A 52,142-nucleotide genomic window follows, 5' to 3' on the forward strand; every position below is an offset into this window, starting at 1 on the left:
AGCGCTCTCAACCATAGCAAAGGCTATGCTTATCAAACGCTGCCTAGAATTTATCTCTTCAAACTCCTCGCTGAAGTCAATGGGGACTTATTCTGTGTTTCCCTAAGCTCTTAGTCTTTGCCATTTTCAAAAGCCCGATGTGAAACTTTTTACATCGGGCTTTTTCATATTTAACACAACTGCATAATATGTAAGTATTGCTTCGTATCTAAACGATTCATTCCCGACTGCTTGATTTGCATTATCTTTTCTCAAAATGTAACCAAAAGCACATCAATTTCGCTACTTTTACGCTTGTTTTAACTAGGCGGTTTTAATTAAGCTTATGCAAAGTGTGCATACTTTGAACGACAAGTAACGCTTTGTAAGGTTTATCACAAACAAAACCTTAGCAAAAACAATGGCTATAAAAAATTTTATACCCTGATTAATAAAACATTTTAGTTTTCCAACCCTAGTCGTGCACTTTTACAATACCTGTGTAATTTTATAGACACATTAATGTAACTTATCCAAAAGGATTTTTCTTATGGACCTAATTAGCCTCTATCCAACTTGGTATGAACCAACGGTTGGCTCTGGGTGGGTGGTTGCTTTGATTGCAACTTTCCACGTCCTCGCCTCGCACACTTCGGTTGGTGCCGCCTTACTATTTGCTTACCTCTCGCATAAAGCCTATCGCGAAGACCGTGATGATCTTTTGGATTTCATCAAAAAATACGGCCTATTCTTAATGGTATTCACCTATGTTGCCGGTTCCATTACCGGCCCTGGGATTTGGTATTCGACTACCGTTGCCAGCCCGAACGGGATTGGCGCCTTGATTCACTCCTTTGTGTGGAAATGGGCTACTGAATGGGTCTTCTTTGTCATCGAAGTCGTCGGTGTTTACATGCTGGTTTATCTCGTCGGAAAGGTCGATAAGAAAACGCATATGAAAATCTCGGTCATTTTCGGTATGGCTTCCCTTGCAACCATGGTGATTATCGTTGGTATCTTGTCGTTCATGATGCTACCGGGTAAAGAACAATGGTTTACCGAAGGCGGTTATTTGAACGGCTTCTATGGTACTAACACCTTTATCCAGCTGGGTATGCGTATGGCATTCATGTTTACCATGACTGCAGTTGTCGGTGGAATTGTTATCGCCGGTATTAAAGATCCGGCATTCAAAAAAGAAATGGCGCGCAAACTCGGTTGGCTGGGGATTATCTCAACGCTAGTCGGTGCGGCAATGTTCCAATGGTATCTAACTTCTGTACCAAGCCAAGCGCTATTGGTTATGGAGAACCGTCTGCCAGACTACTTCGGACCAAGTGTCATGATCGTACTGGCTGGAACACTGTCATATTTCATTATTACAATGTTACGTCCGCAATTAGTTGTGCAAGGCTTCGCCGGCGCAATGGCGGTAATCATTCTAGTTGCCGGTCTATGGCCTGAAGAGACAGCGCGTGAATCAATGCGTAAACCGTATGTAGCAGGTCAATATGTTTACTCGAACCAAGTCATTGGTCGTGACGTACCAGGAATGGACATCAAATCACAACTGCCGACCATCGAAAAAGTCGGGATTCTGAAAGCGCATCCATTTACGCCTGAGCACCTAAAAGAAGTCAAACAGAGCAATATGATTCAAGCCGGTGAATTTATCGCAATGACTTATTGCTCGAACTGCCACTCACCGAGCAAAACCGGTATTCGCCCACTACACCGCTACTTCCCTGAAGGCACTTCGCAAGAACGCATGGCGCAGTATGTTAAAGGCGTGCTAACCACCGGTAATATCGCTTATATGCCTAAAATGCCAATGTTAGATTCCGAAGCGGAAGCGCTTGCGGCTTACTTGGTAATGAATAACGATGGCGGTGAAACAGCCGTGGCTGCAGCAATCGATATGGAAATTGAACAACGTGAGCGTGCTTTAGCTGAGCAAAAAGCTCAAGACAAAGTCGCTAGTGTTGAATTAATGGAGGGCAAATAATGGATGCTCAAAGTGTCTCTCAAATCACTGAGATGATGTATGCCTTGCGTAACCCTGCGGGCTTACCAACCTACCCGATTATTTTTGTCGGCCTTAGCGTACTAACTTTTGCTATGCATATTTTGTTTGTACAACTACTACTAGGGACGTCTCTTGTCGCACTGTATGGCGCTTACACTAATAATCCGTTATGGCGTCGTCTAGGCATGGCAATGATTGATGTTGCTAAAGTATCGGTTTCTGTCGCCATTGTTATTGGTGTTGCGCCGCTACTTTTCGTACAGGTAGTTTATGATCCACACTGGTATACATCGAATGTGTTATCAGCCGACTGGGTTATTGCCTTTATCATCATCTTGATTTTGGCTTACTGGGCAATGTACCTGTACTACTTCCAGAACTACAAACGTGAAGATAAAACGGCTCAACCAAAATCGCGTTGGTCACTGATTGTCAGCCTAGCTTTAATGTTATTGGTCGGCTTTATTATGCACTCGCTAACCTCGCAAATTCTGCACCCTGAACTGTGGAAAGAGTGGTATATGCAAAACGGCAAACTGGATTATAGCGGCGATACCCTTCACGCTTATAACTTCTGGCGTTATGCATTCTTTATCTCTATGTCGATTCCGGTCGCCGGTGCGATGATGGTTACTTATCGTCGCTTCAAAATGGTTCGTGAAGATGCCGATATGCAATATCTAAACTTTGCGGCTGAAGTCGGTAAGAAATGGATTCTAGTCGGTTCAGTAATCGCTACGATTCTTTATGTTGCGTGGATGCTAACCATTCAAGAAACTGCCGGTGCTTTCGCTACCTCTTTCTGGGGCATTATCGGCGGTGTTGCGGTACTCGGTTATGCGCTTTGGGCGAAGATTCGCCTTAATGGCAAGTCAGAAGATATGTGCAGTTATATGGCGCTACCAATGGCTCTAGTCATCGGTTTAGTGGTTGCCACCTCTCGTGAGATTTTGCGTTACGACATTCTAAATGGTTTTTTCGGCTACGATTTCTTTGACTACAAAATCGTTATGGATTGGTACTCAACCGGCCTATTCTTCCTGACCTTCGCAATCGTTGGCGGCGTCGTTCTAAGCTATTTCCTAACTATCGCATGGAAAGCCGGCCAGACTGTTGGCGTTTATACGCCAGGTCCTGGCGTACAAAAACTGGGAACCGCGGCAATCTGGATAGTCGCTTTATGGCTAGTACAGTTCTTCGTAGTCGGTTTCTACGTATGGGCGCAGTAAAGGAGTACAGCATGAAAAAAACATTATTAGTTAGCCTAATTTCCGTTTCTGCCCTATTCGGCATGAATTCGGCAAATGCCTCGGGTGCATTAATCCCTGCCGACAAGTTTGCTCAAGACCCTCAAATTCCTGGCAAAATGTTAGGCGATAACTGCTCGGCATGTCACGGCACGCTTGGACGTTTTTATGACGAATCCATGCCTCCGTTAGCCGGTATTCCACGTGACGTATTCATTAAATTGATGCAAGACTTTAAAAACGAAGTGCGCCCGTCAATCGTAATGAACCACGTCGCTAAAGTGTTTACCGACAAGGAAATTGAACGCATGGCGGATTATTTTGCTGCCCAAGCAGACCGCCCATGGAAAGAAGAAAACGTCCTAGAAGGAGCCCAGTAATGAATACCCTATCACGCCGTGAATTAATGAAGCGTTTTGGTGCTGCTGGTCTAAGCATGGGACTATTCGGCGCCTCCAAAGAGGCATGGTCGAAAACCGCGCCACATATTGTCATCGTTGGCGGCGGTATCGGCGGTGTTTCAGCTGCCAAATACCTGCGTATCTTAGATAAGAACGTCAAAATCACGATTATCGAACCAAACTTGGAATATGTTTTCTGTCCGGGATCGAATGAAGTCCTAAACGACTTTGTCTCGATTGAAGATCTGACTGTGAACTACGAAAACATTAAATCGCGCTATGCGGTCAATATCGTCACTGATTTAGCTACCGACATTGACTATGCCGGTAAACGTGTCAAAACCAAAGCCAACGGTTTTATCAGCTATGACAAACTGATTGTTGCACCGGGCCCTGATTACAAGTTTGGCGATATCGAAGGCTACTCGAAACAGTTGGCGGAAGGCGACTTCCCTCACGCTTGGAAAGCAGGCCCTCAAACAATGAAGCTACGCGAGCAGATCCATAACATGCCAAAAGGCGGTGTGGTTGCGATTTCATCGCCGCCAATGCCATACCGTTGCCCGCCGGCACCTTATGAACGCGCCAGCTTTGTTGCCGAGTGGTTATCGCACCACAATCCGACAGCCAAGGTGCTGATTCTGGATTCGAAGAACAGCTTCACGTTCCGTAAACACTATATCGATTACTGGACCAAAAAACGCGGCTTTGGAACCAAAGAAGCGATGATTGAATGGGTTCCAGCGGAAAAAGGCGGACGAGTCACTCAACTGGATGCAGCCAACAAAACGCTGGTAACTGCCGATGGCGAACGTATTCAAGCAGACGTTATCAATATTATTCCGGCACACACGGCAGCGAAGTTCACTCATGACACCGGCTTATCACAAGGTAATGAATGGGTACCTATCGATCCAATGGATTATCGTTCAATGGTAGACGACGATGTTTATGTGGTCGGTGATGCAACCGAATCCAGTCCGATGGTTAAAACCGGTTATCTGGCTTCAAACCACTCTAAAGCAGTTGCCCAATCCATTGTTAATTCGTTTGCAGGTAAACCGCCTGTGCAGCCTTTATACACCAATAACTGTGTAGCGCTAGCGGGTGAGGATTACGGTATGACTATTACCGATACTTTCCGTGTTCAGAACGGCAAGATCGTCAAACAGTACGGTCACCAATCGACCGAATTGGACAATGATGCGCTACACCATATCCGTGCTTCATTAGCCATGAACTGGCAGCGTGCTTTCCGCCGCGACATCTTTGAATAAGACAGGAGACGATTGATGAAATTTAAAAGATTACTTATCGCGACTGGCTTAAGTGTTTTTGCAGCAACCAGTGTCATGGCCAGCAGCGTACCGCATGCCGAACCTTGGACGGCTAAAGAATGGTTGGATGCCAAGCGGTCTATGCCGCAAGGCGACATCGATAAAGGCAAACTACTGGCTGAACAAGGTTACTGCTATAGCTGTCACGGTGTTGAAGGAAATAACCCGACGCAATCAACACCAAGCCTAGCCGGACAAAATGCGGTCTATACTTACAAGATGCTGAGCGATTATAAGTCCGGGCGCTTTTATGTTGACCATAAATCGCATGTCATGGTGCACTTGATGCAATATTACGACCAGCAACAGATGGCAGACATCGCTGCATACTATGCTGCCCAACCCTTACCTCATGGTGAATACATCAGCAAAGATGTTGAGGTTGACCCAACAATTATTCGTTTGGTCGCCAAAGGCGATACCTCACGCATGATCGTACCTTGTGCATCCTGTCATGGTGCTCATGGTGAAGGCGGCATGAACGAAACCCCTGCTCTAACCGGCATGAGCCCACGTATGTTTATTCGTCAGATGAATGCTTATAAAGACGGTACTCGTCATAACGATGTTAACTCAGGTATGGCGCAATTCACCAAGGATTTAACCGATGAGGAGATCCAAGCACTTGCCGATTACTACGCACAACTCAAACCTAGAGGAGCGCAATAATGAACGGTAAACAAGCAATTATCTGGGGATTGATTCTAACTTTCGGTTCAATTGCCCTAATGTGGTTACTCAGTATGATTACAGTCGTCAACTAAGGCCACTACTCCCCCTAAAAGCGTCTCTTGAGTATTCATTAGACGCTTTTTTAATGCCCGTCATTTATCCATTCTGACATTACCGTAAATAAAACAATTCACATAATCATGACCTGACCATTACTAACTAAAGGTCAAAATGAATTTCATAGAAATCAGAAAAACAGGCAAAAAAAATGCGCAGATAACTGCGCATTAAAAAGTGCTGGAAAGCACAACTGAGCTACTACTAATGAAAAAACTTTCGCGAAAACGTTGTATCGAATTCAACTTATTTAAACGATTGATTAACCGGACATCCCTTACCGCGAACTGTGCGATGATTTCGCCAAACCAGCATAGCCGAACTTAATAAGATAAAGATCATCGCGACATACACAAAATACAAAATTTGATCACTACTTAATTTGGCAAGATCCGCTAAATAGATCGGAATTAAAGCCATTAATAAACCGGTTACAAAAATATACACTGTAAACGGCATGCTCCCTTTTGCAATTACTGCACTAAAGGCCATACTGTTGACTGCTACGATTAAACTGACAATCACTAATAATTTATAGTGGGACAGCATATCTTGAGGAAATTCTTTTCCCATTACTGAGTAAAACAGCAAGCTAATGGCAATCAGTAAAACTGCAAATACAACTCGGCAATTTTTTACCATAGCCTTCTCCTACACGGACTTCGATGCCCGCACATAAACTAGTATTTACACCCAGTATAAATTATTTACAAAATAAGTAAAACTACTAAATAAAAGACTGCCGAAAAAAAGAGGCCTTTGCACAACACTGAAGAATACAAAACGCAATAAAAGAGAGGCTACTTAATTGCAAAATATAATTTTTTAAATTTTAACAATTTACTAACAATATCGAGCCGAGAGGACATTCGGCACCGCTTGAATAGTACTTAATAAAGAAGCACTTGCAGCAGCAGCCAAATCAATAACGGTAAGCGCCATTTCAGCACGCGAACGGTTATTCATTTCCAGAATATTCTCTTCAGCAGCTTCAATGCAGTCAGTAATTTGCGCAATCATACCGACAGTATTACGATGAATTATCACCAGTCGGCTGGCACCGACAGGAATTGGACCAGGCTGTAAAACGGGTAAATTGACCGAGTACTTAACTTCGCCGCGTTTCAAAAAGTTATCGAGGGTGGTTAAAACCTGCATCGAAGCATTTTCTTGCGCCTCCACAGTAGATGCTCCCAAATGCGGAAAACAGAGAACTTGAGGATGAGATTGTAAAACCGGATTAGGGAAGTCAGTAATGTAGCCATCTAAATTACCGGACTCAATCGCAGCCGTTATTGCTTCCTGATCAACAACCTCAGCACGTGAAAAATTGATGACGAACGCATGCTTCGGCAAATAAGCCACCTGTTCAAAACTGAGGAGATGATGGGTAGCAGGAAGATACGGAACATGTACAGAAACACAATCGCAATTCGCCAATAAATCCGACAAAGATTCACACTGCTGAACCTCGGCAGACAAGCGCCAAGCATTCTCCACGGAAATATGAGGATCAAAACCTAACACTTGCATCCCTAAAGCATTGGCTTTATTGGCCAATAAAACGCCGATCGCTCCCAAACCAATAATCCCTAAGCGAAGCCCCTGCAATTCGCGACCTTGGAACTGAGCCTTGCCTTTTTCCATTGCAGCAGCATAATCTTCACGCTCATCGGAGAATAGCTGCTGGCTGAAATTCAGTGCCGCTGCAACTTTGCGAGTCTGCATCAAAATGCCGGTCAACACCATTTCCGCCACCGCATTAGCATTTGCTCCTGGCGCATTGAACACCGCAATTCCCTGTTCGGAAAAACGTTCAATCGGGATATTGTTCACCCCTGCTCCCGCACGAGCAATGGCAAACAGAGACTTCCCAGCATGATGTTCATGCAGTGATTTAGAGCGTAAGACAATGGCATTCGCCTGCTGTAATTTATCCTCCGAAAGCAACTCATAACCTAGACTTTGCAGATGCTCAGGAACTTGTTTGGAAAAATGATTTAGCAGAGAAATTTGCATACCTTATCCTCTATTTACTGACATGAATCACTACTATACTCGTTTCGCTTGAGGTGCAGAAAGCGATCTGTATTATGATGGCGATTTAGCAACTTTATTAAGCCGACTTTTTACAACGGTGGTCAGCATCTCAATTTCATTCTATGATTTTTTCGACAACATAATTCCGTCGCCGATAAAAAGCGATTTAAATCCAGCAATTTCTGTTGCAAAATAATCGTTCACTCGCTTTTCACTTATGAGGTTGTGTTTTGTTTCTTCGCCTATTACCAACAATTAAGTCGCAACTATATATCACCTTATTGATGACTGGTTTCATCAGTGGTGCAACGGCCGAAGCCCCTCTGCCACTAATTGATGCCCATTCGCATTATTCTTATGCCGATACTGAAGCCTTTAATCCACAACAGATTATCGATATTTTGAACCAGAATTCGGTGGCGAAAATTCTGATTACCGGCACACCGAATCGAGGTACGAATCAACTCTACCAACACGCACCGAACCGCATTATTCCTTTTTTGAGCGTCTATCGAACCAAAGCAGATAAAGCAAACTGGATGCACCGCTTAGAAACCATACAAGAAGCTAAAAAGGCATTAAAAAACGGCATCTACCAAGGCATTGGCGAACTACATATTTTCGCACGCGATCAAGAAAGTCCAGTATTAAAAGAATTAGTCATCTTAGCCAAGCAACATGAACTTCCAATGTTAATTCATGCTGATGCCGAAATTATTGACAAGGTTTTTGAGATTGACCCAAATGCCAAAATTTTATGGGCGCACTTAGGTACGCGCCCAGAAACCGAACTACTGCAAAACATGCTAGATAAGTACCCTGAGCAACTGTTTATCGACACTTCGGTGCGCGATAAAAGATTCCTTGGCAGTTTGCAAACCAACGGCCCGACAACAAATACCCTGCAACCGGAATGGCATGATTTTTTAATTAAAAACCAAGATCGAATGTTAGCTGCGGTAGATACTTTCAGCGTTAACCGATGGCGTACTTACCATAAAGTCGTGAAAGATATACAGACATGGCTAGGCGATTTGCCGCCCGAAGTTGCTGAGAAAATTGCTTACAAAAATGCCGAGCGATTTTTTGCTATACAAAAATAACAAAGCCAGATAATTTCATCCACATTACCTGACATACTCACTGCCATGTTTCTAAAAAATGTCGATTAGCTTGCTAGTGATGTGTCTTGAATATTCCTTCGGCTTTCTCAATTGAGATTCTTATTAAGAAATTGATTCCATTCCTTAACCGCCATTGTCGCCGCTTGATGGTGCAATTCCATTGCCTGTTTATGCTCTTTAATGAAGCTATTCATACATTTCTGATAACGGATAAACTCTTCATTAAACTCACCAAACTCAGAAAAATTTTTATACTCAGCTGGCTTAGTCGGCTTTTGACAATTATGGTTAGGCACTTCAACATTTTGCGAAAACGCGATGCTTGGCAACAATAACATTAAACCACTAACAACTTTTACTAACCTCATACAAGCCACTCCCTGTAAAAATTTAACAGTAAATACTACCAACCCAGTTCAAAAAGACAATGTAAATTTTATCTCCTTGCACCACTTAGAGAAACACAACAAAAGCCCAAATGACGTCAGGCAAAGTAAAGCATGCAAAACGCCAAAACCAACTAGTGACACAGCAAAAATTAAAAGCCATGTAAATATTTACAAATAACTTATAAATTAACTATTGACCTTGCACTAGAAATCACTACAATTCACTGCACCAAGCGAGCGTGGTGGAATTGGTAGACACGCCAGATTTAGGTTCTGGTGCCTTTGGTGTGAGAGTTCGAGTCTCTCCGCTCGCACCATATTTTAAAAGCCCGAGTTGATATTGATTTCAGCTCGGGCTTTTTTATTACTTGGCTCAAACTCGCAGAAAATCCAATCCGAAATTAAACACCGATCCTCTCAATAAGTTCTCACCCTCTCTACCTAGCGAGTAAGATTCACATCCGCTACTTTTGTGAATCTTAAATTAAGCTTTACAACTGTAGGAAAAAATTTCATTGTTTTTATTATGGAAAAGAGTGAAAATCACAAACAGTGAATAAAATATACCTACGGGCAAGAGAGAAACAGTGATGGCTTCTGCAGAAAATACTAAAAAAACAATTGAAAGCATTTTTGAAGAATTTTACCTCATTGTAATGAAAGATCATTACATGGCAAGTTTCATCAATTCCCATCAATTCATGGAACGCCTGATTCAATCACAATCTCACTTTCTCTACCGAGCCTTGTTCGAATTGGATCCGGAAGAGGTCTATGAAGAGTATTACAAAATCGGCGCGATTCACTGGAAAATCCGTTTGGATGAAGGCTATCTTTTCAAAATGCTTAACTTCATCGAAGAGCAACTGGCAGATAAAATTCGTAATCAGCAGATTGCATTAAGCTTCGATAAGCTAGAAGAAGTGTTTAATAAAATCCGTAACTCAACCGGATTCGCTTATATTTTCGGTAACTTGGACGACACCATTTACGATTTACGACCTGTCTCGCAAGAAGGCCAATACCTAATCACCAATATCAAACGCTTCCGTAACCACCTACTCAAAGTTCATAACTGGGGAAGCCTGACTTACGACGATGACTGCGAGCCGTTTATCAGCGACTTCACTACTGCGGAACTGGGTAAAGCGCTCGCAACCATCGCTTTCCGCATTAAAAGCTATTCGAACCGTAAACAGCAATTGCAAATCGAAAGCTTAAACAAAAGCATTCATCAGAAAGCAGAACTATCAATTAAGTATTACGAGCTTGGCAATTACACGCAGACTTTGCTGATGGTTAAACACCTTGTCAACGACGCAACTTTACTGGTCACGCTTTTAGAGCAACATGAACACTATTGGCAAACCAATAAACACAATATTATTATCGGTTTCTTAACTGAAAAAAGTAATGAAGGCGGTCTGTTTAGCATCACCACCAACTCTGCCGATGTGAACGGTGCACAACTGAATAAGAGCTTGATTCAACAAATTAAGAATCAAATCAAAACTCAGCTTAACGGCTATTGCAATGTTTTTGCGTATGACATGGAAGAAACCCTCTATATCTACAGCGAACAGCAGAGCGAACATAAAATCGACCTGATGGCATCCATAAGCGAAATCGCCAACAGCTTTGTTAAAAAGAATAAGGTTTCGATTACCGAAGCGTTATTAAATATCGGTTATATCAACACCAAATACCTGCAAAACCTGACGGCAGAAGAAATGCAAGAAACGATTCGGGTAATGGAGAACCGCACCGAACAGTTGCCGAACACGTCGCACGAGATTATCAATAGCGTCAATTTTGGCAAAAACATCTACCAGATCATTGATGAAATCAAACAAAACCTATGTTTGAAAGAAGTGGTCACGGAAGCTATCGCCAAACAGGATATCGATCTACACTTCCACACCATTGTGCATGTTTCAACGACCAAAACCTTTGGCGCAGAATCCTTGGTTCGCATCAAACAAGGTAATGAAATCATTCCTGCAGGGCGTTTTATTGAAATTATCAATGACTACGACCTATCGTTACAGCTTGACCTTGCGGTTCTAACCCGTCTGATTCGCGACATCAAAGAGATTTCACAAAAAATCAAAACCCTGTTTGTTAACGTTAATCCGGAGTCGATTAAATCCGAACAAGCGATTCAGCTACTGAAAAAGCTAATTAAGAACGGCGCTGACAACGGTTTACGCATCGTGCTAGAACTAACCGAATATTCTTTGACCTCAGAACTGGATAGCCTCAAACAACTACAAGATGATAATTTTGGTATAGCGGTTGATGATTTCGGAACAGGCTATACCAATTTTGAGATTGTCAAAACCTTAAAAGACCAAGGATTAATTCAAGTGCTGAAAGTCGACGGTAGTCTGGTTAAGAGCATTAATGACTCAGAAACTTCACAGTCCTTACTTGAAGCCATCATTCTACTCGGCACAAAGCTCGGTCTCGACTTGGTACTTGAATACATTGAAGATCAGTCAATCGTTAAAAAGCTACAAGAGATTAACCAAGGTCTAGAAACCGCCGGAATTGTTTTCGGGCAAGGCTGGCATTACTCTAGACCTCAGCCGATTGGCAAACTAAAAATCGCTTCATAGCATCCCGAGTATCATTTACTGCAAAGCCTCAAATCGAATTACATCGGTTTGAGGCTTTTTAATCACTCAAGATGATACGTTCAAACCCAAAATATGCAGCAATACCGATAGACTCAGTACCGATAACACGGTAGAAAGCAAAATCGTTCGCGCAGTAATCAACGCATCTCTTCGATAGAATTCTGCCAACATATAAGGCCCTGTTCCCGTCGGCAATGCGGCTAGAACAATCGCCATCAACGCCATTTCTACGCCCATATCAAAAACGACTAAAGCAAGCCAGGCGATTAGCACCGGTTGCACAATCAATTTTACCGCCGTCAGACTTAGCGCTGTCTTACGTACTTCGTGACCATTACGTCTCTTATCAGCCCAAGCATCCGCTAGAAACAAACCTAAACTCACCAAAGCCGCTGGGCTGGCAGCACCTGCCAATAAGGTGAGAAAATTATCAAACGGTGCCGACAGGGTAAACGGCGTTGCTGCAAAAAGAGCACCCGCAATTGGAGCGACGACCAAAGGGTTCTTAAAAACCGACTTAAAGACATTCCATAACCGTATATGCCAAGCCATCTTTGCATGCAAAGTGGTTTCAATCAAAATCACCGCAAAACCGAATAACAGCGATACCACTATAACGCTGGCGAGTGCCGTTACCACTTCACTCGCCGTACCGAAAATCAGTAACATTAAAGGAAAGCCGATGTAACCAGTATTTGAATAGGACGCAGCAATACCATCGACACTGGCATCGGCCATATTCTGTTTTTGCCATAAACGCCAAACCAATACTAAAAAGAATACCGCAAACGAGCCAATGGTATAGACCGCAATAAAATCACCTTGCCACATCTGCTGCCAATCACTTTTCGCCATAATCTCAAACAGCAACGCCGGCAATGCCAGCCAAACCACAAATCGGCTTAATTCACGTGCGGAATTTTCGCCCAGCACGCCACTTTTACGAGCAATAAAACCGGCAAAAATCAGTGCAAAGACAGGAAATAAAATGGCTAGGGTATTCAACATGGCAGTTTTTCAAAAAGCGGAGAAGTTAACAATAGTGTCTATTATCCAGACTGGATTACGAATAGCGACGTGTAAACCAATGTTGGCGAATAATTCGTCCATAGAACCACTCAAAAATGACCGAGACAGCGATAAATCCAGCAAAAACCGAGATAGCGACCGGATTAGTAATCAAAGTCTCATACAACAAAACCAGCAGCGCGATACTACTCGCTAAGAACGCTAAGAGTACAATCCAGCGATTTGCGCCTATCTGTGCACGCAACTTATACGCACTGAAATTCACTATCGAGAAAATCAATAAAAACCCTGCGCTACCAATAATCGCAATTTCAGTTAAATCAATCGAGTTCGCTAGCAACAAACTAATCACTGCAATCGTTAAAATACCGTTGATTGGAATCTGATGTTTCTGATGATCAAGTGCTTCCGGAAGCTCGCCTTCTTTTGCCAGCAAATAACCCAGCCGAGCATTGCCGTAGATAGTGGCGTTAATCGCTGAGAAAGTCGCCATTAAAGCAGCAATAGCGACTAACTGAAAACCGAATTCTCCTAAAGCCGGCTCAGCGGCAATGGCCAAAGCATAATCTTTGGCTTGCAACAACTTCTCTTGCGGCACACTGCCAACGACTACTAAAGCGATTCCGATATACAAAATTAAAACCCCAACCACAGAGATATAAAGGGCGCGCGGTAAATTCCGTTCCGGGCGTTTAATCTCTTCTGCAGAATTGGCAATCAATTCAAATCCCTCATAGGCGACAAAGATAATCATCCCAGCCGCAAAAACACTCAATAATGGTGACCAGTTAGCCGGTTCCACACGCACAGGATCAATCGTTGCCGCCCCAAAAGACATTATCAGTAACAACAGAATTAATTTAATGCCGACAATAAACGTTTCCGACCGGCTAACAAAGCCGCTACTGATAAGGTTGATAAGCATCGGAAGAATAATTGCCAAACTGATTAACAAGTGCGCTATCCAGACGCTCGGAGAATCAAAGAAGGTTTGTGCGTAAGAAGAAAATGCCTTAGCGTATAAAGAGATGGTAACCAGATAACTAAGCCATAAAAACAGATTTAAGCTACCGGAAAGCAAATTGTGATTAAAGGTTTGGTCAACAAAATAGACCGTGCCGCCGCGATTTTGAAAATGCACACTTAGTTTGGCGTATGAGTATGCGGTCAATAAAGCGATAAGTCCTGCGAAAAGGAAGGCTAAAGGTGTTGCTCCACCGGCAAAAGACACCGCCTCGCCTAAAACCGCAAAGATGCCGCCGCCAACCATACCGCCAACACCAATGGAAACCGCCCCAATCAAACCAACAGTCCTAGTTTGCGCTAGCTCTTTTTCCACCTTATGCACTCTCTTTTCGCCCCCAATGGCTCCATCTTAACGGAATGGCAGAACCGCAAAGCAATTGAAAGCTGAATTAATTATGAAATAAAACGCGATGGCTATTTGGGAACATAAGGTCGGTAATAATCGCAGATTTTATAAAGTGCTTCGCTATCCGGTTTTACCACTGGCAATTGCGGTAAAAACCCTAAATCTCGCATGCCTTGCGTACAACGCTGAATTTTCTGGAAAAGTGGCAAATCAACCACTTGTGCCGAAAACGCCAGAGCCTTATTTTGCGCTTTTTCCTGCTCATCCGCATCACACAAAGCATGTAATTGATTATCCAAAACATTCAACTGGGCTTGCAGGCGAATTTGCTGAATTTCATCAACCTCAGCCATACAAGTCTCCATCGCACGCTTTTCAACCGCTAACTGCTTCATACCCGGTTTAGAAAAATCGGTAGTATCCACTGCAAACACGCAACTGCTCAACGTCAATAACGTTCCCGCTACTGCACCTTTAATCTCTAACTTCATCGCCTACTTCTCAAAATCTCAGCCAAGCGAGAATCATACGCCGAAAAAAGCAAAAGCCGAATCAAAAAAATTGATTCTGCTTTATTACGTCAATTCTCTAAAGATAGCAAAACCCGCCACCATTTTTCAAAATCGAACAACATCACGAAAATTATCGCCGAAGTGTCAATGCTTAGCAGTCTGCCCACTATAGCAATGACTACTGACATAAATTGCCTGTACTCTAGATTAATAGTAGAATTCGCAACAACAATCTATCAACACCGTTGAAGCTTTCAGCAGTAACACAATAGGAAACCTTTATGGCTTTTGAAACAGTACGTGCATTTCTGCAAAAGATGCAAGCGGAACCTGAATTAAAACAACAAGTACTTGCAGCAGCAACCGCTGACGACGTCGCACGCATCGCCTATAAACTAGGATTTGAATTTTCCGGTGACGAACTATTACGATTTTCGGGACAAAAAGTCGATAAAGTAACCGTTCGTAAAGGCACTATGCCGGGCGGCGATTACACCTAAATATATCGAAAACCTACCCGAAAAAACAAAGCCGAGAAAGTGCGAAACTTCCTCGGCTTTGTTATTTATAAAGCTGAATACTTGCCATAAAACATTCTCTTAATATTTTTGTCATCAATTGTCGTCCCCGCTAAAAGCAACAAACCAGTACAATGGCAAAAACCTAAAAGGATGATGTTATATGAAAAGTCTACTCGCCCAGCCATACAATAAAACTTTACTCCGTATCGGCTGTGGCATTGCTCTCAGTATTTCTAGCTTTTCCGCCCTTGCCCAACCGCAACTCAGCGATGACGATAAAAACAAACTACAGCAAGCACAAAACTTAGCTTTATGCGCCGCTTTAGGGAATGACGTACAGCAAAAAGAATACGCCGGTAAATTGCTTGATTTTTTGGAAGAAGGCAATCAAAAAGATAAAAAATTTAGCCGTGAACAACTCATCGATATGAGTACGACAAAGATTGAACAGTTAAAAAGGAACTTCGACACCTACAGCGTGACTAGCCGAGATAAACTCTTCAACAAAGTTTGCCCGACTCCAGCCAAGATGGATGATAACTTTCAAGGCTTGGGCATTGCCGAGCTGCCAAACGAACTGCAACAACAAATCACTGACATAGCCAGTTGCGCACTGTTATCGGAATCAATTAAACGTCATCAACAAGCGCAACAACTAACCGCTGCCAACACAATGATTGTCGCTGGTGCGGGAGTTAATGGTCGAAATGAAGCCGTTCGTCAATTAACTGGTCTACATGAAAAGCTCATCACCGAGTTTAAGACCAAAAAACAAGATGAATTAAAAGTTCTATTTGAGAATAGTTGTAGCGCCGTACAAAAATTACAACAACAACGAAAAAATCAGCAGGCTGCTATTCAGGCTCAAGAAAAATAACAAAAGCGCGAGTAACAATCACTCATCGTATTAAGCACTCTCTTCCTGTTCAGGTTTCGATTTAGTTTTAGCGAAACCTGCCCCTTTTTTGGTTTTTGCCTTTAAACCAAGCGCTTCAACAATCGCCTTATAATCCAAACCCGCCTGTTGCATCTCGACAAAACAAACGGCTATCACGGCGATAGTGTTTGGCACCTCGCCTTTCTTTTTATACGACTGCAAATTCTTATCGCTGACCTTAATCAACTTACTGAATTTAGGCAACGTAATATCAGCATCCAGCAGATGCTTTTTAAACTCAATAAAAGTCATTTTGCCCACTCCATACAGACGATTTATCGACAACCGTTTTTAAGCCATTATAGCCTTCCCAATAAAATCAGATTTGCATTTCATATAAAAATCGTTACCATTGGTAATAATTTATTACCAATAGACGTAATAAATTACTAAAAAATGAAAATAAGGAAGTCAAAATGTCTAAAGCGATCAAGAAAAAAGCCATTAAAAAAGCATCAACTAAAGCAACCATGAAGCTTGTTAAAAAGAACGACCTGAAAAAGAAAAAAGCCGCTGGCGTCATCAAAAAAGCAACCAAAAAAGTGGTTAAAAAAGGCCTATCTAGCCAGAAGAAAATGAAAGCTGCCGTTAAGAAAGCAGTGAAAAAAGCAGCCTAATTTCAACGCCTGCTAAAACAGCAAAGCCAGCTTTACGCTGGCTTTTTTATTTGGCTGACAAACGTAATCAAGCAAAACCAGTACATTCAATTAGGGAATTCATCTACCCAAAATAGTATTCAACCTTTAAAGCACTGAACCCCCAATAAACAACTTCGGATAAAGCCAATATTGATAATCAAGCGCCACCAAAATCAGCGCAACACGCAGCATTACCGCATCCAAAATCATGGATGTAGCGTATCTAAAGCTAAAGACTTTTTAAGTGGAAGGTTATGCGAAACATTACATTCTGGTCATTCATTTTAAGCACTCCATTCTGGCTTACCGCGTGCAGTGGCGTACAAATTTTAAATAATCTAGCACCAAGAATCGGGATTGAACGAATTGCTGACATCGACTTCCAAAATAAGCCACACAGTCTGCAATTAGATATTTACCGTCCAACCGGCAACCTGAAAAAAGACATGCCGGTTGTCATTTTTTATTGGGGAGGACGCTGGCAAGAAGGCGATAAATCGATGTACCAATTTCTTGGTCGTGAATTGGCGAAGCAAGGAATTATTACCGTCATTCCTAACTACCGTCTATGGCCGCAGGTTGGTTATAAAGAATTCCTAAGCGATTCCGCCGACGCCCTAAATTGGGTTCATGCACAAATCGAAAACTACTTCGGCGACAGCAACCGAATTTTCGTGATGGGACATTCTGCCGGCGCTTACAATGCGGTAATGTTGGCGCTAAACACACCCTTCAATCCCAATCCGCAACGCACGCTAGCCGGAGCCATTGGCATTAGCGGACCGTACGATTTTTTACCTTTTGCCGATGATGAACAAGATCTAAAACAGATCTTTGCACCCGCCAAACAATATGCCGACTCGCAACCAATCAACTGGGTCGACGGAAAAAATGCCCCACTATTGCTGATTCACAGCCTTGACGACGACATTGTTTACGCCAAAAACAGCCAAAATCTAGCCCATAAAATTGAAGAACATGGCGGCCAAGCCGAACTCCTACTCACGAAAAACCTGTCACACGCCATGAGCATTGGCGTTGTATCCAACCTTCTAGCTTGGAAAGCCCCAACCACTGAACGAATTATTGACTTCATCGCTAAACAAAACCAACAGAACTAAAAAAGCCAGCATTTAGCTGGCTTCTTCATCCACTGCTGCGTAGGAACCAAACCTAGAAACGTATAAATTACGCAAAAGAGGTTTGCAGCGGATGTAAATTATCTAAATCTACTTTTTGACGAGCCGCCCATAAATCGTATTGGTCTTGCAGGTTTAACCAACTCTCTGGACTACGCCCTAATACCTTAGACAAACGTAATGCCATTTCTGGCGAAATACCACTCTGCCCTTTAATGATTCTGTTTAACGTAGAAGCCGACACATTCAAATGCCGCGCCAAAGCACGAGTCGTAAGGTTTAGAGGTTCTAAATAGGTTTCGGCAATAAACTCACCGGGATGCGGCGGTGCAAACATTAACATTAGTGATAATCCTCATAATTCAAAATATAAGCATTGCCATCGACAAACTCAAAAGTGATACGCCAATTACCATTTACCGTAATTGACCAAACACCTTCCCTATCACCCTTTAGAGAATGCAAACGATAACCGGGTAAATCAATATCTTCTATCTCGGTTGCCGAATGAATTGCCGCCAAACGCATCTGCAATTTTCGTGCGTGTTCCGGCTGAATGCCTTTACGACTTCCAGAGACAAAAAACCTCTCTAACCCTTTATGCTTAAAAGACTTAATCATCTGACCATTGTAGCGCAACACGCAACACATTGAAAATCAAAAAAGCCAGCATTTAGCTGGCTTATGCGTTCCCACGCAGGAGCGTGGGAACGAGATATAGGCAAAAGCAATCGAGTCTCCCCTTTCGCATTGACTCCTTCGCTTTATTGATAGAACTTCTTTTGTTCAGCACAGAATTTATAACGTTGATAATCATCTGAGAGACCTTTATTTTCAATGAAACTATAAATAGGAAGTTCTGTTTTATCTTTATAAATATAAGCAAATAAATAAGAATAAACTTCCCATTGAAACAGAATATTATCGGTAATAATTTTATCTACAATTTTTCTGTCATAAACATTCAACTCAAGAAGCTCTATTGCTTCATTTATTCCAAAAATTCTCTTTAATAATTTCTCAAAAAGTTCTTTTTCCTTTTCAAAAATATTTTTCAAGGCTTCATCAAATTGACACGCTTCACCATTACTACCAACAGTATTTTTTAAGCTCTGAACATATAATTGAAATTCTATATCGACACGACTAAAGTCTGAACGTAACTCCATCGTTCTTGCTAATCTTGCCTGATTCTTATTTTCATTTATTGTTTTTAATGCAAAAAACGCAGCCACCATTGATGCAAGCATTGCTGTCAATGCTGTAAATAAACCAGTTTTGCCAATTTCAATCCAATCATTAATATCTGAATGAAAATATAAAGGAACACTTAAAGTAGCTCCGAAAGCCATTCCCCACACTATCAAAACCGCATAAAAAGTCATTACATAAATACCTCAAACGAAATTACTTCTAGATTATTGCATACTTTTATACCACCCTAAAAGGAGATAGTTTGTTCGACTTCAAGGCGCTTTTTGGTGACGTGTACAAGTAGTACACGAACCAACTTCCAACAAAGAAATCAGGAAAACAAGCCGTTAAAAACAAAAAACCAGCACTAGGCTGGTTCTTTCTAAAACTTTTTTCGAGGCGTTTTTTGTCAAGGTCAAGGCGCTTTCTGACGACGTGTACAATGAGTACACGAGTTAGAAAGCAACGCAGAGATTGGCAAAACAAGCCTAACGAAAAATTAGTTTTTGTCTTGGTCGATGATTTTATTCGCTGCAATCCAAGGCATCATAGCGCGTAGTTTTTCACCTACTTGCTCGATTGGGTGTTCAGCGTTTAGACGACGCATTGCCGTCATTGATGGGTATCCCGCTTGACCTTCAAGGATGAAGTTCTTAGCGTATTCACCAGTCTGGATGTCTACAAGTGCTTGACGCATTGCTTCACGAGACTCTTCGTTGATTACGCGTGGACCAGTAACGTACTCACCGTACTCAGCGTTGTTTGAGATTGAGTAGTTCATGTTCGCGATACCGCCTTCGAACATTAGGTCAACGATTAGTTTAAGTTCGTGTAGACACTCGAAGTATGCCATTTCTGGCTCGTAACCCGCTTCAACTAGTGTTTCGAAGCCCATTTTAACTAGGTCAACCGCACCACCACAAAGTACTGCTTGCTCACCGAATAGGTCAGTTTCACACTCTTCACGGAAAGTCGTTTCTAGGATACCAGTACGACCACCACCAACAGCAGAAGCGTAAGATAGAGCGATGTCACGTGCAGAACCAGACGCATCTTGTTCAATCGCGATTAGGTCAGGAATACCACGACCAGCAACGAACTCAGAACGTACCGTGTGACCAGGCGCTTTTGGCGCGATCATGATAACGTCTAGGTCTTTACGAGGAACAACTTGGTTGTAGATGATTGCGAAACCGTGAGCGAATGCTAGTGCAGCACCTTCTTTGATGTTTGGCTCGATTTCGTTTTTGTAAAGATCTGCTTGGAACTCATCTGGAGTTAGGATCATTACTACATCCGCACCAGCAACCGCAGTAGGAACGTCAGCAGTTGTTAGGCCGTAACCTTCTGCTTTTTTCACAGAAGAAGAACCTGGACGTAGACCAACAACAACGTCTACACCAGAATCTTTAAGGTTCGCCGCGTGCGCGTGACCTTGTGAACCGAAACCGATAACGGCAACTTTTTTACCTTGGATGATTGATAGATCGCAGTCTTTATCGTAATAAGCTTGCATGTTTTATCCTTAATTTAGGGCGGACAATTGGTTCCGCCGTAAGTTACATAAAAATTGAATTTGAATTCGTTGTCAGTCGATTAGCTCAACTGCAGGCATTTTTCACCGCGCAGAATCCCCATGGTTCCAGAACGTACTGTCTCTAGAATCAGACCTGAGTCGAGAATATTGATAAATGCGTCAAGCTTATTGCTGTCGCCAACCATCTGAATCGTGTAGGTGGTTGAAGTGACATCAATAATATCGGCACGGAAAATATCCGCTAGACGCTTGTATTCTTCACGCATATCGCCGGTCGCCGCGACTTTAATTAACATCAGTTCACGCTCGATGTGCGCACCTTCCGTTAAATCCAACACCTTAACCACGTCAATTAGACGGTTAAGGTGTTTGACGATTTGTTCAATCTCTTGCTCGGTACCGGAGGTAACCAAAGTCAGACGAGACAAGGTTTCGTCTTCGGTCGGCGCTACCGTCAGCGCATGGATGTTATAACCACGCGCCGAGAATAGACCGGAAACACGAGACAGCGCACCGGATTCGTTTTCCATTAGCATTGAAATAATATGTTTCATCGTCTCACCCCTATACCAAGATCATTTCATTCAAACCGGCACCCGCTGGAATCATTGGGTACACGTTTTCTTGTTGATCGGTAAGGATGTCTACAAATACCAAGCGATCTTTGTATTTATCCGAGAACACTTCATCCAATTGCGTTTGCATGGTTTTCGGGTCTTCGATGCGGACACCAACATGACCGTAAGATTCCGCTAGTTTGACGAAATCCGGCAGTGATTCCATATAAGACATCGAGTAGCGACGCTCATAGAAGAATTCTTGCCACTGACGAACCATACCGAGGAAACCGTTGTTCAAGCAGATGATTTTAACCGGCAGACCGTACTGTAGGCAGGTCGACAGTTCTTGAATATTCATCTGGATTGAACCTTCACCGGTAACACAGATACTGGTCGCATCCGGATGTGCCATCTGCACCCCCATCGCAGCCGGTAGACCGAAGCCCATGGTTCCCAAACCACCCGAGTTAATCCAACGACGCGGCTTATCAAACGGATAGTATTGTGCTGCGTACATTTGGTGCTGACCAACGTCAGATGATACATAGGCATCACCGTTGGTAGATTTCCAAACCGCTTGCATCGCAGCCTGTGGCTTGATTTTCGAACCAGTCGTGTCGTAGCGTAGGCAGTTTGTCGCACGCCACTCTTCAATCTGTTTCCACCAATCAGCCAAAGCCGCTTCGTCTTTCTCTTGTTTGGTGTTATCCAATACTTGAATCATTTCGGTCAAGACTTGCTTAACCGGCCCAACAATTGGAATGTCCACAATCACGTTTTTCGAAATCGACGCCGGGTCGATATCAACGTGAATGATTTTTGCGTCCGGACAGAATTTTTCTAGATTACCGGTTACACGGTCATCAAAACGCGCACCAATGGCGATGATGACATCAGAATGGTGCATCGCCAAGTTGGCTTCGTAAGTCCCGTGCATTCCCAACATACCGAGCGCTTGCGGGTCTGATGCTGGGAAAGCACCTAAGCCCATTAACGTTTGGTTAATCGGGAAGCCAAGCTTACGCGTTAGCGTTGTCAGTTCCTCAGAAGCGTCACCAAGAATGACACCACCACCGGTATACAGAATCGGACGTTTTGCAGAAAGCATCATTTCCACGGCTTTCTTAATCTGTCCACTATGGCCTTTCGTTACAGGCAAATAGGAGCGTATATCAACTTCTTGTGGATAGACATAGTTGCTTTTGGCGTTTTGAACATCTTTCGGAATATCAACGACAACTGGGCCTGGTCGGCCAGTTGTAGCTAAATAGAACGCTTTTTTGAGCGTATCAGCAAGATCGTTAACATCCTTGACCAAGAAGTTGTGTTTTACGATTGGTCTGGTAATCCCGACGGTATCGATTTCTTGGAACGCGTCCAAGCCGATTAAGCCGGTTGGCACCTGACCGGTAATGCATACCATAGGAATCGAATCCATATAGGCAGTCGCAATACCGGTTACTGCGTTAGTCGCACCCGGGCCGGAAGTTACCAAGACCACACCTGGTTTGCCTGTAGAGCGTGCATAGCCATCTGCCGCATGGACAGCTGCTTGTTCGTGACGTACCAAAATATGATTTAAAGTGGTCGCGTCCGTATCTAGGGCATCGTAAATCGGCAGAACAGCTCCACCCGGATACCCCCAAATATGCTCTACGCCCTCATCTTGCAAAAAGTGTACAAGAGTCTGGGCACCAGTCATTTCCACAACAATGGTCCTCTTTAGGTTAAGGGAAACACAGAATAAATCTGAATGCCTTTCAGACGATAAGATCCGGTTCCGTGTTTCCAAAGCCGAGTCACTTTGAATTGGTTGGTAAAGTGACTCGGATAAAAAACTTTCGTTTCGACAAAATTGCATGTCAAAACAGTAAACGCGAAATTATATAGGAAATAAAAAGGCATGAGAACCGTAAGCGGTTCTTTTTTCATCTATTTTTTCTATCGAAGAAGATAAGTTGGTGTGTTTTATGTCATCCCATCAATTGCGATGACATAAAACCGAGAGTGGCGAGTTTTATTTCTGCTGGAAAGCGTCGGCAAAAAGGCCTTTACGATAATGGTTTAACTCGTCGATAGACTCCAAAATATCGTCCATCGCCAAGTGACTGCCTTGTTTCTGATGCGAAGAATAAACTTCCGGCGCCCAACGGCGCGATAATTCTTTCAAGGTACTGACATCCAAATTACGGTAATGAAAAAATTCTTCCAGTTTCGGCATGTGCTCGACCATAAAACGGCGGTCTTGGCAGATAGAATTACCGCACATCGGCGATTTACCGGCCGGGACATAGTCACTTAAAAAATCGATGGTCTGCTGTTCGGCCTCTTGCATAGCAATTTCACTGGCCTGCACACGTGCCGTCAAACCGGAATTGCCGTGATGCGTTACACACCAATTATCCATTTTATCCAGCTCCGCTTGTTCGGTCTGAATCGCAATCACCGGCCCTTTCGCCAAGATATTCAACTGGCTATCAGTCACGACCGTGGCGATTTCGATAATGGTATGCTGTTTCGGGTCAAGCCCCGTCATTTCCAAATCAATCCAAATTAAGTTGTTATCTGACTTCATATTTCTGCTCTTTTCCCTAAAATAGGCAACTATCTTAACTCATACAAAGAGAATCGTAATGATGAACTGGATTACCTCGGTGTTTTTGTTTGCACTGATTTTGAATCTACTGATTGAACTGTGGCTGAATATCAAAAACCAATTCCATATCGGCGTAAACCGTGACAAGGTTCCGGAAGATTTTTCCGCCGTGGTTAAACTCGACGACCATCAAAAAGCCGCCGATTACAGCCGAGCGAAATTACAGCTTGGCCGATTAGGGCTTTTCTATGATGCGGCTATCATTTTATTTATGACCCTCGGCGGCGGCTTCCAAGACATCTATAACCTCTGGGCCAACAGCTCGCTTGACCCGATTTGGCGCGATGTCGCCTTCCTAATCAGCACCTTATGGTTCTTGTCGATTCTACATCTGCCGTTCACCATTATGAGCACCTTTAAAATCGAAGCACAGTTTGGATTTAATCGCACCACACCAGCAAAATTCGCCAGCGACTTAGTCAAGCAATGGGCGCTTGGATTAGTACTTGGCCTGCCAATTATTTGGGTAGTGGTGTCGATTATGAACGCTTATATCAACGATCTATGGTGGCTATATACTTGGGTGGTTTGGATGGGCTTTCAACTGGTCTTGATGTGGGCTTACCCAAAATGGATTGCGCCGCTTTTCAATAAATTCACCCCACTTGAAGACGGGGAAATGAAACAGCGAATCGAAGCTTTGCTAGAACGAACTGGCTTTGAATCTAACGGTGTTTTTGTGATGGACGGTTCTTCACGTTCCGGTCACGGTAATGCTTACTTCACCGGTTTTGGTAAAAACAAACGCATTGTTTTCTTCGACACCCTACTCGAAAAACTGTCACCGGAAGAAGTCGAAGCGGTACTGGCGCATGAACTGGGTCACTTTAAACACGGCCATATTAAAAAGCGCCTGGTGGAAGCCTCACTGATGACGCTTGCCGCTCTTGCACTACTGGGCTGGCTAGTACAACAACCGATTTTCTATAGCGGCTTGGGCATGACCACTGAATCACCTGCGATAGCCTTACTACTATTTATGACCGTGGTACCGATTCTGTTCTTCTTTATCGGACCATTAAGCGCAATTAAGAGCCGTAAACATGAATTTGAAGCGGATGCCTTTGCTGCACAGCATGTTGGTTCGCAACATCTGATTTCAGCACTGCTAAAACTGTACCGTGATAACGCCAGTACCTTGACGCCTGATCCAAGCTACTCGGCTTATCACGACAGCCATCCGCCAGCAAAAATTCGTATTGATCATTTAAAAGCATTACAAAAAACATAAGAAGACTTAGAGAGAAATTAAAGATGAGCGAAAACAACGATATTCTTCAAAGCCTATTGGAACAGAATTGCACCGAAATCTCACCGAAAGACAAGGCATTGATTATCCCAAGCATTGAAAGCAATCTAAGCCATCTAGATGGCTGGGATGCCCCATTAAATTATGCGTCAATTCAAAAGACTTTTGGTTTTAAGAACTATTATCAGACGGTTTCTTTTGTGAATGCCGTGACTTATCTGGCGCAGAAACAAGGTCATCACCCGACCATCTGTTTCGGTTATAACAGCTGTGAAATCACCTTAGTGACGCACGACATCAAAGGCCTAAGCATGAATGACATGATTATGGCAGCGAAAATCAATGCACTGTACGCAGACTAAGCGAGTGCAAATAATGCAAACAAAAGGATTGGCATGGCAAAACGTCGCTTAACCCAGCAACAGCGTCGGCGCGTGACCAGCCAACGCCAAAAACATAATGACGACACCGAATTGAAAAGCGAGAGCGGCCAGCTCGGAGAAGAGCAAAACGGCTTAGTGATTACCAGCTTTGGTAAACGCGTGCTGGTCGAAGGCGATGATGGTGAGCACTACAGCTGCAAAATCCGCCAACATCTTGGCAAACTCGTCGCCGGCGATAATGTCATTTGGCGTACCGACATTGAACCCAATACCGGTGTGGTCATTTCTGTGTTACCGCGCAGCCATGAACTCAGTCGTCCCGGCTTTCGTGGGCAAACCCGTATGGTTGCCGCCAATATCGACTTTATCGGGATTGTCGCACCGGTGGTACCCGGAATTCATCCCGACATGGTTGACCGCTATCTGGTCGGTGCCGAGCAGTTAGGCATTCCGGCGATTATTATTCTCAATAAAGTCGACCTACTGGAAAGCGATGAAGACTGGGAGGCGGTCGCTGAACTGCTGACGCCGTATGATGAGATGGAAATTCCATTGATTCCGGCGTCAACCGTATCACAGCAAGGTTTAGAAGAACTGCAAGAATATATGCAAGGCAAGAATTCGGTGTTTGTCGGCCCGTCCGGTGCCGGTAAATCCTCGCTGATTAATGCCTTGATTCCAGATTTAGATATTCGAGTCGGCGCCTTATCTGAAGCGACTGGTTTAGGTAAGCACACCACCACCAACAGCATTCTGTATCACCTGCCGGCGATGGATGAAAACAACAAATATGGCGGTAATTTAATTGACTCGCCTGGGGTACGTCAGTTCAACCCGTCGCCATGCGAATTAAGTGATTTGGAAACTTACTACCCAGATTTCGCGCCCTTCCTTGGGCAGTGCAAATTCAGCAACTGTAGCCATGGCCATGAACCGGATTGTGCGATTAAGGCTGCGGTCGAAAGTGGTGACATTGCTTTCACTCGCTATCAGAGCTTCCGCCGCTTGCTGGAAGAATTCAGTCAACCCGCCCAATAACCGATGTGTTCGCGGGCTTTATAAGCCTGCAACCCAAATCGACAAGGCATACATCAAACCCATTGAACCAAACACAGCAACAATCCAAAACAGCAAAACCTTCCAAAAAGATTGCGGTTTATCGATAAAACGTAATAGCAACCAACTCAGCACCGCAATAATCAATACCACTATCCATAAACGAATCACCATTACCATCAGTCACTACTCCTATTAAATCGAAACAATTATTCTCCCGAATGACACAATAATCACAAGTTTTTTTGACCTTTGACGGACGAAATAAACCTTTAGTGCCAGCTTAAAAAAGCAGAATCGGCAGACTTTTGTCGAAAACTTTCCTAGTTTTATCAAAGGTTTTCGTCTTTCATAAGAGTTTTCTTAAGTTTTTTGCGGATAATTAAGGCTTGCTCAAGTCTCTCACCTTGACTCACCCTGCCTTTTCGAGTGTAATCTGCACCTAGGGGAAAACCCCGACCTTTTATTAATCGTGCTTTTAGGAGAGTACAGTTATGAAAAACACAATTATTGCTCTAGCTGCGGCTGGTCTTGTTTCTTTTGGTGCAGCTGCTCAAGCTGGTGACGCGGCAGCGGGTCAAGCAGCTTACGCTACTTGTGCTGGTTGTCACGGTGGTGCTGGTGAAGGCGGTGTAGGTCCTAAACTAGCTGGTCAAGCTCCTGCTGACGTTGTTGCTAAGCTGCAAAAATATAAAGCTGGCGAGCAAGTAGGTCCAATGACTTCTATGATGGCTCCAATGGCTGCTGGTCTTTCTGACGCAGACATGGAAAACATCGCTGCTTACGTTGCTGGTCTATAATTTAAACCAGTCCTAGCGATGAAAACCGCCCTCTTTACCGGGCGGTTTTTTTATGTCTGGCTTTTATGTCTATAAAAAATTTCATCGCTGGCAACTACGTATAATCGGCATTAAAACTTGATTTACCTCTTGGCAAGGCTTAAAGTCTTCACTGGAATTTATTAGCAAATATCAATATAAGGTTGTTTCTATGAAAAAGATTATTCTAGCGACTGCAGCGGCAACGCTTTTGGCTTCTACAGCAATGACAGTACAAGCCGCTCCAGCGAAAGCGGCAACGTGTGTCGGTTGTCACGGCGCAGACGGTAACAGCATGGTTCCTAACTTTCCGAAAATTGCCGGTCAGCACGCGGCATACTTAGAAAAACAACTGAAAGATTTCCGCGACGGTTTCCGCAAAGATGCAACGATGGTTCCTTTCGCTAAAGGCCTAACTGACGAAGAAATTAAAGAGCTAGCCGCATTCTACGCAGCTCAAACGGCTAAGTAATTTCATTGTACTTCGGCATTAAAAAAGGCGCTTTTAGCGCCTTTTTTATTTCTAGGGTTGAGGAAAGCCTACTAAAGCAGAATTTTCTCCACTCCACCATTTTTAAGATTATCGGTAAACATCTGTTTCCACTTCTCGCCGTTTAAGTTTTTCGCCAACTCAACGACGATGTAGTCAGTTTGCAAGCCGGTTTCACCTTCATAACGGTTCAGACCTTGCTGACAAGCCGGACAAGAAGTGAGTAGCTTAACGTTACCATCTTTAGCTTTTTCTTCGCCGGTCAAATCCTTAATCCCTTTCTTCAACTCAATCGCTTTACGGAAACGCAACTGGGTCGAGATATCCGGTCGTGCCGTCGCCAGAGTACCGGCTTCAGAACAACAGCGATCATTGAGTTGAATTTCCTCTGTTTTGAGCAAATCTTTAGCAACCGAAGTACCGTCTTTCAATTTCATTGGATCATGACACGGCGCGTGATACAGGTATTTAGTACCGGTCGCGCTTTCCAAAGAGATGCCTTTTTCTTGCAGATATTCGTGAATATCCATTAAACGACAACCCGGGAAAATACGCTCGAACTCATACTTCAACAATTGATCCATACAGGTACCGCAAGAAACGATCACCGTCTTAATATCTAAGTAGTTCAAAGTATTGGCAACACGGTGGAACAACGCACGGTTTTCCGCCGTAATCTGCGCACCCTTATCCGCTTGTCCCGCCGCGGTTTGCGGATAACCACAACATAGATAACCTGGAGGCAATACCGTTTGTGCGCCGGTTTCCGACAACATCGCAATGGTTGCCATACCGATATCACTGAACAGACGCTCCGAACCACAACCCGGGAAGTAGAATACCGCGTCCGAGTCTTCCGTTACCTTTTCCGGCTGCGAAATAATCGGCACCATATTACTGTCTTCCAAACCAAGCAGCTTACGCATAGTCGGCTGGTTCGGACCGGTATTCAACGGCTTACGTACAAAGTTAACCACCTGTTGCTGTACCGGTGCAATCTTAGACGTTTTATGCGGAATATCATCGGTCGAACTGGTTTTCACAAGTCCAAAAGATTTCGCTACATTGTGCCCTAACGTAATCATATTCGAGCTCCAACCAATCATGGTCTTACGCATCAAATTAATACTGGTCGGGTTGGTGGTGTTCAAGAAGAACAAGGCCGCTTTGGTGGTCAATGAAAAACGCTTCTTGCCCATATTGGTCAAAATATTACGCATCCGAATCGATACATCACCAAAGTCGATATTCACCGGACACGGGTTGGCACATTTATGACAAGTGGTACAGTGATCACCGATGTCATTCATCGCTTCAAAGTGTTGTAGCGAAATACCGCGACGGGTCTGTTCTTCATACAAGAAGGCTTCAATCACCTGCCCGGTCGCCAAGATTTTATTACGTGGCGAATACAACAAGTTGGCGCGCGGAATGTGGGTTTGACAAACCGGCTTACACTTACCGCAACGCAGACAGTCTTTAATGTCGTTATTCAGTTCATCCAATTCACTGGCCTCAAGAATAATCGCTTCTTGCTGTACCAAACTCAACGCTGGCGTATAAGCATTACCAAGACCGGAATCCGGCATTAGCTTGCCTTTATTGAAGTGATTATTCGGGTCGACTTCTGCCTTGTATTTAACAAAGGCATCAATCTTCTCTTTTTCCAAATATTGGATTTTAGTCAAACCGATACCATGCTCACCGGAAATTACGCCACCTAAACGGTGTGCAATTTCCATAATGCGATCCACCAATTTATCAGCCTGATGCACCATCACGTAGTTACCGGAATGCACCGGAATATTAGTATGGATATTGCCATCACCAGCGTGCATATGCAGCGCCACGAACAAGCGGGCATTGCGGATATCTGCATGAATTTTTGCCAGACGTTCTAATACCGCTTCAAAATCAAAGCCCATCAAGGTCTGTTCAATAATTTCTTTTAACTCAGTCTTATAGCTGACGCGAATATCACGGCGCAGGAACAAATCGACAATACGGTCTCCGTCGCGTAAATCAGCAGGCGTCAGTTCCGGCAGTAAATCCATATGATCCAAAGCCGGTTTTTGCAGATTAATCAGTAATGACTTCCAACGAACACGGACATTGTGCAAATGCGTCTGAATCGTGGTCAGACGGTTTTTGAAATAGTCGGCATTGGTGCCGGTCGCATTTTCAAAATCGTCTTCTTGCGTGAATTCTGGGATATCGCCATTAAAGTATTCTTGGAAAGACTCCAAAATTTCCAACTTATTGCGAATCGACATTTCGATATTAATCTGCTCGATTTCGCTGTTGTATTCATTCAACTTCTCAAGCGGAATCACCACGTCTTCATTGATTTTGAACGCATTGGTATGCGCAGAAATCGCCGCAGTACGCGAACGGTCTAGCCAGAAGCGTTTACGCGCTTCTTCCGTAACCGCAATAAAACCTTCCGCATTTCGCTTAGCGGCTAACTCAACAATCTCTTTACAGGTATTAGCGACTTCAAAACCGTTCTCGCCGCAAATATCGGCAAGCAACAGCATTTTCGGCAACTCTTTACGATCGGCTTTGGTGTTGTACTTAACCGCGCGAATATAGCGTTCGTCCAAATGCTCCAGACCCGCTAGCAGAATACCTTGCGCTTTTTTCGATTCAACGAAATCAATGACTTCGACAATGGACGGTACCGCATCACTCAAATCGGTACCAAAAAATTCCAGACAGATAGTTCGCGTAAAACTCGGCATGCGATGCACAATAAAACGCGACGAGGTGATAATGCCGTCACAGCCTTCTTTTTGAACACCCGGCAGACCACTTAGGAATTTATCGGTTACATCTTTACCCAAGCCGGCTTGACGAAAAGCCGAACCCGGAATTTGTAATAATTCGCTTTCGCCGATTTGTGTCTGACCGTCTTTTTCAAAACGACGGATTTCAAACTCGACCGTATTCTGATCTTGCAACTTACCTAGGTTGTGATTGATACGGTGAACTTCCAACCACTTGGCATCCGGCGTGACCATTTTCCACGAAGCCAAGTTATCCAGCGTCGTTCCCCATAGCACGGCTTTTTTACCACCGGCGTTCATCGAGATATTCCCGCCGATAGTCGACGCATCTTGTGAAGTCGGGTCAACCGCAAAGGTATAGCCGAAGCGTTCCGCCTGTTCGGAAACACGACGCGTCACCACACCGGCACCGGTACGAATGGTCGCAACCTTACCGATTTTCGGTAGTTCTTCCTGTTCGACCAGACTCATGAACTCCAATTTCTCGGTATTAATCACCGCAGTATGTTCATGCAAAGGAATTGCACCACCGGTGTAACCGGTACCGCCACCACGAGGAATCATGGTCAAACCAAGTTCAATACACGCTGCAACAATCTCAACCGTTTCTTGCTCGGTATCCGGTGAAATCACCAATAGCGGCAACTCCACACGCCAGTCGGTGGCATCGGTAGCATGGGATACACGCGCTAAACCGCTGAAATCGATATTATCGTCACGCGTCACTTTACGCAGACGCTTACGAACTTTTTCGCGCAATGCAATGGTTTCCGGGAACCATGCGGCAAACTTCTTAACCGCCCCGGCGACCGCAGCGGTTAAGTCCGCCGCCATTTGATTACCATCGAGACGCTTCTCAACTTCTCGCAGACGGTGACTCAAGGCATCAATCAGCGCATCGCGTCGCTTAGCGTTGTTGATCAAGTCATTTTGAATATACGGGTTGCGAGTCACAACCCACATATCACCCAAGACTTCAAACAACATTCGCGCCGAACGTCCGGTATTTCGCTCTTCACGCAACGTCTCCACCATTTGCCAACAAGATTCGCCCAAAAATCTTAGGACGATTTCCTTGTCGGAAAATGAGGTGTAGTTGTATGGTATTTCACGAATACGTTTGTTCGGAATCATTGCATTAACCTGTATTTAAATTGATTCGATTTAGTGGGTTATTTTAATCGCTAGCGCGACTTTTTGGGCTATAAATTCATGTTATCTAAAGCACATAAGGCGCTTAGCCATAAAACTAAACGCCTATTGGTTTTTACTGGATTGTTTACTCTGTCTGCAATCTTATTGAATACGCTTTTTCTGCACTTTTTTCTTTTTCTTGCGTTTACGCATCAAGGCATCGGCTTTTTCACGCTCGTTCATTTTGCGTTCGGTTTTGGTTTTAGACTTACGCCCTTCAAACGGGTTTTCATTCGCCTTGTATTCAATGGTAATTGGCGTACCAACCCACTTGAATGCTTTACGGAAAACGCCAACCAAATAACGTGTGTAAGATTCGGAAAGTTTATCAACTTGGTTACCATGAACAATCACTCGCGGCGGATTCAAGCCGCCCAAGTGCGCATAACGTAATTTAACGCGTCGACCGGCAACCAGAGGCGGTTGGTGTTCATGGACAGCTTGTTCTAAGACACGGTTCAAATCGGAAGTAGAGACTTTTTTGAAAGCCGCTTTATAGACCATCTGCACGGTTTTAAACAGATCGCCGACACCGCTACCGTGCAATGCCGAAATCAGATGTTGTTTGGCATACTCGGCAAATTGCAAGCGACGCTCTAATTCATTCTTCACTTGTTCGCGCTGATAGCTGGTCAGGTTATCCCATTTATTGACCGCTAAAACCAAACCACGACCGGATTCAATTGCCAGACCTAACAGCGTTAAATCTTGATCGGTCAAACCTTCCGAACCATCGATAACCAGAATCACCACATGTGACTGATCCATCGCTTCCATTGCTTTAACAATCGAGAACTTCTCGATTTTTTCTTTGATGTTTTTACGACGACGGACACCGGCGGTATCAATCAAAGTGTAAGGCTCGCCATCACGCTCAAAAGGAACAAAAATACTGTCACGTGTCGTGCCCGGCATATCAAATGCGACCACGCGCTCTTCGCCGATCATGCGATTAATCAAAGTCGACTTACCGACATTCGGGCGTCCGATAACGGCTACGCGAACACCAGGATGATCATCTAATTCGAATTCGTCTTCATGCTCTTTTTCCGGAATTTCAGCAAGCACGTCGTTAATCGCTTTTTCGACGTTATCACCGTGCGCCGATGAAATCGCTAACGGCTCGCCCATGCCTAATTGGAAAAATTCGGACTTGGCGAGGTCATGATCGTAACCTTCTGCCTTATTAACCAGAACATGCACCGGTTTATCGAACAGGCGCACATAGTTCGCAATCACCTCATCTGCCGGTAGAATACCTTGACGACCGTCAACCAAAAACAGAACCGCATCGGCTTCATCCAGTGCCGCACGAACCTGTCCGGCCATTAGCGGATCGACCCCTTCGGTTTCGCCACTCAAACCACCGGTATCAACCACAATATAGGGTTGCGAACCGACTCGACCGGTACCGTATTGACGATCGCGGGTTAACCCTGGATAGTCGGCAACAATTGCATCCCGACTACGGGTTAAGCGGTTAAACAGGGTGGATTTACCAACATTTGGTCGCCCTACCAGAGCGATAATCGGTTTACTCATTTAGCATGACTCTTTTGCATGTCTTAAAGTTAAAACACCACTCAACCTTAATTGAGCGGTGTTACTATTTATTCTAGTTTTCTCGGGATGCTCGGATTAATACCAAGTATCACCATACTCTTTACGGAACTGCGCCAGATTAGACGGTCTGACTAAATAACGGCTAATCAAGCCATCGCCGTCAAAGAGGTAAACCGAATCACCATCAACTTCGGCACGCACGATTTTATCGCCATCACCATATTCATTACTGTGCTGATAGCGCGATTGCTCGGTACCTTGCAATTTATTGAACCAGTGTACATAGCCCCAAGCATCCGTCACCAGAAGTTGGTCTTTATACATTTCCAAGTCACCGACAAAGCGGTTCTTCATCGACTGCTGCTTCCACAGTTGAGTACCGGATTTATTGTCGAAAGCGTACAGTACATCATTTTCGTCAACCAAGTAGATTGACTGTTCGTCGACAACAAAATCACGGAAACCGGAAACTTCTTTGATAAAAACAAAGTTGCCGTTGGCCGGGTTAATTGCAGCCAATTTCCCGTGGAAACCTAGCGCATAAAGCACGCCGTCCTGCACCAGCATATTCGCTTGCACATCAACCATACGCTCTAAATCTGTACGACCAGAAGGAATGGCAATACGCGCCTCCCATTGCAATTCACCGGAAACGGTCGATAGCGCTTGAATAATTCCGGTTTCCCAAGCAACAAACACCATATCAGCGGTCGGTAACACCTCCGGTGCACCACGCAAACTTAAGCTCGGCATCTGATGTTCTGACACCCAAATCACCTTGCCGTCACGACGGTTCAGAGCATACACCTTGCCATCAACGGTGCGAGTATAGACCGCATCACCTAAAACAGTTGGCTTGCCAAGCACTTCACTTGATAGTTGCACCTGCCAATGCATTTCACCATTGCGTGGATTCAGTGCTTTCAAGCGCCCTTTAGCAGTACCGATATAAAGGTTGCTTCCATCCAGAGAAGGTCCGGCAGTAATCACTTCATCAAAGCGATTTTCCCACAAAACTTGGTCAGTCCAGCGGCTTTGATTATCTTTTTGCAAAGCCGTGATAAAGCCTTGGGAGTTGGCAACAAATACCTTATCGGCTGACTGTTCAATCGCCAAGCCACGAGTATCGCCGTTCGGCATGTCTGCTTGTTCGATTTGCCACTGCAAATCCATAGTCAATTCAGAATCTAACTGCGCTTTAGGCGGCTCTTCTAATTTAATGGTAGAAGAACAGCCAACTAACGTACTGCTCATAAAAATTGCAGCAAGGAGTTTTGACGGAGATGCTTTCATTATTTTCCTTTTGCTTCCGCTAAAGCCTAATTCTTTGTCGATTACACTAAAGCACGAGTTTGCTATTGTAATCAAAGCCTTAAGTGAGAAACTGAACTAACTCTGAATAAGAGCTAACGCCACTTTACTGCGCTAGATCATCCAATTGAATTTGTGCCAAACCACGCAATGTATCGTCTGCCGAATCATTGTCAGTGACCGATTTAAATGCGCTACGAGCCGCATCATTTTCCTGTTTTAGCAAAGCTAATACACCAAGCGTGTAATCCATATTTGCTTTTTGACCCGCACTCAACTTCGCTTTCGCCAAAGAATCTAAAGTGCTTTGTGCCTTATCGAAATCTTTCTGGTCAAGATACAGACGCGCCAAACGAAGTTGCGCAACTGCTTTCAACTCGGCATCAGTCGCATTCTGTTGAACCCACTCGAATTTCTCAATCGCATTCTCAACTTTGCCGTTATCTAGCTCGAACTTTGCATACATTAATGCCGCTGCCGCCGCATATGGACTTTGCGGAGATTCTTGCATCAACTTCAAGGCTTCACGAGAAACCTCACCAAAAGAACCGCGCTCAGCATTGATTTGCAAGGCTTCAAAAGTTCCAGAAGCATTGGCTTTTTCGACATATTGCGAATTAGTCCAATAACGCCATCCAGAGAAGGCTAAAACAACGACTAAGACTGCGCTCAATAAAGCAGTGCCGTTCTTTTTCCACCAAGATTTTATGGCATCAATTTGTTCTTCTTCGGTTTCATAACGACTCATGCAAAGTCCCTTTCTGAAATTTTAGATAAATAATTTTCAGAGAGCTTTGCACGAGTAGGTCGCGAATAAAAAATGAGGAAAAACTTGACTGAATAAGGCGAAAAAAAAGCGCTGCTAATAGCGAGTTATTAGCAAGTTTTCAACACAATTCAGGTGAATTTTAACCATTTTTACTCGTAAAACTATCTCGTGCAAATCTCTCTTTGAATTCAATTTAGTTGATTCTGGTCTGCATATAGTCGACCAAATCATCCCATGCAATGGTTTCTTGCTCAGCACCATCACGCAGTGGTTTAACCGCAGCAATTTTTTGCTCGACCTCTTGGTCGCCCAATACTATCGCATAAGCCGCGCCGGATTTGTCGGCCTTTTTAAATTGGCTCTTGAAACTGCCACCACCAATATTCATCTGAATATTGGCCTGCGGAAATGCTTCACGTAACGATTCTGCCAACACCATTCCAGGGCGAGTGACATTGTCACCGAGCAAGACGACAAAAACGTCCGCTTGACGCTGTGCGGGCACTAATTCTTTATCCATCAACAAGGCGACCAAACGCTCAATGCCCATTGCAAAACCGACCGCCGGCGTTGCCTTGCCGCCAATTTGCTCAACCAAACCGTCATAACGACCACCGGCACAAACAGTACCTTGTGCACCGAGCTCGGTTGTCACCCACTCAAACACCGTGCGGTTGTAATAATCCAGACCACGAACCAAATTCGGGTTAACTACATACTCGATTCCACAATCATCCAGATGTGCTTTTACTTCATCCAAATGCAGTTTAGATTCTTCGTCTAGGTGATCAATTAGTTTCGGAGCCTTATTGATAAGTTCAGCCATATCTGGATTTTTGCTATCCAAAATACGCAGTGGATTACTATCCAGACGACGAAGTGAGTCTTCGTCAAGCAGCGCTTTATGTTCGTTTAAATAAGCCACCAAAATATCACGATAAGCGGCGCGCGCTTCGGCTGAACCTAATGAATTGATTTGCAACTCAAGATTTTCCAGACCGATTTGCTCCCAAAGACGGGCACTCAGCACAATCAATTCTGCGTCAATCTGTGCTTCTGCTAGACCGAAAACCTCAACACCGAACTGATGGAACTGACGGTAACGGCCTTTTTGCGGACGCTCATAGCGGAACATCGGGCCGGTGTAATACAATTTTTGGACTTGGTTATGCGTCAAGCCGTTTTGAATCACCGCACGTACACAACCTGCCGTTCCTTCCGGACGCAGCGTCAAACTGTCGCCATTACGATCTGCAAAAGTATACATCTCTTTTTCAACGATATCGGTCACTTCACCGATAGAACGCGCAAACAATTCGGTTTTTTCTACAATTGGCAAACGAATTGAATGATAGCCATATTGATGCATTACCGCTTCAGCGCTAGAAATCAAAAAATCAAAGGCTTCCGCATCTGCTGCGTAAATATCATTCATGCCGCGAATCGCGGTAATTTTGTTTGCCATCTTGGTACTCTGTGTATTTATATTAATATTTGAATTGCTAAATTATTCGGCGCTTGGCGAAGGCGTTATTGGTGACTCACTTAAAGGACTAAGCAATTGTTCAGTCGGCGCCTGATTAACTTCGGTTTTGGAATTGTCCGGCCAGACCATCCATAACAGAAAAGCAATCACGCCAATACCAAACAAATAAACTAAAGCACGGCCAGCCGGACGCGCAAAGAAAGGTTTTTTATCTTCATAACTGTAATAACGCTGCACCGAATGCAAATCACTGACTACCTCACTTCTCGGGAAGTAATGCTCTATTTGCTCACTTGGAATATTTAACATAGCAGCATAATTACGTACATAACCGCGCTCGAACGGTGACATACTAGTCGGTTCCAGCTCGTCACTTTCTAAACGATTTAGCTGTTGTAATGACATATTCAGCTGACTAGAAACCGTATCTAGCGTTAAATGCTGCGCTTCTCGCGCTTCACGCAGTAATACGTTTAAAGCCATGGTATCAATACTCTGTTCTGACGCCACTCGCTCAACTTCACTCATACAACCTCAACCTTAGTTCTGTTAATTCGTTTTCTGTTTTAAATTCATTTCCACGTGGTGCAAGGTTCTCTTAGTACGATCCTTAACCTTACCTGCCAACTGACCGCAAGCAGCATCAATATCATCACCACGAGTTTTGCGCACCGTCACATTCAAACCACCATTTTCCAAAACATCACGGAAACGGTGAATGGCGTTATTCGATGAACGTTTGTAATCAGTATTTGGGAAAGGGTTAAACGGAATCAGATTAACCTTACAAGGCAAGTCACCAAGTAACTCAACTAACTGATGAGCATGCTCAATGCGATCATTGATGTGATCGATCATCACATATTCTACAGTGACGTGTTTTTTGCTGTGACCGCCTTCAACAAAGCGATGCAGACTCGGCATCAATAATTCTAGCGGATACTTTTCATTGATCGGCACCAGAATATTACGCAGTTCGTTATTTGGAGCATGTAGGGAAATCGCTAACGAGACATCAACTTCAGCTTTAATCATATCAATCGCCGGCACTACACCCGCAGTACTTATTGTGACACGGCGCTTCGATAGACCATAAGCAAAATCATCCATCAAAATACGTGCTGCCGGAAAAGTATGTTTGACATTTAAAAGCGGCTCACCCATGCCCATAAACACGACATTAGTAATTCGGCGTTCTTCCTTCGGAAGGCAACCAAGCGCTTTATTCGCCACCCACATCTGAGCGATGATTTCCCAATTCTCTAAGTTACGGTTAAAGCCTTGTTTACCCGTCGAGCAGAAACTGCAATCCAACGCACAACCCACTTGAGAACTAATACACAAGGTGCCACGGTTTTTTTCAGGGATAAAAACCGTTTCTATGGAATTTTTGTTATCGACTTCCAGCAACCATTTAATCGTGCCATCTTCCGACAATTGTTCAGCAACAATTTTCGGAGTGCGCACGGTAGCAACACTTTTTAAGTTCTCACGCAGTGCCTTGCTCAGGTTGGTCATTTCATCAAAATCACTGACCCCGAACTGGTGAATCCATTTCATTACCTGACCGGCGCGAAACGGCTTCTCACCAATGCTTTTAAAAAACGCTTCCATTGCCTGGCGATCCATGCCAAGCAAATCAACTTTCTGCACCGGAGTGGAAGAATTTGATTCTGAGCCTAAATCAGTCGTTTGTGTTACGGCATTTTGTTCAGTCATCAGTGGCGACCGCAAATCTCATTTTCAGTGAAGAAATAGGCTATTTCACGCGCCGCACTTTCTGGAGAATCCGAACCATGTGCAGAGTTTTCGCGAACCGACAATGCGAAATCGGCACGAATGGTTCCCGGCGCTGCTTTTGCCGGGTCAGTCACACCCATAACTTCACGGTTTTTAGCGATTGCATTTTCGCCTTCTAAAACCTGTACCACAATCGGTGCAGAAATCATATATTCCACTAATGGCTCATAGAAATCACGGCCTTTATGTTCAGCATAGAAACCTTCCGCCTGCTCACGAGTTAAACGCAACATTTTAGAAGCAACAACACTGAGTCCGTTGCTCTCAAGACGCTTCAGAATTTCGCCGATTAGGTCGCGCTTAACCGCATCCGGTTTAATAATTGAAAAGGTACGTTCCACGTTCTTCACCATAATTTTTTAGATTTGCAGTATTTTAGCAGGGATTACTAAGCCATGCATAAAACATCGACAAAAACAAAAGCCCCAGACTAGGGTCTGTTGAAAATTCATACTTGATTCTGTTGTCGCTTAAAAATTCGACAATCAAGGCGCTCTGATCGCAGTTTAGTATCTAAATAAGGGATGAATAACGCAGAGTGTCGGATTTTTAAGCACAACCCGAAGGGTCATCGCCATTTTCACGCCAACTGTGTTGAAAAGTCGATTAAATAGAATGACTATTTCTCACGATTTCCGCCTTGTTGGACGCAAAAATGGCAGTGGCAGAACCTAATTATGAATTTTTAACAGACCCCAAGCTGAGGCTCTTGATAGAAAGCTAACGACTTTATACGGTAAAAGACTCACCACATCCGCAACTGTCTTTTACATTCGGGTTATTGAATTCGAACCCTTCGTTCAGCAAGCTTTCACGCACATAATCAATTTCCATACCATCGATATTACCGAGACTTTTGAAATCAACCACAACTTTCACGCCATGGCTTTCAAATACTTGATCATCGCTTTCAACAGTATCTGCGTAATCAACAACATAAGCAAAGCCTGCACAACCGCTGACTTTGGTAGAAACTCTTAAACCTATGCCACTTCCACGCTTAGCAATCATGGTATTAACTCTTTGCGCTGCAGATTCGGTTAAGGTGACAGCCATAATTCTCTCCTAATTCGACTTCTGTCGAACTCAATCAACATATCAGAGAGTAATTATAGCAAAAGCCTTATCACATAGAAGAAATCGACTTAACCAAATTTCACTTCAGCAAGATTAGACTGTTTCTGATCCAGAATCGATTGAATTGAAATACCTTGCAGAAAATCATCAATTGTCCCGCTCAACTGAGTCCATAGCTCATGCGACAAGCATTCTTCACCATCATGGCAATTTTGCTTCCCTTTGCATTTGCGGGCATCAATCATCTCATCCACAGCATGAATGATTTGACCCACTGAAATCTCACGAGCATGACGGCTTAAACGGTAACCCCCACCTGGGCCTCGTGCCGACGAAACCAATTGCGCACGCTTTAGCTTGGCAAAAAGTTGTTCAAGGTATGATAACGAGATGCCTTGACGCTCTGAAATCAATGATAAGGTCACCGCGCCTTTTTCCTGATTTAACGCGATATCAATCATTGCAGTCACCGCATAACGGCCTTTCGATGTAATTTTCATTCTGTAAATACCTTTTTTAACTTTTCCCGTTTTTTCTATCTAATCGGCAACTACCGACCGTGGGAGTAAATTTTCTTTAAAACTGGATTTTCGAACAGAATCGTACAATAACCCTGCAAAATATACAACAATATTCAAACGTCCACAGGCCGCTTCAGCAAAGGCTCGCAAACTTTTAAGCAGTTTTACTCAATGCATAAACATTAATATCCACAGGGTTTTACGTAGAGCATAGAAGACATACCATTTCTCCAAATAAAAAAAGCACTACTAAAAAAATCCAGCAGTGCTTTTTACGTAAAAAACAACCATAAAAAGTTATTCTGTCTTCGCCTCAACCTCTTGTCTCGCTTTAAGGTGGGCTGCTTGTTCAGGATCACCTGGATCAAGCACGGCATCATCTAGCTTCGGCAATTTCATATCAATTTCCTCTCCACCAAGACGTGCTAACTCTTTCGCCATTTTCTCAAGTTTTTCGTCCTGTCCTTGAATATGATCCAACAAACTATAAATGGCCTTTTCAACCGGGTCGGACATTTCCTGACTAACACCATAGGCATCGAAACCAATTTTTTCAGCCATCTTTTCACGACGGCGTTTAACGTCATCGCCTTTAGCATTCACGACTCGCCCAGGAATACCGACAACCGTTTGATCGCTTTCCACTGATTTCAATACCACCGCATTCGAACCGATACGCGCCTGCGAACCAATCTCAATCGGCCCGAGCACCTTCGCTCCTGCACCGACCACGACCCCGTCTCGCAATGTAGGGTGACGCTTCCCCGGGAGCCATGAAGTTCCGCCAAGCGTCACACCATGATATAAAGTACAGTCATTGCCGATTTCTGCGGTTTCACCAATCACCACGCCCATGCCATGGTCGATAAAAAAGCGATCGCCGATTTTCGCTGCCGGATGAATCTCGATACCGGTCAACCAACGCGCCAGCCCTGACAACCAACGTGCGAACCATTTGAGACGCCAATTCCACAAAGCATGCGCCATACGATACAAAAGAATCGCGTGTAACCCAGGATAGGTCGTCAATACCTCAAAAGTATTGCGCGCAGCAGGATCACGGTCGAATACGCAATTAATATCGGAACGTAGTCGTTTAAACATTAATCACTATCCTTGTTTGAGACGCCGACTTTTCGCTGGGTAGCACTTAAGACCCCGCGCAAAATATCAATCTCTTTAACATCCAATTGCGCACGGTTAAACAAACGACGCATACGACGCATAAAACGCGCGTTCTTAGATGGGTCCAAAAACTCAACATCCTGCAACGCTTGAAAAAGGTGATCGTAAAAACCTTCCAGCTGATCGCTGGTCGCTAACTGATGACGATAGCCACTGCTGTGAACCGATTTTATTTCGGTCGCCATCAAACATTCATATGCGAACACCTGCACCGCCGCACTGATATTCAATGAACTATAAGTCGGGTTACTCGGAATATGCGAAAGATAATTACATAAATCCAATTCGGCATTACTCAGCCCTGAATCTTCTCGTCCAAACACCAAGGCTACCTCAGCATCTTCATCTTGACCGACCGTCTGCAATGCTAACTCAGCGGTTTGACGGACATCCAACTGCGGCCAAGAAACTTTACGCAGGCGAGCGCTGGCACCAAACGCCAACTGCACACCTTGCAAAGCCTCTTCCAAAGAAGAAACCACCTTGGCATCATTTAACACATCGGCGGCACTGGAAGCACGAGCAGAAGCAACTTGCGAAGGATACTCTTTCGGATTAACCAAAACCAGCTGACTCAGACCCATATTTTTCATTGCACGGGCGATACCGCCTATATTGCCTGGGTGAGAAGTTTCCACCAACACAATTCGAATTTTGGCAAGCTTTGGATCCAAGCGGTAATCTTCAATCATCGTTTTCTCTATTTCATCATCAAGTTTATCGAGAGCATCATCCAATCAACATAATTAGATACCCTATTATTCGCTATAATTTGCAGCAACTTTACTAGGCGCTCATTGTAACCTTTTCAATAAGCAGAATCATGCCGAGTCGCCTGCAACCAATATTAAAGGATTCAAGATGCACCCTCTACTCAATATCGCCAAGGAAGCCGCAGAAGCCGCCGGCAATGTCATTCGCTTTTACCAAGACCGCTTCGACCAAATCACCGTCGAACAAAAAGGCCGTAACGACTACGTTAGCCAATGCGATTTCGAAGCCGAACAAGCAATTATCAAAACCATCCGTAAATATCACGGTAACCACAAAATTATTGCTGAAGAGAGTGGCGTGCAAAACGGTAACGGCGATGTCGAATGGATTATCGATCCGCTAGACGGCACCACCAACTTCCTGCACCAGTTTCCGCAATTTGCAGTATCGATTGCTGTAACGGTAAAAGGCAAGCTTACCCACGCGGTGATTTACGATCCGATTGCTGAAGAGATGTTCACCGCAACCAAAGGTTCGGGCGCCTACTTAAACAACCATCGTATTCGCGTCAGCGGCCAGAAAACACTGGATAATGCGCTGTTAGCAACCGGCTTCCCATACCATGATTTCAGCTATATCGATGCTTATCTGGCAAGTTTCAAAGCCTTTATGACCAGCACCGCCGGCATTCGTCGCGCAGGCTCTGCCGCATTGGATTTGGCTTATGTTGCTTGCGGTCGCGTCGACGGCTTCTGGGAACTAAACTTAAAACCTTGGGACATTGCGGCTGGTGCGTTGATCATTAAAGAAGCCGGCGGTCTAGCGACCGATTTTGCTGGCGGTGAAAACTTTTTAGAAAGCGGTAATATTATGGCGGCCAACCCGAAAATGTATAAAGAAATGGCACAAGTCATCGGAAAAACCATTCCGGCCGAACTACGCAAATAATAAATTTAGCTGGCTAACGGCTACTTAACAGCAATGACATCAGGATGGCATCTTCTTTGCCATCCTCAGCCGCATAATAATTCTTACGCACCCCGTCCTCATTAAAGCCGAGCTGTTGATACAACTTTCTAGCACGTAGATTGGATTCTCTAACCTCTAACAAAATGAGTTGAAAATTCGCATCTAGCAGATGTTTTTTCAGTTCGGAAAAAGCCAGTTTGGCCAAACCCTGCCCTTGGCATTCACTGCGAATACAAAAATTCAGCAAATGCGCTTCATCTAACACGGTTAGCAAACAGCAATAACCGAGCACTTGGTCATCAACATCGCAAAACAGGTAATTCAAACCTTGATCTAAACTGTTCTCGAAACCTTTTTGGCTCCACGGAAATTGATAAGCAGATTTTTCAATCTTCATTACCTCTGGTAAATCCGATTGCAATATGGTGCGAAGATAACTCAGCTCTGAATGGGCAAAGCGAGAATCAATTTTCAAGGATTCAGGCATGCAAAGTACTAGCCTGTTGATAGAAGGATTTTTTTGCGTAAGGATCGGAAAGCATTAAATCGAAATCCGGCACCGATATAATCTCTGCGCCTTCGGAAAGCATTTCATTAATCGGGTGTTCATCATCCATACTCAATAGACGCTCCGCCCCCATACCAATGATTTCTTCAACCGAAGCAAAAGCTTGCTCTTCCGTAGTCAGTAAAGCGGAATCGACAAATAAAACCTGTTCTTCATGCCAGTTAAAGGCCTGCATAATATTTGACCATAACCGCCATTCAAGCGATTCATCATCTTGCCAGAAATCCTGCAAACCGTGACCAATCACTACCACCGGATTTTCAACCGTCTGCACGACTGTTTTTGGCACGGCGGCCGCTTGCACTGCCTGCGGCTGAGAAACCGATTCAACTTGCTGCGGCTCTGCCCCCATGGTCATTACCGATTCGGAAGCCTCTAAAACTTCCTCATTAACGGCTATAGGTTTAGAAGCAGGTACTTGCGCAACAGAAAAACCGGAACGCATCTGCCATTGGGTTACCCCAAGATTTTGGTAAAAAGCGCCAGAAAACTTGATTTTATGGATGCTTGACGTTGAGTCCGACAATTAAAGCCCCGCTTGCGGATGCGCCTTAACCGCCGAATCTTTCAACTTATTCAAAGCATTGATATACGCTTTAGCAGAAGCGATAACAATGTCGGTCGACGAGCCTTGACCATTCACAATACGGCCGCCCTTTTCCATACGTACCGAAGTTTCCCCCAACGCATCGGTGCCATTGGTCACATTACTCACCGAATACAATTCCAAGGTCGCGCCGGAACTCACCATTGATTCAATCGCCTTAAAAGTCGCATCAACCACCCCGCCGCCTTCGGCTTCAGCCGTATGCTCTTGCCCTTCAATCCAAAGCGTTACCTTAGCCACCGGAGATTCACCAGTCTCACTCGACACTTTCAGCGACACCAGTTTGTAACTTTCATTCTCTACCGATTCATTGTTATTGTCGGTCGCCAAGGCTTGAATATCTTCATCATAGATTTCATGCTTACGATCAGCCAAGCTCTTAAAACGAACAAACAGCTCATTCAACTCTTGCTCGGTCTCAACGCTAATACCCAACTCTTCCAAACGCGTTTTAAAGGCATTGCGACCGGAGTGTTTACCAAGCACCATCTTATTCGCGCTCCAGCCTACATCTTCGGCACGCATGATTTCGTAAGTTTCACGATGCTTCAGTACACCATCTTGGTGAATACCCGACTCATGTGCAAAAGCATTAGCACCAACAATCGCCTTGTTCGGCTGCACTGCAAAACCGGTGATATTGGCGACTAACTTAGATGCCGGCACAATTTCTTGAGTGACAATTCGGGTATCGACGTCAAATACGTCTTGGCGAGTTTTTACCGCCATTACTACTTCTTCCAGAGCGGTATTACCGGCACGCTCACCTAAACCGTTAATAGTACATTCGACCTGACGCGCACCGTTTTGCACCGCTGCAAGCGAGTTGGCAACCGCCAAACCTAAATCGTTGTGGCAGTGCGCCGAAAAAATCGCTTTATCGGAATTTGGGATGCGCGTCAGCAAATCCTTAAACAAGGCGCCGAACTGCTCCGGCACGTTATAGCCAACCGTATCAGGAATATTAATCGTTCCAGCACCGGCATCAATGGCCGCCTCAATAACACGACACAAAAAGTCTGGATCGGAACGCCCGGCATCTTCCGGCGAGAATTCGACATTATCCGTGTATTGACGCGCGAGCTTAACCGCCCAGACCGCACGCTCAACCACTTCATCCGGTGACATGCGCAGTTTCTTTTCCATATGAATTGGCGAGGTAGCAATAAAGGTATGGATTCGCCCGGAATTCGCGGGCTTAATCGCCTCACCGGCCCGGCGAATATCGTTTTCCACCGCACGCGCCAAACCACAGATCGTACTGTCTTGAATTACATTAGCGACGGCTTGAACCGATTCAAAATCACCAACTGACGCCGCGGGAAAACCTGCTTCAATAACATCGACTTTTAGTTTTTCTAACTGTTTAGCGATGCGCACTTTCTCTTCACGCGTCATCGAGGCACCAGGACTCTGCTCACCGTCTCGAAGCGTGGTATCAAAAATAACTAGATGGTCTTTCATACAATTCTCACAAATTAGCTTTTACAACAGCGCTTAGCTGTCTGATTTTTTATTGTCTTCAGCAGTCGTATCTTCATCCATGGCTGCTTCGGCACTGTTGGCATTGTGTTCGGATTGTTCACGATGCTGTCGGCGCAATTCACGTGTTTTACGCAAACTGGTCAAGGTTACTACTGGTCCAGACAAGGCATACAAAAACAGAATCGTAAACAGAATCAGCGCCGGCTTGATACTGATCACTACCAAAACAAGTACGCCTAAAATTAAAGTAACGAACGAGACCTTATTCTTGATATTAAGTTCCTTAAAGGAACTAAAGCGAATATTGGAAACCATCATCAAACCGGCAAAAATCGTTAACACCAACGTCAAAATAGGCAGTAAATCATTCTGTAAACCATCGTTTTCCACCATCCAAATCAAACCCGCCAAAAGAGCCGCGGCGGCAGGACTTGGCAAACCTTGAAAATATCGCTTATCGGCAATTCCGACTTGGGTATTAAAGCGCGCTAAACGTAGGGCTGCGCCGGCAGTATAGATAAAGGCAGCTAACCAACCCAGCTTACCAAAATCCTGTAACGCCCACTGGTACACCAAGAGTGCCGGAGCGAGTCCAAATGAAACCATATCAGCCAAGCTGTCATACTCAGCTCCAAAAGCACTAGAAGAATTGGTCATACGCGCCACGCGCCCGTCCAATCCATCAAAAACCATAGCAATAAAAATCGCGATTGCACCCTGTTCATAATAGCCTTGCATTCCGGCAATCACCGCATAAAAGCCGGCGAACAGTGCTGCCGTAGTCATTAAATTCGGCAGTAGATAAATTCCGCGTTCAAATGGTTTCTTCATCTTATTATTATTTCCTCTAATGCACCGGAGAGGTGCTAAGCAATCGTGCAACTATTCTAGCAACTTTAAATTATCCGAAAACGGCAATTTCGTGGCTTATGCATTATATAAACAATGCCTGTTGTTCAGGGCTGACTGCAAAGTAACTAGCTGCACCGGCAAATTCAATCCCGTCAATGAATTCATCCTCACGAAAGTTCATCATCTCGACACTCATTTGACAAGCGGTCATCTGCACCCCTAGTTCAAGACAAAGCTCACGTAATTCCGCCAACGGCACTTGCCCGTTTTGCAACATGGTTTTCTTAAAACCCCAAGTTGCCAGACGCTCCATCCCCGGTAGCTGCCAAAGTAATTGTGGCAGATGTCGATTCAGATCAATTTGCTTTAACCATTCCGGCCCAATTGGACTCTGCATTTTCATCGCCGGATTACCTACAGGAGAAACTCGCAAATGCTTAGTCTCTTTTAGAGCACATTGCAAACCATAAAAAGTGAAAAAGATTTCGACCTGTTTATCCATCGCCGCGGCAGTACTGGCAAGAATAAAAGTGGGATAAGCCCAATCTAAAGTACCTTTAGAATGAATAATACTTAGCTGACCTAGTTTAGGCTCTTTTGCAGAAGTCATGTTTACCGCCCTTTAACAATTATTGGCGCTGAATAAGAAATTCAATTACCGGCGTCTCCGAAACCAACTCACATAGCAAACTTTGTTGCTGACAAAAAGCGGGAATATCTTTTAAACCGCCTTTATCTTTTAACAGAATAGTGAATTGCATTTCAGAACTCTGATGATGCAGAGCTTGTTTAAGTTTTATTACTGGCATAGGGCAAGCCAGTGCAGTGCAATCAAGTTTATACATATTAGCATTAACTAATTTTTGTTAATCATGAAGCAAACTTCTTGGTTTACGGAACTTGAATAAACTGTCTCAATTATCTTAGGACTCGATTCATTGTTCATCCATTTTTATGGCTAGTTTTTCCAAGAGGAGTTTGACTAAACTAAATCCAAGCTAAAAGCAAAGGTAGCAATCAAGCGGAAATTTAATCCCTTCTTAAGTTGCCAAGCTTAAAGCCAATTATTTATAGTGTGGCAATTATAAACCAGAGGCCAATCGAATTGAGTCATCTGGTAACAAATTAAAATAAAGGTATTTTGCCGCCATGCAAAACAAAAATCGAAACCAGCAGGGATACAAAATAAAAAAACGCTCTTTAACAACTTGGCTTAGCATAGGCTTTCTTAGCCTGCAATGCGGACAACTGTATGCGAGTGATAACCTGCCGGATTTAGGCTCGCCGGACTTAGTCGAATATGATCTACAAACCGAGCAAAGCTTAGGTCGCGCTTTTACTCAAGCATTACACACTCAATTCGATTTGGTTCAAGACCCGGAAATTCTGAATTACATTCGCCAATTAAGCTATCACATTGCCAGTAATAGCGGCAACAAACGCGACTTTAGCTTTTATGTCATCAATAATGACAGCATTAATGCTTTCGCCGGCCCAAATGGCGTAATTGGCATTCATACAGGGTTGATTGCCAAAGTCGATAAGGCCGACGAATTGGCTTCGGTCATTGCGCACGAAATTGCACATGTAACCCAACAGCACCTGTCCCGTACTTATGAGTACAACAGTACGCAAGGCAGCCTAAATAGTTTTGCAACACTGATTGCCGCCATTCTTGTAGGAATGGTAGACCCAAATGCAGGCATGGCAACTTTAATGGGCGGCATGGGAATGAATATGCAAGACCAATTAAAGAATTCGCGTGAACATGAAAAAGAAGCGGATAACGTCGGCATACAAATCATGTACGAAGCCGGTTATGACCCTCATGCAATGGGCGCATTCTTTGGTAAATTGGCGAAAGAGAGTCAGTTCAACGCATTACAAGTACCGGAAATTCTAAGAACTCACCCGGTTACTCTAAGTCGTTTAACCGCAGCAGAAAATAGAGCGCAAGTCATGCCACCGTTAAAGATACGCAAGCAACCGAATGATTTAACGCTCATTAAATTGCGCGTCGCAGCATTGGACAAAAAACTTGACCAAGTTGACCAACGACAGCTGACATCTGATGAACGCTGCTATCTAGACAATTTAAATCAGTTAACTGCAAAGCTGAGCCAAAACAAATTTAAAAAAAGTGCCGACAAATTACAGTGCTTACAACAGGCAGCACAAAAAGATTTACTACAACCGCTATACAGCACCCTATTAATTGAAAGACTGCAACAGTTTGCAGATAGGCATTATCAACCGGCCTTAGATAAATATCTTGCTAAAGCGAGAAATCTAATTGAATACCAACAGGACATATGGCCGACTAATTTAGCCGTTCGAGTACGACACGCCGAACTCCTTGAAATGCAAAATGAAAGCGAAAAAGCCCAACTAAGGTTACAAGACGGGCTACAACAAGAGCATAACCATTATCAGATTAACAATTATTTAGCTCAGTTTGCCCGACGTCATCACCAAGAAGCAACCGCTAACTACTACCAAGCGCAAGCGCAAGTCGCTATCGGCAACTATGCAAGAGCAAAACATTTTATCGAGCAAGCAGAAATCTTAAACAAACAAAACCAGGAGGGAATCTCACAGAAAATCAATTATTTTAAAGCAAAACATGAAGATAAGCTTCGTAAACCTTCCAAGCCCGACTAAGACGCCCATACCACTATAAAAAAATATTACAACTTGATTAAATAATACTATAGGAAACTTATTCAAAATCCTTGCGTTTAAAAAGGAACTGAGTAAGCTTACAACCCTAAGAGCGGAAACGCGCTCTAAATAAAAAAACCCAACATATAATGGGGACGTCGAAAGACACTTTTGGAGGAGAAGAATAATGAATTCAAAAATGAAGCAACTGTTGACTGCTTTGGCTATTTCAAGTGCCGTAATTACAGCGCCAGTTAGCGTTCAAGCGGCTGACAAACCAGCTGCTTCTGATATTGAAGAGGGCAAAAAGCTTGCTTTTAGCCGTTCTAAAGGTAACTGCCTAGCATGCCATATGGCAGGTGATGGAGCGCAACCAGGCAATATCGGTCCGGCGTTAATCGCAATGAAAATGCGTTACCCAGATAAGCAAAAGCTTTACAACAAAGTTTGGGGTACTGATGATTCAACAAAAGTACCTAACAGCATGATGCCAGAATTCGGTAAAAGCGGAATTATCACTGATGATGAAATTCGCAAAATCGTAGACTACATCTACACGCTGTAAACACACTAAATTTTTATTAAACCTTAACCGGGAGTTATAAACCTTATGAAACGTAGATCTTTCCTTAAAGGTACTCTAGCCACTGGTGCGGCAGCTGTTGCTGTTAACGCTGGTCTTCTTACACCTAGCACTGTTCTTGCTGCTGATTGGAACAAAGGTGCTTTCTCAGCAAAAACTACTGATGACGCTCTATCAGCAGTTTACGGTTCTTCTGCAGCAACTGCTTCAGGCGACATCAAGCTTAAAGCTCCAGCTATCGCGGAAAACGGTGCTGTTACTCCTGTAGAAGTTGACGCTTCAGGTATCGACGGTGTTGAATCTATCTCTATCCTAGCTAGCAAAAACCCAATGCCAATGGTTTGCGAATATGCATTCGCTGCTGGCGCTGTAGGTTTCGTTTCTACTCGTATCAAAATGGGTGAAACTATGAACGTTATCGCTATCGTTAACGCGGGTGGTAAACTTCTTAAAGCTGAACAAGAAGTTAAAGTAACTATCGGTGGTTGTGGTGGTTAATCCACTACGCTAAGTAGATATAGTTAACGATTTAAAAGAATTTACGAAAAGGAAATAACATGGCTATCAAAATCCGTATGCGTGGTAAATCTAAAGGTGGCGTTGCAGAAATCAAAGCGCTTATCAAACACCCAATGGAATCTGGTGCTCGTATGAACAAAGCTACTGGTAAACCTTACCCAGCTAAGTACATCGACATGGTAACTGTTTCTGTAAACGGTACTCCTGCAGTTAACGCTCAGTGGTCTGGTGCGGTTTCTGCAAACCCTTACATGGCTGTTAAAGTTAAAGCTAACGCTGGTGACGAAGTTACTGTTAGCATGACTGACAACACCGGTGATAAAGGTGAAGAAGTTATCAAACTAAAATAATTTAGTTTAGATGCTTAAGCCCCTGCATCTGCAGGGGCTATTAATACAAAATAATAAAAAATATATATAAAGCTCTCGGATAGGAGGATTGAAATGAAGAAGACTCTACTTAGTGCACTCGCTTTAGGTGTGTCTATGGTTGCAACAAGCCCTGCGGCATTTGCAATTGATCCGGAAAAAGACCGTCAACAACTTGTCGACTTTTTCAAAGCCAAAAGCCCTAAAATCGCTTTTGACGATTACAAGGATGGCGGCTATATTTACAGCGCAGACAAACGCGCTCAATGGGAAGCAGTAGAAGAGTTCCCTCCGTATTTAGATTCTGTTGATGCAGGTGAAGAAATCTATCAACAGGACCAAGCAGTTTACGAAAAATGTTTTGGTGATGATCCATCAAACGTTCGTGGACACTACCCTTATTTTGACGAAAAAACCCAAGAAGTGGTTACACTTGAATGGGCAATTAATTTATGTCGTGAAGAAGCCGGCCTAAAACCTCTTAAATACAAGAAAGGTGATATGGCTAAGCTAAGTGCATTCTTCGCTTTCCAAGCTCGCGGCCAAAAAGTTAATGTAAAAATTGATTCAGAAGGTGCAAAACAAGCTTATGAAGCCGGCCGTGAGATGTACATTAAACCGCGCGGTCAGCTAGGGCTTTCTTGTGCTAAATGCCACACTTACAACTCTGGCCGTTATGCGCGTGCCGACCTACTTTCACCGAGCCTAGGTCACACAACGCATTTCCCAGTATTCCGTGCTAAGTGGCAAGAGCTTGGAACCCTACACCGTCGCTACGGTGGCTGTCACCAAAACATGCGTGCCAACCCGTTTAAAGCGCAAAGTAAAGAATACCGTAACCTAGAATTCTACCAAGCTTATTCTTCAAATAACTTGGAAATCAACGGTCCTGGTTACCGCCAGTAATTTGAGTTTATCCTCCAATTTAAGCCCGGCATAAGCTGGGCTTTTTTGTATTTACTGACCCGTCCTAAATAGCGTTGACACTTTTTCCGCCCTTAAAAGGAAAAAGTAATGACTTCAAACACTAAGCGTACCCAACGTGACTATTCCCTTGCCTTT

At 44.0% G+C, this 52,142-nt stretch carries 55 protein-coding genes and 1 tRNA gene; 23 read left to right on the forward strand and 33 right to left on the reverse strand.

The annotated features are described in order from the left end of the window. Nucleotides 1-529: 529 nt before the first annotated feature. Genes J3998_RS08905 through J3998_RS08925 form a run of 5 tightly spaced genes read left to right on the forward strand, consistent with a single transcriptional unit; the run spans nucleotide 530 to nucleotide 5,659 of the window. On the forward strand, nucleotides 530-1,984 hold the full coding sequence (locus J3998_RS08905; protein WP_208150310.1) for a c-type cytochrome: 1,455 nt from the start codon (nucleotides 530-532) through the stop codon (nucleotides 1,982-1,984). Further along, nucleotides 1,984-3,234: a hypothetical protein gene (locus tag J3998_RS08910; protein WP_208150311.1), complete on the forward strand. Its 1,251-nt coding sequence runs from the start codon at nucleotides 1,984-1,986 to the stop codon at nucleotides 3,232-3,234. Before J3998_RS08905 ends, J3998_RS08910 begins: the two co-directional genes overlap by 1 nt. Before the next feature lie 11 nt (nucleotides 3,235-3,245). Beyond that, nucleotides 3,246-3,632, forward strand: coding sequence for a c-type cytochrome (locus J3998_RS08915; protein WP_208150312.1), 387 nt, complete (start codon nucleotides 3,246-3,248; stop codon nucleotides 3,630-3,632). Further along, nucleotides 3,632-4,930 (forward strand): FAD-dependent oxidoreductase, encoded by a 1,299-nt coding sequence (locus tag J3998_RS08920; RefSeq protein ID WP_208150313.1) that lies wholly within the window; start codon nucleotides 3,632-3,634, stop codon nucleotides 4,928-4,930. Before J3998_RS08915 ends, J3998_RS08920 begins: the two co-directional genes overlap by 1 nt. A 15-nt stretch (nucleotides 4,931-4,945) precedes the next feature. Continuing rightward, nucleotides 4,946-5,659 (forward strand): c-type cytochrome, encoded by a 714-nt coding sequence (locus J3998_RS08925; RefSeq protein ID WP_208150314.1) that lies wholly within the window; start codon nucleotides 4,946-4,948, stop codon nucleotides 5,657-5,659. A gap of 366 nt (nucleotides 5,660-6,025) precedes the next feature. Here J3998_RS08925 and J3998_RS08930 read toward each other — a convergent pair whose 3' ends face one another. Both J3998_RS08930 and J3998_RS08935 read right to left on the reverse strand, forming a co-directional pair. After that, the gene (locus tag J3998_RS08930) at nucleotides 6,026-6,421 is read right to left on the reverse strand and encodes a hypothetical protein (RefSeq protein WP_208150315.1); all 396 of its coding nucleotides are present in this window, start codon (nucleotides 6,419-6,421) and stop codon (nucleotides 6,026-6,028) included. A 201-nt stretch (nucleotides 6,422-6,622) separates the two neighbouring features. Beyond that, on the reverse strand, nucleotides 6,623-7,798 hold the full coding sequence (locus tag J3998_RS08935) for a 3-phosphoglycerate dehydrogenase family protein (RefSeq protein ID WP_208150316.1): 1,176 nt from the start codon (nucleotides 7,796-7,798) through the stop codon (nucleotides 6,623-6,625). A 251-nt stretch (nucleotides 7,799-8,049) separates the two neighbouring features. Here J3998_RS08935 and J3998_RS08940 point away from each other — a divergent pair, with 251 nt between their 5' ends. Then, nucleotides 8,050-8,922, forward strand: coding sequence for an amidohydrolase family protein (locus tag J3998_RS08940; RefSeq protein ID WP_208150317.1), 873 nt, complete (start codon nucleotides 8,050-8,052; stop codon nucleotides 8,920-8,922). A 107-nt stretch (nucleotides 8,923-9,029) separates the two neighbouring features. Here J3998_RS08940 and J3998_RS08945 read toward each other — a convergent pair whose 3' ends face one another. Further along, nucleotides 9,030-9,311, reverse strand: a complete 282-nt coding sequence (locus tag J3998_RS08945; protein WP_208150318.1) for a hypothetical protein — start codon at nucleotides 9,309-9,311, stop codon at nucleotides 9,030-9,032. Nucleotides 9,312-9,565: 254 nt separating this feature from the next. Here J3998_RS08945 and J3998_RS08950 point away from each other — a divergent pair. Together J3998_RS08950 and J3998_RS08955 are read left to right on the forward strand one after the other, a co-directional pair. Beyond that, a tRNA-Leu gene (locus J3998_RS08950) sits at nucleotides 9,566-9,649 on the forward strand. Nucleotides 9,650-9,922: 273 nt separating this feature from the next. Beyond that, nucleotides 9,923-11,950 (forward strand): EAL domain-containing protein, encoded by a 2,028-nt coding sequence (locus J3998_RS08955; RefSeq protein ID WP_208150319.1) that lies wholly within the window; start codon nucleotides 9,923-9,925, stop codon nucleotides 11,948-11,950. 66 nt (nucleotides 11,951-12,016) lie between these two features. Here J3998_RS08955 and J3998_RS08960 read toward each other — a convergent pair whose 3' ends face one another. The 3 genes from J3998_RS08960 to J3998_RS08970 all read right to left on the reverse strand — a co-directional run bounded on the left by J3998_RS08960 (nucleotide 12,017) and on the right by J3998_RS08970 (nucleotide 14,863). Then, the gene (locus J3998_RS08960; protein WP_208150320.1) at nucleotides 12,017-12,979 is read right to left on the reverse strand and encodes an AEC family transporter; all 963 of its coding nucleotides are present in this window, start codon (nucleotides 12,977-12,979) and stop codon (nucleotides 12,017-12,019) included. A gap of 55 nt (nucleotides 12,980-13,034) precedes the next feature. Continuing rightward, nucleotides 13,035-14,339 carry an amino acid permease gene (locus tag J3998_RS08965; protein WP_208150321.1) on the reverse strand — a complete coding sequence of 435 codons (1,305 nt, stop codon included), beginning with the start codon at nucleotides 14,337-14,339 and terminating at the stop codon, nucleotides 13,035-13,037. Nucleotides 14,340-14,440: 101 nt separating this feature from the next. Next, nucleotides 14,441-14,863: a hypothetical protein gene (locus J3998_RS08970; RefSeq protein ID WP_208150322.1), complete on the reverse strand. Its 423-nt coding sequence runs from the start codon at nucleotides 14,861-14,863 to the stop codon at nucleotides 14,441-14,443. 302 nt (nucleotides 14,864-15,165) lie between these two features. Between J3998_RS08970 and J3998_RS08975 the strand changes: the two genes are divergently transcribed. Then, entirely contained in the window at nucleotides 15,166-15,384 is a 219-nt protein-coding gene (locus J3998_RS08975) for a Nif11-like leader peptide family natural product precursor (RefSeq protein WP_208150323.1), read from the forward strand. Between the two features lie 181 nt (nucleotides 15,385-15,565). Continuing rightward, nucleotides 15,566-16,282: a hypothetical protein gene (locus J3998_RS08980; protein WP_208150324.1), complete on the forward strand. Its 717-nt coding sequence runs from the start codon at nucleotides 15,566-15,568 to the stop codon at nucleotides 16,280-16,282. A 30-nt stretch (nucleotides 16,283-16,312) separates the two neighbouring features. On the opposite strand, the gene J3998_RS08985 is transcribed toward J3998_RS08980, so the two are convergent. Continuing rightward, on the reverse strand, nucleotides 16,313-16,594 hold the full coding sequence (locus tag J3998_RS08985) for a hypothetical protein (protein WP_208150325.1): 282 nt from the start codon (nucleotides 16,592-16,594) through the stop codon (nucleotides 16,313-16,315). A 164-nt stretch (nucleotides 16,595-16,758) separates the two neighbouring features. Between J3998_RS08985 and J3998_RS08990 the strand changes: the two genes are divergently transcribed. Then, entirely contained in the window at nucleotides 16,759-16,959 is a 201-nt protein-coding gene (locus J3998_RS08990) for a hypothetical protein (RefSeq protein WP_208150326.1), read from the forward strand. 275 nt (nucleotides 16,960-17,234) lie between these two features. Beyond that, nucleotides 17,235-18,101 (forward strand): alpha/beta hydrolase, encoded by an 867-nt coding sequence (locus tag J3998_RS08995; protein WP_208150327.1) that lies wholly within the window; start codon nucleotides 17,235-17,237, stop codon nucleotides 18,099-18,101. Nucleotides 18,102-18,168: 67 nt separating this feature from the next. On the opposite strand, the gene J3998_RS09000 is transcribed toward J3998_RS08995, so the two are convergent. The 7 genes from J3998_RS09000 to orn all read right to left on the reverse strand — a co-directional run bounded on the left by J3998_RS09000 (nucleotide 18,169) and on the right by orn (nucleotide 23,985). Beyond that, entirely contained in the window at nucleotides 18,169-18,462 is a 294-nt protein-coding gene (locus J3998_RS09000) for a HigA family addiction module antitoxin (RefSeq protein ID WP_208150328.1), read from the reverse strand. Further along, complete coding sequence (locus J3998_RS09005) at nucleotides 18,462-18,740, reverse strand: type II toxin-antitoxin system RelE/ParE family toxin (RefSeq protein WP_208150329.1); 279 nt, start codon at nucleotides 18,738-18,740, stop codon at nucleotides 18,462-18,464. The genes J3998_RS09000 and J3998_RS09005 overlap by 1 nt, the downstream gene beginning before the upstream one ends. 143 nt (nucleotides 18,741-18,883) lie before the next feature. Then, nucleotides 18,884-19,504: a hypothetical protein gene (locus J3998_RS09010; RefSeq protein WP_208150330.1), complete on the reverse strand. Its 621-nt coding sequence runs from the start codon at nucleotides 19,502-19,504 to the stop codon at nucleotides 18,884-18,886. 308 nt (nucleotides 19,505-19,812) lie between these two features. Continuing rightward, nucleotides 19,813-20,829 carry a ketol-acid reductoisomerase gene (gene ilvC / locus J3998_RS09015; RefSeq protein ID WP_208150331.1) on the reverse strand — a complete coding sequence of 339 codons (1,017 nt, stop codon included), beginning with the start codon at nucleotides 20,827-20,829 and terminating at the stop codon, nucleotides 19,813-19,815. Between the two features lie 80 nt (nucleotides 20,830-20,909). Continuing rightward, nucleotides 20,910-21,404, reverse strand: coding sequence for an acetolactate synthase small subunit (ilvN, locus tag J3998_RS09020; RefSeq protein ID WP_208150332.1), 495 nt, complete (start codon nucleotides 21,402-21,404; stop codon nucleotides 20,910-20,912). A 10-nt stretch (nucleotides 21,405-21,414) separates the two neighbouring features. After that, nucleotides 21,415-23,118 carry an acetolactate synthase 3 large subunit gene (locus tag J3998_RS09025; RefSeq protein ID WP_208150333.1) on the reverse strand — a complete coding sequence of 568 codons (1,704 nt, stop codon included), beginning with the start codon at nucleotides 23,116-23,118 and terminating at the stop codon, nucleotides 21,415-21,417. 309 nt (nucleotides 23,119-23,427) lie between these two features. Then, the gene (orn, locus tag J3998_RS09030; RefSeq protein ID WP_208150334.1) at nucleotides 23,428-23,985 is read right to left on the reverse strand and encodes an oligoribonuclease; all 558 of its coding nucleotides are present in this window, start codon (nucleotides 23,983-23,985) and stop codon (nucleotides 23,428-23,430) included. A gap of 61 nt (nucleotides 23,986-24,046) precedes the next feature. Between orn and J3998_RS09035 the strand changes: the two genes are divergently transcribed. The 3 genes from J3998_RS09035 to rsgA are packed head-to-tail and all read left to right on the forward strand — an operon-like array spanning nucleotide 24,047 to nucleotide 26,736. After that, on the forward strand, nucleotides 24,047-25,297 hold the full coding sequence (locus tag J3998_RS09035) for a M48 family metallopeptidase (protein ID WP_208150362.1): 1,251 nt from the start codon (nucleotides 24,047-24,049) through the stop codon (nucleotides 25,295-25,297). Nucleotides 25,298-25,320: 23 nt separating this feature from the next. After that, on the forward strand, nucleotides 25,321-25,677 hold the full coding sequence (locus J3998_RS09040; protein ID WP_208150335.1) for a 4a-hydroxytetrahydrobiopterin dehydratase: 357 nt from the start codon (nucleotides 25,321-25,323) through the stop codon (nucleotides 25,675-25,677). 33 nt (nucleotides 25,678-25,710) lie between these two features. Next, complete coding sequence (rsgA, locus tag J3998_RS09045) at nucleotides 25,711-26,736, forward strand: ribosome small subunit-dependent GTPase A (protein ID WP_208150336.1); 1,026 nt, start codon at nucleotides 25,711-25,713, stop codon at nucleotides 26,734-26,736. Between the two features lie 18 nt (nucleotides 26,737-26,754). Here the strand turns inward: rsgA and J3998_RS09050 are convergent, their stop codons facing one another. Continuing rightward, nucleotides 26,755-26,934, reverse strand: coding sequence for a hypothetical protein (locus J3998_RS09050; RefSeq protein WP_208150337.1), 180 nt, complete (start codon nucleotides 26,932-26,934; stop codon nucleotides 26,755-26,757). A gap of 314 nt (nucleotides 26,935-27,248) precedes the next feature. On the opposite strand from J3998_RS09050, the gene J3998_RS09055 reads away from it, so the two are divergent. Together J3998_RS09055 and J3998_RS09060 are read left to right on the forward strand one after the other, a co-directional pair. Further along, nucleotides 27,249-27,554 (forward strand): c-type cytochrome, encoded by a 306-nt coding sequence (locus tag J3998_RS09055; protein ID WP_208150338.1) that lies wholly within the window; start codon nucleotides 27,249-27,251, stop codon nucleotides 27,552-27,554. Nucleotides 27,555-27,744: 190 nt separating this feature from the next. After that, nucleotides 27,745-28,044, forward strand: a complete 300-nt coding sequence (locus tag J3998_RS09060; protein ID WP_208150339.1) for a c-type cytochrome — start codon at nucleotides 27,745-27,747, stop codon at nucleotides 28,042-28,044. A gap of 71 nt (nucleotides 28,045-28,115) precedes the next feature. Here J3998_RS09060 and J3998_RS09065 read toward each other — a convergent pair whose 3' ends face one another. The 12 genes from J3998_RS09065 to J3998_RS09120 all read right to left on the reverse strand — a co-directional run bounded on the left by J3998_RS09065 (nucleotide 28,116) and on the right by J3998_RS09120 (nucleotide 42,446). Then, entirely contained in the window at nucleotides 28,116-31,982 is a 3,867-nt protein-coding gene (locus J3998_RS09065) for a DUF3683 domain-containing protein (protein ID WP_208150340.1), read from the reverse strand. Between the two features lie 162 nt (nucleotides 31,983-32,144). Beyond that, entirely contained in the window at nucleotides 32,145-33,584 is a 1,440-nt protein-coding gene (der, locus tag J3998_RS09070; protein WP_208150341.1) for a ribosome biogenesis GTPase Der, read from the reverse strand. A 96-nt stretch (nucleotides 33,585-33,680) separates the two neighbouring features. After that, complete coding sequence (gene bamB / locus J3998_RS09075; protein WP_208150342.1) at nucleotides 33,681-34,898, reverse strand: outer membrane protein assembly factor BamB; 1,218 nt, start codon at nucleotides 34,896-34,898, stop codon at nucleotides 33,681-33,683. A gap of 124 nt (nucleotides 34,899-35,022) precedes the next feature. Next, a complete protein-coding gene (locus J3998_RS09080) occupies nucleotides 35,023-35,664 on the reverse strand; it encodes a YfgM family protein (RefSeq protein ID WP_208150343.1) in 642 nt (213 codons plus the stop codon). Nucleotides 35,665-35,878: 214 nt separating this feature from the next. Further along, nucleotides 35,879-37,150: a histidine--tRNA ligase gene (gene hisS / locus J3998_RS09085; protein ID WP_208150344.1), complete on the reverse strand. Its 1,272-nt coding sequence runs from the start codon at nucleotides 37,148-37,150 to the stop codon at nucleotides 35,879-35,881. 42 nt (nucleotides 37,151-37,192) lie between these two features. After that, complete coding sequence (locus J3998_RS09090; protein WP_208150345.1) at nucleotides 37,193-37,699, reverse strand: helix-turn-helix domain-containing protein; 507 nt, start codon at nucleotides 37,697-37,699, stop codon at nucleotides 37,193-37,195. A gap of 21 nt (nucleotides 37,700-37,720) precedes the next feature. Next, nucleotides 37,721-38,890, reverse strand: coding sequence for a dual-specificity RNA methyltransferase RlmN (gene rlmN, locus J3998_RS09095; RefSeq protein WP_279576267.1), 1,170 nt, complete (start codon nucleotides 38,888-38,890; stop codon nucleotides 37,721-37,723). Further along, nucleotides 38,890-39,324: a nucleoside-diphosphate kinase gene (gene ndk, locus J3998_RS09100; protein ID WP_208150347.1), complete on the reverse strand. Its 435-nt coding sequence runs from the start codon at nucleotides 39,322-39,324 to the stop codon at nucleotides 38,890-38,892. The genes rlmN and ndk overlap by 1 nt, the downstream gene beginning before the upstream one ends. Nucleotides 39,325-39,700: 376 nt before the next feature. Next, entirely contained in the window at nucleotides 39,701-40,027 is a 327-nt protein-coding gene (locus tag J3998_RS09105; protein WP_208150348.1) for a HesB/IscA family protein, read from the reverse strand. Between the two features lie 89 nt (nucleotides 40,028-40,116). Then, a complete protein-coding gene (locus tag J3998_RS09110; protein ID WP_208150349.1) occupies nucleotides 40,117-40,548 on the reverse strand; it encodes an Rrf2 family transcriptional regulator in 432 nt (143 codons plus the stop codon). A gap of 318 nt (nucleotides 40,549-40,866) precedes the next feature. Beyond that, on the reverse strand, nucleotides 40,867-41,673 hold the full coding sequence (gene cysE / locus J3998_RS09115) for a serine O-acetyltransferase (protein WP_208150350.1): 807 nt from the start codon (nucleotides 41,671-41,673) through the stop codon (nucleotides 40,867-40,869). Continuing rightward, a complete protein-coding gene (locus J3998_RS09120) occupies nucleotides 41,673-42,446 on the reverse strand; it encodes an RNA methyltransferase (RefSeq protein WP_208150351.1) in 774 nt (257 codons plus the stop codon). Before J3998_RS09120 ends, cysE begins: the two co-directional genes overlap by 1 nt. Before the next feature lie 169 nt (nucleotides 42,447-42,615). Between J3998_RS09120 and J3998_RS09125 the strand changes: the two genes are divergently transcribed. Beyond that, the gene (locus tag J3998_RS09125; RefSeq protein ID WP_208150352.1) at nucleotides 42,616-43,416 is read left to right on the forward strand and encodes an inositol monophosphatase family protein; all 801 of its coding nucleotides are present in this window, start codon (nucleotides 42,616-42,618) and stop codon (nucleotides 43,414-43,416) included. Between the two features lie 13 nt (nucleotides 43,417-43,429). On the opposite strand, the gene rimI is transcribed toward J3998_RS09125, so the two are convergent. From rimI to J3998_RS09155, 6 genes are all read right to left on the reverse strand, one after another. Continuing rightward, entirely contained in the window at nucleotides 43,430-43,924 is a 495-nt protein-coding gene (rimI, locus tag J3998_RS09130; protein WP_243750678.1) for a ribosomal protein S18-alanine N-acetyltransferase, read from the reverse strand. After that, nucleotides 43,917-44,531: a hypothetical protein gene (locus J3998_RS09135; RefSeq protein WP_208150353.1), complete on the reverse strand. Its 615-nt coding sequence runs from the start codon at nucleotides 44,529-44,531 to the stop codon at nucleotides 43,917-43,919. Before J3998_RS09135 ends, rimI begins: the two co-directional genes overlap by 8 nt. After that, nucleotides 44,532-46,076, reverse strand: a complete 1,545-nt coding sequence (locus tag J3998_RS09140) for a 2-isopropylmalate synthase (RefSeq protein ID WP_208150354.1) — start codon at nucleotides 46,074-46,076, stop codon at nucleotides 44,532-44,534. It abuts the gene before it with no gap. Between the two features lie 33 nt (nucleotides 46,077-46,109). Next, a complete protein-coding gene (pssA, locus tag J3998_RS09145; RefSeq protein WP_208150355.1) occupies nucleotides 46,110-46,928 on the reverse strand; it encodes a CDP-diacylglycerol--serine O-phosphatidyltransferase in 819 nt (272 codons plus the stop codon). Nucleotides 46,929-47,031: 103 nt separating this feature from the next. Next, nucleotides 47,032-47,559: a DsrE/DsrF/DrsH-like family protein gene (locus tag J3998_RS09150; protein WP_208150356.1), complete on the reverse strand. Its 528-nt coding sequence runs from the start codon at nucleotides 47,557-47,559 to the stop codon at nucleotides 47,032-47,034. A gap of 19 nt (nucleotides 47,560-47,578) precedes the next feature. Then, nucleotides 47,579-47,794, reverse strand: coding sequence for a sulfurtransferase TusA family protein (locus J3998_RS09155; RefSeq protein ID WP_279576268.1), 216 nt, complete (start codon nucleotides 47,792-47,794; stop codon nucleotides 47,579-47,581). 304 nt (nucleotides 47,795-48,098) lie between these two features. Here J3998_RS09155 and J3998_RS09160 point away from each other — a divergent pair, with 304 nt between their 5' ends. The 5 genes from J3998_RS09160 to soxA all read left to right on the forward strand — a co-directional run bounded on the left by J3998_RS09160 (nucleotide 48,099) and on the right by soxA (nucleotide 51,986). Beyond that, a complete protein-coding gene (locus J3998_RS09160) occupies nucleotides 48,099-49,610 on the forward strand; it encodes a M48 family metalloprotease (protein WP_208150358.1) in 1,512 nt (503 codons plus the stop codon). A 187-nt stretch (nucleotides 49,611-49,797) separates the two neighbouring features. Beyond that, nucleotides 49,798-50,175 carry a sulfur oxidation c-type cytochrome SoxX gene (gene soxX / locus J3998_RS09165; protein ID WP_243750679.1) on the forward strand — a complete coding sequence of 126 codons (378 nt, stop codon included), beginning with the start codon at nucleotides 49,798-49,800 and terminating at the stop codon, nucleotides 50,173-50,175. A gap of 45 nt (nucleotides 50,176-50,220) precedes the next feature. Beyond that, on the forward strand, nucleotides 50,221-50,691 hold the full coding sequence (gene soxY / locus J3998_RS09170) for a thiosulfate oxidation carrier protein SoxY (protein ID WP_208150359.1): 471 nt from the start codon (nucleotides 50,221-50,223) through the stop codon (nucleotides 50,689-50,691). Between the two features lie 59 nt (nucleotides 50,692-50,750). Continuing rightward, nucleotides 50,751-51,062 carry a thiosulfate oxidation carrier complex protein SoxZ gene (gene soxZ / locus J3998_RS09175; protein WP_208150360.1) on the forward strand — a complete coding sequence of 104 codons (312 nt, stop codon included), beginning with the start codon at nucleotides 50,751-50,753 and terminating at the stop codon, nucleotides 51,060-51,062. Between the two features lie 93 nt (nucleotides 51,063-51,155). Next, complete coding sequence (gene soxA / locus J3998_RS09180; protein WP_208150361.1) at nucleotides 51,156-51,986, forward strand: sulfur oxidation c-type cytochrome SoxA; 831 nt, start codon at nucleotides 51,156-51,158, stop codon at nucleotides 51,984-51,986. The last annotated feature ends 156 nt before the right edge of the window (nucleotides 51,987-52,142 follow it).

The organism is Thiomicrorhabdus marina (assembly GCF_017571465.1).
GTDB lineage: Bacteria > Pseudomonadota > Gammaproteobacteria > Thiomicrospirales > Thiomicrospiraceae > Thiomicrorhabdus > Thiomicrorhabdus marina.

Bases quoted from the DNA above. Each gene is read 5' to 3' on its own strand.
- J3998_RS08930 (WP_208150315.1), bottom strand. From the start codon at position 6,421: ATGGTAAAAAATTGCCGAGTTGTATTTGCAGTTTTACTGATTGCCATT.
- cysE (WP_208150350.1), bottom strand. From the start codon at position 41,673: ATGTTTAAACGACTACGTTCCGATATTAATTGCGTATTCGACCGTGAT.
- orn (WP_208150334.1), bottom strand. From the start codon at position 23,985: ATGAAGTCAGATAACAACTTAATTTGGATTGATTTGGAAATGACGGGG.
- J3998_RS09060 (WP_208150339.1), top strand. From the start codon at position 27,745: ATGAAAAAGATTATTCTAGCGACTGCAGCGGCAACGCTTTTGGCTTCT.
- J3998_RS09050 (WP_208150337.1), bottom strand. From the start codon at position 26,934: ATGGTAATGGTGATTCGTTTATGGATAGTGGTATTGATTATTGCGGTG.
- ilvC (WP_208150331.1), bottom strand. From the start codon at position 20,829: ATGCAAGCTTATTACGATAAAGACTGCGATCTATCAATCATCCAAGGT.
- rsgA (WP_208150336.1), top strand. From the start codon at position 25,711: ATGGCAAAACGTCGCTTAACCCAGCAACAGCGTCGGCGCGTGACCAGC.
- J3998_RS08955 (WP_208150319.1), top strand. From the start codon at position 9,923: ATGGCTTCTGCAGAAAATACTAAAAAAACAATTGAAAGCATTTTTGAA.
- J3998_RS08960 (WP_208150320.1), bottom strand. From the start codon at position 12,979: ATGTTGAATACCCTAGCCATTTTATTTCCTGTCTTTGCACTGATTTTT.
- J3998_RS08990 (WP_208150326.1), top strand. From the start codon at position 16,759: ATGTCTAAAGCGATCAAGAAAAAAGCCATTAAAAAAGCATCAACTAAA.
- J3998_RS08980 (WP_208150324.1), top strand. From the start codon at position 15,566: ATGAAAAGTCTACTCGCCCAGCCATACAATAAAACTTTACTCCGTATC.
- J3998_RS08995 (WP_208150327.1), top strand. From the start codon at position 17,235: ATGCGAAACATTACATTCTGGTCATTCATTTTAAGCACTCCATTCTGG.
- rimI (WP_243750678.1), bottom strand. From the start codon at position 43,924: ATGCCTGAATCCTTGAAAATTGATTCTCGCTTTGCCCATTCAGAGCTG.
- J3998_RS09005 (WP_208150329.1), bottom strand. From the start codon at position 18,740: ATGATTAAGTCTTTTAAGCATAAAGGGTTAGAGAGGTTTTTTGTCTCT.
- J3998_RS09065 (WP_208150340.1), bottom strand. From the start codon at position 31,982: ATGATTCCGAACAAACGTATTCGTGAAATACCATACAACTACACCTCA.
- soxZ (WP_208150360.1), top strand. From the start codon at position 50,751: ATGGCTATCAAAATCCGTATGCGTGGTAAATCTAAAGGTGGCGTTGCA.
- J3998_RS08915 (WP_208150312.1), top strand. From the start codon at position 3,246: ATGAAAAAAACATTATTAGTTAGCCTAATTTCCGTTTCTGCCCTATTC.
- ndk (WP_208150347.1), bottom strand. From the start codon at position 39,324: ATGGTGAAGAACGTGGAACGTACCTTTTCAATTATTAAACCGGATGCG.
- J3998_RS08920 (WP_208150313.1), top strand. From the start codon at position 3,632: ATGAATACCCTATCACGCCGTGAATTAATGAAGCGTTTTGGTGCTGCT.
- J3998_RS08970 (WP_208150322.1), bottom strand. From the start codon at position 14,863: ATGAAGTTAGAGATTAAAGGTGCAGTAGCGGGAACGTTATTGACGTTG.
- J3998_RS09150 (WP_208150356.1), bottom strand. From the start codon at position 47,559: ATGACTTCTGCAAAAGAGCCTAAACTAGGTCAGCTAAGTATTATTCAT.
- der (WP_208150341.1), bottom strand. From the start codon at position 33,584: ATGAGTAAACCGATTATCGCTCTGGTAGGGCGACCAAATGTTGGTAAA.
- bamB (WP_208150342.1), bottom strand. From the start codon at position 34,898: ATGAAAGCATCTCCGTCAAAACTCCTTGCTGCAATTTTTATGAGCAGT.
- J3998_RS08925 (WP_208150314.1), top strand. From the start codon at position 4,946: ATGAAATTTAAAAGATTACTTATCGCGACTGGCTTAAGTGTTTTTGCA.
- soxA (WP_208150361.1), top strand. From the start codon at position 51,156: ATGAAGAAGACTCTACTTAGTGCACTCGCTTTAGGTGTGTCTATGGTT.
- J3998_RS09140 (WP_208150354.1), bottom strand. From the start codon at position 46,076: ATGAAAGACCATCTAGTTATTTTTGATACCACGCTTCGAGACGGTGAG.
- J3998_RS09000 (WP_208150328.1), bottom strand. From the start codon at position 18,462: ATGTTAATGTTTGCACCGCCGCATCCCGGTGAGTTTATTGCCGAAACC.
- J3998_RS09040 (WP_208150335.1), top strand. From the start codon at position 25,321: ATGAGCGAAAACAACGATATTCTTCAAAGCCTATTGGAACAGAATTGC.
- J3998_RS09105 (WP_208150348.1), bottom strand. From the start codon at position 40,027: ATGGCTGTCACCTTAACCGAATCTGCAGCGCAAAGAGTTAATACCATG.
- J3998_RS09010 (WP_208150330.1), bottom strand. From the start codon at position 19,504: ATGACTTTTTATGCGGTTTTGATAGTGTGGGGAATGGCTTTCGGAGCT.
- J3998_RS09155 (WP_279576268.1), bottom strand. From the start codon at position 47,794: ATGTATAAACTTGATTGCACTGCACTGGCTTGCCCTATGCCAGTAATA.
- J3998_RS08935 (WP_208150316.1), bottom strand. From the start codon at position 7,798: ATGCAAATTTCTCTGCTAAATCATTTTTCCAAACAAGTTCCTGAGCAT.
- J3998_RS08905 (WP_208150310.1), top strand. From the start codon at position 530: ATGGACCTAATTAGCCTCTATCCAACTTGGTATGAACCAACGGTTGGC.
- J3998_RS09035 (WP_208150362.1), top strand. From the start codon at position 24,047: ATGAACTGGATTACCTCGGTGTTTTTGTTTGCACTGATTTTGAATCTA.
- pssA (WP_208150355.1), bottom strand. From the start codon at position 46,928: ATGAAGAAACCATTTGAACGCGGAATTTATCTACTGCCGAATTTAATG.
- ilvN (WP_208150332.1), bottom strand. From the start codon at position 21,404: ATGAAACATATTATTTCAATGCTAATGGAAAACGAATCCGGTGCGCTG.
- hisS (WP_208150344.1), bottom strand. From the start codon at position 37,150: ATGGCAAACAAAATTACCGCGATTCGCGGCATGAATGATATTTACGCA.
- J3998_RS09160 (WP_208150358.1), top strand. From the start codon at position 48,099: ATGCAAAACAAAAATCGAAACCAGCAGGGATACAAAATAAAAAAACGC.
- J3998_RS09120 (WP_208150351.1), bottom strand. From the start codon at position 42,446: ATGATTGAAGATTACCGCTTGGATCCAAAGCTTGCCAAAATTCGAATT.
- J3998_RS08975 (WP_208150323.1), top strand. From the start codon at position 15,166: ATGGCTTTTGAAACAGTACGTGCATTTCTGCAAAAGATGCAAGCGGAA.
- J3998_RS09125 (WP_208150352.1), top strand. From the start codon at position 42,616: ATGCACCCTCTACTCAATATCGCCAAGGAAGCCGCAGAAGCCGCCGGC.
- J3998_RS08910 (WP_208150311.1), top strand. From the start codon at position 1,984: ATGGATGCTCAAAGTGTCTCTCAAATCACTGAGATGATGTATGCCTTG.
- J3998_RS09090 (WP_208150345.1), bottom strand. From the start codon at position 37,699: ATGAGTGAAGTTGAGCGAGTGGCGTCAGAACAGAGTATTGATACCATG.
- J3998_RS08985 (WP_208150325.1), bottom strand. From the start codon at position 16,594: ATGACTTTTATTGAGTTTAAAAAGCATCTGCTGGATGCTGATATTACG.
- J3998_RS09110 (WP_208150349.1), bottom strand. From the start codon at position 40,548: ATGAAAATTACATCGAAAGGCCGTTATGCGGTGACTGCAATGATTGAT.
- rlmN (WP_279576267.1), bottom strand. From the start codon at position 38,890: ATGACTGAACAAAATGCCGTAACACAAACGACTGATTTAGGCTCAGAA.
- J3998_RS09080 (WP_208150343.1), bottom strand. From the start codon at position 35,664: ATGAGTCGTTATGAAACCGAAGAAGAACAAATTGATGCCATAAAATCT.
- J3998_RS08945 (WP_208150318.1), bottom strand. From the start codon at position 9,311: ATGAGGTTAGTAAAAGTTGTTAGTGGTTTAATGTTATTGTTGCCAAGC.
- soxY (WP_208150359.1), top strand. From the start codon at position 50,221: ATGAAACGTAGATCTTTCCTTAAAGGTACTCTAGCCACTGGTGCGGCA.
- soxX (WP_243750679.1), top strand. From the start codon at position 49,798: ATGAATTCAAAAATGAAGCAACTGTTGACTGCTTTGGCTATTTCAAGT.
- J3998_RS09055 (WP_208150338.1), top strand. From the start codon at position 27,249: ATGAAAAACACAATTATTGCTCTAGCTGCGGCTGGTCTTGTTTCTTTT.